Raw genomic sequence first — 57,671 nt, 5'->3', positions numbered from 1 at the left:
TCTATCCTGGAGCCCATCTCCCATTTGGACCTTTTTATGGGGCTTTCACTTTCTTCCAGGAAATTGTTACGTTCGTCATTTTAGTCGCCGTCGTATGGGCCTTTCACAGACGTTATGTCGAAAAGCTTGTCCGTTTAAAAAGAGGTTTTAAATCAGGACTCGTACTCATTTTTATTGGTGGACTCATGCTTTCAGTCCTGCTCGGGAATGGTATGAGTATGATTTGGCACGGACACGACGCCACTTGGACAGAGCCAGTTGCCTCACTTATTGCAACTGCGTTTGCTGGAATTGGCGAAACAGCCTCTATCGCAATTTTTTATGTGGCGTGGTGGATTCATTTGCTGTTCTTATTATCCTTCCTCGTCTACGTTCCACAAGGAAAGCATGCGCACTTACTCGCAGGTCCAGCGAATGTTTACGTAAATCGTCTTGAAAAGCCAGGTAAATTAAAGAAGATTGATTTTGAAGATGAAACACAAGAAACGTTCGGGGTTGGGAAAATTGAAGACTTCACCCAGCTTCAGCTCGTAGATTTATATGCATGTGTCGAGTGTGGTCGCTGTACGAATATGTGTCCAGCTACCGGTACAGGGAAAATGCTTTCACCAATGGATTTAATCTTAAAGCTTCGCGATCATTTAACCAATCATGGGGCAGCTGTTACTTCTAAGCAGCCATGGGTACCGACCTTTGCTTTTGCAAATACGCAAGGAAATCAAATTGCCCTTGCATCTGCTGGAAAAGGTGTGGAAGAAAGTGCAGCAGCGCTTGCCTATAGCCCGAGCTTAATTGGTGAAGTCATTACAGAAGAAGAAATTTGGGCATGTACGACTTGCCGAAACTGTGAAGACCAATGTCCGGTTATGAACGAGCATGTGGAAAAAATTATTGACCTTCGCCGTTATTTAGTGCTAACAGAAGGGAAAATGGATGCAGATGCACAGCGTGCGATGCAAAACATTGAGCGTCAAGGAAATCCATGGGGCTTAAACCGTAAAGAACGTGAAAATTGGCGTGAAGCTCGAGAAGATGTAGAAGTAAAAACCGTGAAGGAAATGAAAAAAGCGGGTGAAGAGTTCGAATATCTTTTCTGGGTCGGATCGATGGGCTCGTATGATAACCGCAGCCAAAAAATTGCCCTATCATTTGCAAAATTATTGAATGAAGCAGGCGTCAAATTTGCCATTCTTGGCAATAAAGAAAAGAACTCTGGAGATACCGCTCGCCGCCTTGGAAATGAGTTTGTCTTCCAAGAGCTAGCGACCAATAATATTTCTGAATTTGAAAAAAATGAAGTGAAGAAGATCGTGACAATTGATCCGCATGCATACAATATTTTTAAGAACGAGTATCCTGATTTCGGACTTGAAGCCGAAGTTTATCACCATACAGAGGTTCTCTATCAATTGGTGAAAGAGGGCCGATTAAAACCAAAGTATGCAGTGAATGAAACGATTACGTTCCATGATTCATGTTACTTAGGACGCTACAACGAAGTATACGATCCACCACGGGAAATTCTTAAATCCATTTCCGGAGTAAACCTTGTGGAAATGGCACGAAATCGTGATACAGGGATGTGCTGTGGAGCGGGTGGTGGTCTCATGTGGATGGAAGAAGAAACAGGCCATCGCATAAACGTGGCGAGAACAGAACAAGCTTTAGAGGTCAACCCAACTGTTATTAGTTCTGGATGTCCATATTGCTTAACGATGCTTTCAGATGGAACAAAAGCGAAGGAAGTAGAAGATCAAGTTTCCACTTATGATGTTGCAGAGCTGTTAGAAAAAGCCGTTTGTGGCGAAACAGAAGAATTAGCCTCATAAATAAAGGATGAGACAATAAATAGCTTTTGCGTGAATTTAAATGTGCGAGAAACAATGTAAAGAAGCATTACCAGCGAGAGGAGATTCTCTCGTTGGTAATGAAAATTTTTTTAAGAAAGAGATTCTGAATCTTTGTTTTATTAAAAAGAGATTCAATTTTTCCATATATTGTTGTAAAATAAACTCAAAGTAAACGCTTTCAAAAATTTCTGCTACCTTTATGTAAAGGGAACATTACGTTCCCGTTTCTTCAAGCTTTCTTTCGAGCGAGCGTTCAGTCAGTCCAACTTATATCCCTTCCAAGATCATCACATCAAATTGACATTTTAATAGAAAAGGAGAGTTTTAAATGGGGAAAACAGTCATTCTCAGTGGTGCAAGAACACCTTTTGGTAAATCAGGTGGGAGTTTGAGCAGTCTTACAGCATCAGATTTGGGAGGAATCGTCGTTAAATCCGCTTTAGAACGTGCCAATGTAAGGGGGGAAGATGTCCAGGAAGTGATATTAGGAAATGTCCTTCAAGGTGGTCAAGGACAAATCCCGTCCCGACAAGCCGCTCAAAAAGCTGGCCTGCCATGGGAAGTGAAGACGGAAACGATTAACAAAGTGTGTGCATCTGGGATGCGAAGTGTCACGTTAGCGGATCAAATTATTCGTGCTGGAGATGAAGAGGTAATCGTCGCCGGTGGCATGGAATCGATGAGCAATGCTCCCTATTTTTTACCGAATGTTCGCTTTGGCTTACGCATGGGAGATTCTACGGTGAAGGATTTAATGGTTCATGACGGATTAACGTGTAGCTTTACAGGAGTCCACATGGGCACTTATGGAAATGGGGTGGCAGCGGAACTAGCGATTACTCGTGAAGAACAGGATCGCTGGGCATTGAGAAGTCATGAACGCGCCTTAGCGGCAATCGAAGCAGGAAAACTTGCTGAAGAAATCATTCCTGTTGAAATTCCACAACGAAAAGGTGAACCGGTAGTAATTTCTAAGGACGAGGCCCCTCGAAACGATACTTCACTTGAGCGTTTAGAAAAATTACGCCCTATATTTGGTGCAGACGGAACCATTACGGCAGGAAATGCCCCAGGTGTCAATGATGGTGCGGCAGCCCTCGTCTTAATGAGTGAAGAGAGGGCGAAGCAGGAAGGAAGAGTACCGGAAGCTTACATTATCGGGCAGGCTGCGGTGGCGGTTGAAGCAAAGGATTTTCCGAAAACGCCAGGTATTGTCATCAATGAGATTTTGAAAAAGACGGGAAAAACGGTCGAGGAAATTGATTTATTTGAAATTAATGAAGCATTTGCGGCAGTGGCGCTTGCTAGCAGCCAGATTGCCGATTTAGACCCGCACAAAGTTAACGTTAATGGTGGTGCGGTCGCCCTCGGACATCCGATCGGAGCGAGTGGTGCAAGAATCATTGTGACCCTTATGCATGAATTAAAACGCCGTGGTGGCGGTATTGGGATTGCTGCAATTTGTTCTGGTGGCGGTCAAGGAGATGCCATTATGATTGAGGTTCCAAAGGGGGAAGTGTAATGAACGTTGAAAAAATGATGGTAATCGGAGCTGGACAGATGGGCTCAGGGATTGCCCAAGTATGTGCTCAAGCTGGTTACTCAGTATTATTACATGATTTGAAAGTAGAAGTTGTTGACAAAGGCCTCGGTGTTATAAGAAAAAATCTGACAAGACAGGTTGCGAAGGAAAGAATGACAGAAGCAGAGCTTGAGCAGATATTAGCAAGAATTAGACCATCTACCGAGCTCGAAAATGCGCGTTCAGTAGATTTAGTGATTGAAGCGGCTATAGAAAATATGGAAATCAAAGCGAGTCTATTTAAGGAATTAGACGAATTGGCTCCTGCTCATACGATTTTAGCGAGTAATACATCGTCTTTACCGATTACAGAAATTGCCGCGGCCACGAAGCGACCGGAAAAAGTCATTGGTATGCATTTTATGAATCCCGTACCTGTTATGAAGCTGGTGGAAATTATTCGAGGACTGGCAACAGCAGACGAAGTGTACAACATGATTGAAGATATTACGAAGAAATTAAACAAAGTCCCAGTTGAAGTGAATGACTTCCCTGGATTTGTCGCTAATCGCATTTTGATGCCGATGATTAATGAAGCGATCTATACCCTTTATGAAGGGGTCGCCACAAAGGAAGCAATTGATGAGGTGATGAAACTCGGTATGAATCACCCAATGGGTCCGTTAACACTTGCCGATTTTATCGGACTAGATACTTGCCTTTATATTATGGAAACGCTTCATGAAGGATTTGGTGATGACAAATACCGTCCATGTCCATTGCTGCGTAAATACGTGAAAGCTGGTTGGCTTGGTAAAAAATCTGGCCGTGGCTTTTACGAGTACGCTTAGGTGGCGATTTCCGGAATTAAATGATTTTTTCCGGAATTAACACGAAAAGTTACGGAATTATTTCAAAAGTTCCGGAATTAATATCAAAAGTTACGGAATTAACACGAAAAGTTCCGGAATTCTCATCTAGAAAGGGGAAAAAGCATGGACTTACGCTTAACGGACGAACAAGAAATGATGCGAAAAATGGTTCAGGACTTTGCACAAAAGGAAATTGCACCATTTATCGAGAGAATGGAGCAGGGAGAATTCCCGCGCGAGATCATTAAAAGGATGGGCGAGCTCGGACTAATGGGAATACCGATTCCAGCGAAATACGGTGGGGCGGAAATGGACTTCATCTCATATATACGAGCTATCCACGAAATTTCCAAGGTCAGTGCGACAGTTGGGGTGATTTTAGCAGTTCATACATCGGTTGGCACGAATCCGATCGTCTATTTCGGAAATGAGGAGCAAAAACAAAAATTCATCCCCAAGCTCGCATCTGGAGAATATTTAGGGGCCTTTTGCTTAACCGAACCAAGCTCTGGGTCAGATGCAGGAAGTCTGAAATCAAAAGCGGTTTTAGACGGTGAACACTATGTCATAAACGGTTCGAAGGCATTTATTACGAACGGCGGGGAAGCGGATGTGTACATTGTCTTTGCTTCGACAAGACCAACTGCTGGTCCGAGGGGAATATCTGCTTTTATCGTGGAAAAGGATACGCCGGGACTCATTATAGGTAAGGATGAATATAAAATGGGCCTATACGGTTCAAGGACGGTCCAATTAACGTTTGAAGATATGAAAGTGCCTAAAGAGAATCTTCTTGGTGAAGAAGGGCATGGTTTTAAAATCGCCATGGGAAATCTTGATGTAGGGCGAATCGGCATTGCTGCCCAGGCACTTGGCATTGCCGAAGCTGCTTTTGAAGCGGCAACGAACTATGCAAAAGAACGTCAGCAATTCGGGAAGGCAATCGCAGCCCATCAAGGGGTGGCGTTCAAACTAGCAGATATGGCAACGCAAATTGAAGCGGTGAAACTATTAATCTACCAAGCGGCAGACTTAAGGTTAAATGGATTGAAATGCGGCAAAGAAGCGTCAATGGCGAAACTTTTTGCTTCGAAAACGGCTGTTGAAGTGACAACAGAAGCGATCCAAGTGTTTGGGGGATACGGATATACAAAGGATTATCCTGTTGAGCGTTATTTCCGTGATGCAAAAGTAACGGAAATTTACGAAGGTACAAGCGAAATTCAGCGCATCGTTATTAGCAAGAATCTATAAGAAAGAAAGAGGGAACAAAGATGAGATTCCAATTATCCGAAGAACATGAAATGATTCGTAAAATGGTCAGAGACTTCGCCATCAATGAAGTGGCTCCAACTGCGGCAGAACGAGATGAAGAAGAGCACTTTGACCGAGAAATATTCAAGCAAATGGCAGAACTCGGACTAACAGGAATTCCGTGGCCAGAAGAGTACGGTGGAATTGGCAGTGATTATTTAGCGTATTGTATCGCAGTTGAAGAACTGTCACGTGTTGATGCATCCATTGGTGTTACCCTTTCTGCTCACACTTCATTAGCTGGATGGCCACTCTATAAATTCGGCAGTGAGGAACAAAAGCAAAAGTACTTACGTCCAATGGCGCTTGGCGAAAAGATGGGTGCCTACGGATTGACTGAGCCGGGAAGTGGTTCAGATGCAGGTGGGATGAGGACGACAGCTCGTCTTGAAGGCGACCACTATGTCTTAAATGGCTCAAAAATTTTTATTACTAATGGTGGTGAAGCAGATATTTATGTCGTCTTTGCCTTAACCGATCCAGCCCAGAAAACAAGAGGAACGACAGCATTTATTATTGAAAAAGACTTCCCTGGCTTTTCGGTTGGGAAGAAGGAGAAAAAGCTTGGGATTCGTTCCTCGCCAACGACGGAAATTATTTTTGAAGACTGTCATGTGCCTGTAGAAAATGTATTAGGTCAAGTTGGAGAAGGTTTTAAAATTGCGATGATGACTTTAGACGGTGGTCGTAACGGAATTGCGGCGCAAGCAGTTGGGATTGCACAAGGGGCATTAGATGCGGCGACCGACTATGCGAAGGAACGTCATCAATTTGGCAAACCGATTGCTGCTAATCAAGGAATCGGCTTTAAGCTCGCTGATATGGCAACCAATATTGAAGCAGCTCGTCTATTAACCTATCAAGCAGCGTGGTTGGAATCAGAAGGCCTTCCATACGGAAAAGAATCGGCTATGTCAAAGCTATTTGCTGGTGACACGGCGATGAAGGTAACAACGGAGGCGGTGCAAGTCTTCGGTGGCTACGGTTATACAAAGGACTACCCAGTTGAGCGCTTTATGCGTGATGCAAAAATCACGCAAATCTATGAAGGAACACAAGAAATTCAAAGGCTCGTCATTTCGAGAATGATTACCAAGTAATAGGACCCCTATGGACAAGGAGGTTGGGAAAAGCGATGAAAAAGCGTGAAGTTCATGCTTCTGTAAAAGATGAGCGGCTTGTCATGAAACGGAGAAATCAAATGATAAAAGGAGCTGTCACGCTTTTTAAAGAAAAGGGATTCCACCGAACAACCACGAGAGAAATAGCGAAGGCAGCTGGCTTTAGCATCGGGACGTTATATGAATACATTCGTTCGAAGGAAGATGTCCTGTATTTAGTATGTGACAGCATTTATGATGAGGTGCACAACCGCCTCCAAAAAGACATTGACACGAAAAGGGGGACGCTCGAAAGTCTTAAACTTGGCATGGGCCAATACTTTAGAGTGGTCGATGACTTACAAGATGAGGTGCTCGTCATGTATCAGGAGGCTAAATCCCTTTCCAAGGATGCCCTTCCGTATGTGCTTAGGAAGGAAGCGGAGATGGCACTCATCATTGAGGATATTATTAATCGTTGCGTAGAAAATGGGGAGCTTGACTTAACTCGTGATGAAGTGAAACTCATGTCCCATAACATCGTCGTACTTGGACAAATGTGGGCATTTCGCCGTTGGAATATTCAAAAGAAGTACTCGTTAGAGGAGTATATCGATATTCAAATAAAGCTTATTTTTGAAGGGATTAAGAAAAAAGAAGTCCCAACGAAGTGAACGAGGAGGGAGAAATATGAGTACGCACACTAATTATCGGCCGAAAAATCATATTCGCTTTGTGTCTGCGTCGAGTTTGTTTGATGGGCATGATGCCTCCATTAATATTATGCGCCGCATTCTTCAGGCAAGCGGGGCAGAAGTGATTCATCTTGGGCACAACCGTTCTGTCGAGGAAGTGGTCAATGCGGCCATTCAAGAGGATGTTCAAGGGATCGCGATGTCTTCCTATCAAGGTGGGCATGTGGAATATTTTAAATATATGTATGACCTGTTAAAAGAAAAAGGAGCATCACACATCCGTATTTATGGTGGCGGTGGTGGAGTCATCATCCCTCGCGAAATTAAAGAGCTGCATGACTACGGAATCGCACGGATTTTTTCACCAGATGATGGACGAAAGCTTGGTCTGCAAGGGATGATCGATTTGATGCTGGAAGAATGCGATTTTCCAACCGTTTCAGCAAATGTCTCGGACTATCTCACCAAAGTGTCAGAAGGAGACGTCCTTGCTACAGCGAAGCTCATCACATTAGCGGAGCATCAAACCCATGAAGTCGCGACGGCAACTGAAACCGTATTAGAACAAATTAAATCCATGAAAAAACAAGCGCCTGTCCTCGGGATTACCGGAACGGGTGGTGCGGGGAAAAGTTCTTTAACCGATGAATTAATTCGCCGCTTTATTAACGAAATTCCTGAAAAAAAGATCGCCATTTTGTCGGTTGATCCAACAAAGCAGAAAACTGGTGGGGCACTACTAGGTGACCGTATTCGCATGAATGCCATTTTCTCGCCGCGGGTGTATATGCGCAGCTTAGCAACAAGGAACTCGAAATCAGAACTGTCCCTTGCGATTAAAGATGCGATCGACGTTGTGAAGGCTGCGGGCTATGATTTAATCGTCGTTGAAACAAGCGGGATTGGGCAAGGAGATGCTGAAATCACTGATATATGTGATATTTCCATGTATGTAATGACGAGTGAGTTTGGCGCCCCTTCACAGTTGGAAAAAATCGATATGATCGATTATGCCGACTTAATTGTCATCAATAAATTTGAGCGCAAGGGCTCAGAGGATGCCTTAAAACAAGTGCAAAAACAGTACCAACGAAGCCATATGCTTTTCGAAAAAGAGTTAGAGGATATGCCGGTTTATGGAACGATTGCCAGTCAATTTAATGATCCAGGGACAAACGCTTTATTCGCCGCTTTAATTGAAACGATCAATGGCAAAATGAGTACAAACTGGAGCACTTCCTTGAGCAAGAAAGCAAAAGTGGAAAAGCAAAACATTATCATTCCGAATGATCGTCGCTACTACTTAAGAGAGATTTCCGATACGGTACGCAAATACCACAAAAGAGCAGAAGAACAGGTCGAGTTGGCAAGAAAACTTTTCCAATTAGAAGGGGCAATGGAAGCGTTGCAAGAAAGGGATGGAAATGATCAAGCATTTACGGCTCTTCAACGTATCAAAGAAGAAGTTGAAAGCAAGCTTACATCTGAATCAAAGAACATCCTCGAAAATTGGGAAGCAACAAAGGCAAAATATGCAGGCGATCAATTTGTGATAAGAATTCGTGATAAAGAGATCATCACTGTTTTAAAAACAAAGAGTTTGTCTGGGCTTGATATCCCAAAAGTAGCATTGCCGAAATACAAGGATTATGGCGAGATTATTAAGTGGGTGTACAAAGAAAATGTTCCTGGCAGCTTTCCTTATACAGCAGGCGTTTTTCCATTTAAACGAGAGGGCGAGGATCCGAAGCGTCAGTTTGCTGGAGAGGGAACTCCTGAACGAACGAATCGCCGCTTTCATTACTTATCAAAGGATGATGCAGCAAAACGCTTGAGCACCGCCTTTGATTCGGTCACCTTATACGGAGAAGATCCAGATTATCGTCCAGATATTTACGGTAAAGTTGGCGAAAGTGGAGTCAGTGTTTGTACACTTGATGATATGAAAAAGCTTTACCAAGGCTTTGACCTTTGTCATCCTTCGACCTCTGTTTCGATGACCATTAATGGTCCAGCGCCGATTATTTTAGCAATGTTCATGAATACGGCCATCCATCAGCAAGTAGAGAAGAAGGAACAAGAACTTGGTCGCTCTTTAACTGTACAAGAGTTTGAAGAAGTGAAAGCAGGAACTTTACAAACCGTACGCGGTACCGTTCAGGCTGATATTTTAAAAGAGGATCAAGGACAAAATACGTGTATCTTTTCCACAGAATTCGCTCTAAGAATGATGGGCGATATCCAGCAATATTTTATTGACGAAAAAGTACGTAATTATTATTCTGTGTCGATTTCTGGTTATCATATTGCAGAAGCAGGAGCAAATCCAATTTCCCAGCTCGCATTTACACTTGCCAATGGTCTTACCTATGTGGAGTACTACTTGAGTAGGGGGATGCATATAGATGACTTTGCACCAAACCTGTCGTTCTTCTTCTCGAACGGTTTAGACCCAGAGTATACGGTCATTGGACGAGTGGCTCGAAGGATTTGGGCAACGGTGATGAAAAATAAGTATGGGGCTAACGAGCGTAGTCAAAAGTTGAAGTATCATGTCCAAACTTCAGGCCGTTCTCTTCATGCTCAGGAAATTGATTTCAATGATATTCGTACAACGCTGCAGGCGCTTATGGCGCTGCATGATAATTGTAATTCTCTTCATACGAATGCATACGATGAGGCGATTACAACACCAACAGAAGAATCGGTCCGACGAGCGATGGCCATTCAAATGATTATTACGAAAGAGCATGGCTTAACGAAAAATGAGAATCCGCTACAAGGAGCTTTTATTGTTGAAGAGTTAACCGACTTGGTCGAAGAAGCGGTACTACAAGAATTTGAACGCATGGATGACCGGGGTGGCGTGTTAGGAGCAATGGAAACGCAATATCAACGAGGGAAAATACAAGAAGAGTCGATGTATTATGAAATGAAAAAACATACAGGGGAGCTTCCAATCATTGGTGTAAACACCTATTTGAATCCAAATCCGCCTTCAGAAGAGGAAATGGATAATATGGAATTAGCTCGTGCCTCTAAAGAGGAAAAGGAATTACAGATCCGCAATCTCCAAGCGTTCCAGAAGCGAAACGAAGACAAAGCTGGCGTTGCTTTAGCACGTTTAAAAGAAGTGGCTATCAGCGGAGGCAATATTTTTGCTGAGTTGATGGAAACGGTCAAAGTAGCGAGTCTGGGACAAATTACCCGAGCCCTATATGATGTGGGAGGACAATATCGCAGAAATATGTAAGCATATTAGACCAGAGAAATCACGTTCTCTGGTCTGAATTTTGCTCATCTTAAGGCTACTCCATGAGAATCAGGGCTTCCTTAATGATATTTTAACAAAAGAATATTTATCGAATTCTCACATTATCAATGAATTTACATTATAATCTAGGTAGTATGCATAATGGGATGTGAGCGACATTGAGAAGGCCGATTTTTGTTTTAATGATTTTTGGAGTCCTCCTTTTGACTCTTGTATTTTTATATGAACGGTCGTTGGGATCTATTTCTTTCTTCCTATTTGCGATCTTTTTTTTCACGCTTGCCTTTGATCAGTTATCCCATCCGTCTAAGAAAAAACGGAAACAAAAAATAAAGCAAAAATCACGTTAAATGAGCATGTTCACCAAATTTTAGAAAAAAGTAACAGATTGTCTAACTGAAACTAGCATAAAGGGCATTATTTTGTTTATAATGGAGAATATGCAATCAGAGCGTGCTAATAGAAGGTTTCACAGTCATTGTAACTGATCATGCTCTAGGTCTATAGTGTTTTTAGATGGTGAAAGGATGTGCGAATATTGAGTCTTAAACAATTCTCAAAAGAACAATTGCAAGAAATGCCATTAATCGATATGGCATATGAACTTTTAGTTAATCAGAAGCAACCGGCTTCATTTAAAGAAATTATGGATGAAATCACAGCGACTCTAGGTCTCACCGAAGAAGAAGTACGTACAAAAATTGCTCAATTCTATACAGATTTAAATATTGATGGTCGTTTTCTTTCTTTAGGAGACAACCGCTGGGGTCTAAGAACTTGGTATCCAGTTGATCAATCAGAGGAAGAAGTCATTACACCAACAAAGCCGAAGAAGAAAAAGGCGAAGAAAGTGGTCGACGAGGATCTAGATTTTGATGATGAAGATGAAGACGATATCGATTACGATGACATCCTAGCTGATGATGACGATGATGAAGCTCTTTTAGATATTGACGAAGACGATGAAGATATTGATGATGACTTTGAGGAAGATGACGAAGACGAGGATCTTCTAACTGATGATGACGAAGATGACGACTTTGATGATCTGGATGAAGATCTTGATGAGGAAGAAGACGAGGATTTATAATCTTGACTTTTTTATGAGAGGCTTGTAGAATCATTTTTGGGCTCCTTAAAAAAGGAACAGTATCGTTATATGATTTACGCTCCCCTTGCAAATTTTGTAAGTGGGGCGTTTTTATTTTATCTAAAGCTCTTTTCTCAATCATGTAGTTTAATTCAATTTTTTTAAGGGAGACTCTTTTATTTACATAGAAGAGTCTCACAAGCTTTATGTAGAGCTAGTCTATGCTAAGAAGTTGATCAATTTTTGCTAAAGATAGATAAGAAAAATCATGATTGAGAAAACTAGTGGATAAAGATACGTTGGATTTATAGTCCACTGATCTTTTCAGGAGGCTTTTGTATAGATATCTATTACCCCTGATTTAGGCAATCAGACATCGTAATAATTTACAAGCGTAAAAGATGAGGTTTTGTTTTAAGGAAAACGGGGCAATTTCAAGTTAGGTATGATGAACTTATATACATCTGTTTTTTACCGATTTTTTCGTTTGTGAATGAATAAAAAAATTAAACTTTTAGGGGGAAAACATTCATGACAAAATATATTTTTGTTACTGGTGGAGTAGTTTCTTCATTAGGGAAAGGGATTACTGCTGCTTCACTAGGAAGATTGTTGAAAAATCGTGGACTAAGTGTAACGATTCAAAAATTCGATCCATACATAAACGTGGATCCTGGTACGATGAGTCCGTATCAACATGGTGAGGTTTTTGTAACAGATGATGGTGCTGAAACGGATTTAGACCTTGGTCATTATGAGCGTTTTGTAGACATCAACGTGACAAAGTTTAGCAATGTAACAACAGGAAAAATCTACTCAACCGTTCTTCAAAAAGAGCGTCGTGGAGATTATTTAGGTGGAACCGTACAGGTTATTCCACATATCACCAATGAAATTAAAGATAAAGTCTTTCGTGCTGGTCAAGAAACAAATGTAGATGTCGTGATTACAGAGATTGGTGGAACGGTTGGCGATATCGAATCCTTGCCATTTTTAGAAGCAATCCGTCAAATTAAGAGCGATGTTGGTCGCGACAATGTCATGTATATTCACTGTACATTAGTGCCTTATATTAAAGCAGCTGGGGAATTGAAAACAAAACCTACTCAGCACAGTGTGAAAGAGTTAAGAAGTTTAGGGATTCAGCCAAACATCATCGTTGTCCGCACAGAAATGCCGATTGCTGATGATATGAAGGACAAAATTGCTTTATTCTGTGATATTGATCCAAAGGCAGTGATTGAATGTCGGGATGCGAACACACTATATTCGATTCCGCTAACACTTCAAGATCAGCAAATGGACCAAATCGTCCTCGATCATTTGAAAATTCAAGCCCCAGATGCAGAAATGACCGAATGGAAGGCATTAGTAGATAAAGTCCTTAACCTGTCGAAAACAACGAAAATTGCGCTTGTCGGAAAATATGTTGAGCTACAAGATGCATACATTTCTGTTGTCGAAGCGTTAAAGCATGCAGGTTATGCATTTGATGCAGACATTGATATTAAGTGGATTAATTCAGAAGAAGTGAATGAAAGCAATGTGCAAGAACTTCTTCAAGGTGTAGATGGAATTCTTGTTCCAGGTGGATTTGGAGATCGTGGAATTGAAGGGAAAATTCTTGCGACACAATTTGCTCGTGAAAATAAGGTGCCATTCTTAGGTATTTGTTTAGGTATGCAGCTAGCGTCCGTCGAGTATGCTCGTAATGTTCTAGGCTATGCCGATGCACATTCAGCTGAAATCGCTCCAAATACGACCCATCCAATTATTGATTTGCTTCCTGAGCAAAAGGATATCGAAGATTTAGGCGGAACGCTTCGTCTAGGTTTATACCCATGTAAGCTAACAGAAGGGTCAAAAGCCTTTGAAGCATACGCAGATGAAGTGATTTATGAGCGTCACCGTCATCGCTATGAGTTCAATAATCAATTCCGTCAAGAAATGGAAAAGGCTGGTTTCATCTTCTCTGGAACAAGTCCAGATGGACGTTTAGTGGAAATTATTGAGTTGGCAGACCATCCTTGGTTCGTCGCTTGTCAATTCCACCCTGAATTCACATCAAGACCAAACCGTCCACAACCATTATTTAGAGACTTTGTCGAAGCTTCGATGAAGGTAAATAACTAACAATATTGAAAGTGGCGTGCACAGTTTAGCACGCCATTTTTGTATGGTTTGGGATGTGGATATACATTCGGACAGGATGGAAATCTTGCGGAAAAACGTGAATAACGATAAATAGCAGAACGAGATCCTATTTCGAGCTCCTCTGCTATCATATTTTTTCACACCCATTCCATCTTAGTAATCTGCCAATATCTCCCGCAATGTAAACGCCAATCCATAGTACACAAATAAGGCTGCCATTGAAGCGGGGTAACCAAAACGACTACCGTCTTCATCCGGGAGGAGCGCTCGCTTTAAGCCTAAATTAATATGAACGTCAGCGAGTTCTGCAAGAGTGGCCTCACCGTCACTGATATGAGTTGAAACAGCAACAAATGGAATCATCCGTCCCGCTAACCACTTTGCTGCGCAAACTGCTTCTTCATCATCGGAATAAGTAGAAAAAAGGATCACCCGATCCGCAACCGTGATATTTTCCTCATTTCCGTCCCAACGCTTGGCATTTTGCAAGGGCTCTTTACTATCGAAGGCTTCTGCTAAGACGGCTGCCATTTCTTGCTTGCCATATAAATAAATAAGTCCGTCACCGACAGCCGCTTGTGCAAGCAGTCTGGCACCATCCTCAAAAGAAAATTCCTCTTTTTCATGTATTCGATTAAACAACCCCGTTAATTGGGTAGAAAACATTTTTAACATAATAAAACCTCCTCATCACGATTATAATAAAGCTTTTTAGAAAAAGGCAAAATAATGATTTATTATGCAGGAATCTGTAAAGGAAAAATAGAATTTAATCTAGGGGAAGGATTATCAACATTTTCCATCAATCGTCTGGCAAAAATAATAGAAAAAATTTGCCCACTTCTTATAGGTTTCTTTCTCTTACATCTAGGGAAAAGAGCTAAACATAGAATGTCTTTCAGGATGGTTCTAAACAATTGGGGAAAAAGAATGTAACTGAACTATTTTTTATTTTTCTATAATATTGGTTTTTCTTCATTTGGGGACCATGCTGAAATTCATATACATACAGTTTTTTTGCAACAGCATCAAAGTAGATTCTAAATTGAGGAAGAGGTGGTTTAATGAAGGGGAAAATACTAATTGTTGATGATCAGTTTGGCATCCGTATTCTGTTAAACGAGGTACTACAAAAAGAGGGATATGAGACCCATCAAGCGGCGAATGGGGTACAAGCTTTAGATATTGTCACCAACAATTGTCCAGATTTAGTGCTGCTAGATATGAAAATTCCAGGAATGGATGGTATTGAAATTTTAAAGAGAATGAAATTGATTAATCAAGACATTCGTGTCATTATCATGACAGCATATGGGGAATTGGATATGATTCAAGAGGCGAAAAATTTAGGAGCTCTTGCCCATTTTGCAAAGCCATTTGATATTGATGATATACGAGAAGCAGTAAAAAAATATATTGCATTACCGGAAGCGTAACCCTTTTATATGAGAACGTGCTTGTGATAGGGGTTCACCGTTTCAAGTGCCGCAAAAGACAACGTTTTCAAGTGTTCTGACGGTTTTTTTTCTATTACATATTTTGAACTTTGTCCACAATCTCAATAGCTTTTCCTTTTTATCTTTGGTAGAATGTTTTACAGGATCATTCTTCACAAGGCTCAGAATATAAAGTACATAACTGTGAATGATAAAGGGAAAACTTTTAAAGTAATTCGGCCATTGGGAGACTAGATCATGTAAAAGGAGGAAGAAAAATGCCTTTAGTTTCAATGAAGGAAATGCTTATTCAAGCAAAAGAGGGCGGCTATGCTGTCGGCCAATTTAATCTTAATAACTTAGAGTTTACTCAAGCTATTTTGCAAGCTGCTGAGGAAGAAAAGTCACCAGTTATTCTTGGTGTTTCTGAAGGAGCAGGTCGTTATATGGGAGGCTTTAAAACTGTTGTTAAAATGGTTGAAGGTCTTTTAGAAGATTACAAAATTACTGTTCCAGTGGCGATCCATTTAGACCATGGATCAAGCTTTGATAAATGTAAAGAAGCAATTGATGCTGGCTTTACTTCTGTAATGATTGATGCTTCTCACCATCCATTTGAAGAAAATGTAGCAACAACTAAGAAAGTGGTTGAATACGCTCATTCAAAAGGTGTATCAGTTGAAGCTGAATTAGGTACTGTCGGTGGACAAGAGGATGATGTCGTAGCAGAAGGCGTTATCTATGCTGATCCACAAGAATGTGTAGAGCTTGTAAACCAAACAGGCATTGACTGTCTTGCTCCAGCTTTAGGTTCTGTTCACGGTCCTTATAAAGGCGAACCAAACCTTGGCTTCAAGGAAATGGAGGAAATCGGGAAAGCAACAGGTCTTCCTTTAGTACTTCATGGTGGTACTGGAATTCCTACAAAGGATATCCAAAAATCCGTTTCTTTAGGAACTGCCAAAATTAACGTAAATACTGAAAACCAAATCGCTTCTGCAAAAGTAGTACGTGAAGTATTAGCTGCAAAGCCAAATGAATACGATCCACGTAAATACTTAGGACCTGCACGTGATGCTATTAAAGCTACAGTTATTGGCAAAATGCGTGAATTCGGTTCTTCAGGAAAAGCGTAATCATCCATAACAAGTAGCACGAAGACATAGAAACCGCCTTTTTCCTTAAGGCGGTTTTAATTTCATTTTTCTCAAATTCTTTATTTTTACATAATTTTATTTATAAAGGGGAAATTCATAATGAAATTTTTTATCGATACTGCAAATATAGAAGAGATTAAAGAAGCATATTCACTTGGCGTCATTGCAGGTGTTACAACGAACCCATCTCTTGTAGCAAAAGAAAAAAATGTTACATTTGAAGATCGTCTTCGTGAAATTACAGCACTTGTCCCAGGCTCAGTAAGTGCAGAAGTGATTGCGCTTGATGCAGAAGGAATGATCAGTGAAGGCCGTGAATTAGCAAAAATCGCCCCAAATATTACGATTAAAGTTCCGATGACACCAGAAGGATTGAAGGCTGTATCTGTTTTTTCCAAAGAAGGAATTAAAACAAATGTGACGCTCATTTTTAGTTCCAATCAAGCATTGCTAGCAGCTCGTGCAGGAGCTTCCTATGTTTCACCATTTTTAGGCAGACTTGACGATATCGGTCACGATGGACTAGAACTTGTATCCACTATTTCTGAAATCTTCGCCATCCACAATATTGATACTGAAATTATTGCAGCATCAATTAGACATCCACAACATGTAACAGAGGCAGCATTACGAGGTGCCCATATTGCTACCATCCCATATAAGGTTATTCTGCAGCTATGTTCTCATCCTTTAACAGATAAAGGAATTGAGGCATTTTTGGCAGATTGGAACAAGCGTGAATCAAAATAATAAATTACACTGAAATTGTACATTTATGGTAAAGTGGTTAAAGGAACAACCTCTTTTTGAAACGCTGTTTTTCGTAATAGATTGTGGTTATTTGTAAAAAAACAGAGGCCGGTTTTTACCCTTATATTAGGTTTATAGCTATACATGAAGTGTGCGACGGCATTTTTCGCTCCCTAAAACAGGCATTTTGTTTCTTAATTGCTTTCCAAAAGTAACAATGTTTGCGAGAAGAGCCTTTTGAAAACACGAATGTATTTGCTAGAACATGTCAATATTGCTAAATAAGCAAGTAGATGGGTTAACCAATTCCTTTCATCATTTAGACCCATGAAGGGACTACTTACATCAAGTATAGAAGGGAGTCAGAGATGGATAAGCTCAAAATTGCAGGCGGCTACCCTTTGCAAGGGACAGTGCGGATAAGCGGTGCAAAAAATAGTGCAGTGGCTCTTATCCCTGCAACTATTTTGGCCGATTCACCTGTTACGATTGAAGGTTTGCCTGAAATTTCTGATGTCGAGTTACTCAAAAGTCTTTTAGAAGAAATTGGAGGAACTGTACAGTTTTCAAATCATGAAATGACCGTCGATCCTTCCGCCATGATTTCGATGCCTTTGCCAAATGGCAAGGTGAAAAAGCTTCGTGCATCCTATTATTTAATGGGTGCCATGCTTGGTCGATTTAAAAAAGCGGTGATCGGTTTACCAGGGGGTTGCCACTTAGGACCGAGACCGATTGATCAGCATATAAAAGGATTTGAAGCGTTAGGTGCAAGTGTTACGAACGAGCAAGGAGCGATTTATTTACGTGCAGATGAGCTCGTCGGTGCAAGAATTTACCTAGACGTGGTCAGTGTTGGCGCTACGATCAACATTATGCTTGCAGCTGTCCGTGCAAAAGGACGTACGATTATTGAAAATGCAGCGAAAGAGCCGGAAATTATTGATGTCGCTACTCTTTTAACCAATATGGGAGCGAAGATAAAAGGTGCCGGAACCGATGTCATTCGCATAGATGGAGTGGACGAGCTTCATGGTTGCAGGCATACAATCATACCTGATCGTATTGAAGCGGGAACATACTTAATTTTGGGAGCTGCAGTGGGAGATGGAATACTCATCGATAATATTATTCCACAACATTTAGAATCTCTGATTGCTAAGCTTCGCGAAATGGGCGTACCAATTGATACGCAGGATGATCAATTGTTTGTTGGGAAAGCGGATTCTTTTAAAGCGGTAGATATTAAAACCCTTGTTTACCCAGGATTTCCGACCGATCTTCAGCAACCTTTTACGTCGTTATTAACAAAGGCACAAGGGACAAGTGTTGTCACAGATACGATTTACGGAGCCCGTTTTAAGCATATTGATGAATTGCGCAGAATGAATGCCAACATCAAGGTAGAAGGACGTTCCGCCATTATCAGCGGACCCGTGCAGCTACAAGGGGCTAAGGTGAAGGCGAGTGATCTTCGTGCTGGAGCTGCTCTCGTAATTGCTGGATTGATTGCAGAGGGCGTTACAGAAATCACGGGTGTAGACCATATAGATAGAGGTTACAGCCATCTTGTTGAGAAGCTTGAAGGTTTAGGTGCGACCATTTGGAGAGAACAACTTTCAAAAGAAGAAATGGAGCAGATGAAACAAGCTTAAGAAGGTAACACTTTTTTTAGTGCGTCATAGAGTTACCAGATTTGGGGGAGGAAGACCGATGGAAAGAAGTTTATCAATGGAGCTTGTTCGCGTGACAGAGGCAGCGGCGCTGTCGTCTGCACGTTGGATGGGTAGAGGGAAAAAGGACGAAGCAGATGATGCAGCTACTACTGCAATGAGAGATGTTTTTAATACGATTCCGATGAGAGGGACGGTCGTAATTGGAGAAGGTGAAATGGATGAGGCACCGATGCTTTATATCGGTGAAAAGCTAGGGACTGGAAATGGCCCTGAAGTGGATGTGGCAGTTGATCCGTTAGAAGGAACAAATATTGTTGCTTCAGGAGGATGGAACGCCCTTGCGGTTATTGCAATCGCAGACCGTGGAAACTTACTCCATGCACCAGACATGTATATGGACAAAATTGCGGTTGGACCTGAAGCCGTTGGACAAATCGATATTAATGCTTCCGTGACGGATAATTTAAGAGCGGTTGCAAAAGCGAAAAATAAGGACATTGAGGATGTTGTGGCAACGGTGTTGAATCGTCCGCGCCATGCCAAAATCATCGAAGAGATCCGTGAAGCAGGTGCCCGTATTAAGCTCATTAATGATGGCGATGTTGCCGGTGCTTACAATACGGCGTTCAATCGTACCGGGGTAGACATTTTATTTGGTTCAGGTGGAGCCCCTGAAGGAGTGCTGGCAGCAGTGGCTTTAAAATGCCTTGGTGGAGAACTTCAAGGAAGACTGCTTCCACAGGATGATGCCGAATTAGAAAGATGCAAGAAGATGGGGATCGACGTCAACAAGGTATTACGCATGGAGGACCTTGTTAAGGGTGACGATGCCATTTTTGCTGCAACCGGAATCACAGATGGGGAATTATTAAAAGGCGTCCAATACAAGGGAGCATACGGTTCTACCCACACGCTCGTCATGAGAGCAAAATCAGGAACCATTCGATTTGTTGAGGGTCGTCATAGTCTTAAAAAGAAACCAAATTTAGTGATTAAATAAGATTTTTCTCGCGGTGGTTTTACGAAAACCCACAATCTATAGCATTAAATACTCTGGCTTGAACAATTTTTGAGCCAGAGTTCGTTTAAAAAAAGGGTTTAGAAAGTTGATGTCGAATACAATACTTTAACTCCTTCCTATACAAAGGTCCTTCCAACTTCCGTAAAATTAAAGATATTCAAACCTATTTGAAAAATTTATATTGATTAATATTTGTAAAACAGGGTAAAATAAAAATTGTTTTTTATTTTGAAAGTAAATGACTATTTTCGTATTGCTCTGACCAATGGAAATGTCAGAAAATAAGTGAATTTTTCTCTTCTAATGCTTCCTATAGCCTCAAAACGCAATCTTTCCTTATTTCTTAGAGAAGCCCTTTTTCATTAAAAATAGAGGCACAAGATTCAATCCAATTTATTAAATTTAAAGAGTGGTGTAATTATGGAATTAACAATTTCAGGTTTAGAAAATATGAAGCTAAAGGAACTCTATGAGCTTGCGAAGACGTATCGAGTATCCTATTACAGTAAACTGACAAAAAAAGAATTAATTTTTGCGATTTTAAAAGCACGTGCGGAGCAGGAAGGGTATTTCTTCATGGAGGGAGTACTTGAGATTATTCAATCTGAAGGTTTTGGTTTCCTTCGACCGATTAATTATTCTCCAAGCTCAGAAGACATTTACATTTCCGCCTCACAAATTAGAAGGTTTGACTTAAGAAACGGTGATAAAGTTTCAGGTAAAGTACGTCCTCCAAAAGAGAATGAGCGATATTTCGGTCTTCTACATGTGGAAGCAGTCAATGGCGATGACCCAGAATCAGCGAAAGAGCGCGTTCACTTTCCAGCATTAACTCCCCTTTACCCTGATAGACAAATGAAGCTTGAAACAACTCCAAAGCATATGTCTACAAGAATAATGGATTTAATTGCACCTGTTGGGTTTGGTCAACGTGGATTAATCGTAGCACCGCCAAAGGCAGGTAAGACAGTCCTTTTAAAACAAATTGCCAACAGTATTACAACGAACCATCCAGAAGCAGAATTAATCGTTCTCCTCATTGACGAACGTCCGGAAGAGGTAACCGATATTGAACGTTCTGTTGCAGGCGACGTCGTCAGCTCTACCTTTGATGAAGTTCCAGAGAACCATATTAAAGTAGCTGAGCTCGTGTTAGAAAGAGCCATGAGACTGGTTGAGCATAAAAGAGATGTCGTCATTTTGATGGATAGTATTACACGTCTAGCTCGTGCATACAATCTTGTCATCCCACCAAGTGGTCGTACTCTTTCCGGGGGGATCGATCCAGCGGCTTTCCATCGTCCGAAGCGTTTCTTTGGGGCAGCCCGTAATATTGAAGAGGGTGGAAGCTTAACGATTCTTGCTACGGCACTAGTAGATACAGGTTCACGTATGGATGATGTCATTTATGAAGAATTTAAAGGAACAGGAAACCTCGAGCTCCACCTTGATCGTGGACTTGCTGAGAGAAGAATCTTCCCAGCGATTGATATTCGTCGTTCTGGTACACGTAAAGAAGAACTTCTTATTCCGAAGGATCATCTTGATAAGCTATGGGCCATCCGTAAATCAATGACAGATAGCCCAGACTTCGTGGACAAGTTTTTACGCAAACTAAAATCAACTAAATCCAATGAAGAATTCTTTGCTAAGCTTGATGAGGAAATTAAGGCGAAAAGATCTTAATGACCGGTTCTCACGGATTTCATTAGCGCTGAAAGATTGCCCTGATAAAATTTCATTGAATCGATGCTAACACCGATAAAAATCAACATCTAGTCTGGTGTAAAAAATTTCCCATATTGCAATTCATATTTTGCGCTGTTATAATAGTTTTTGTGCGTTTAAGAATTTTAGCAGCATGGCCAAACTATGCTGTATAGATAACTCTGTCTCGAAAGATTCAGGGCGAAAAGGAGCTGAAAAGGAATGAAATCAGGAATTCATCCAAATTATAAAAAAGCAATGGTGAAATGTGCTTGCGGTAACGAGTTTGAAACAGGTTCTGTTCAACAAGAAATTCGTGTTGAAACTTGTTCTGAGTGCCATCCATTCTATACTGGCCGTCAAAAATTCGCTGAAGCTGGCGGACGTGTTGACCGCTTCAACAAGAAATATGGCCTTAAATCACAACAACAATAATCAATCATTAAACAGGCAGAACCTTTGCCTGTTTTTTATTTCAAATTTATCTAATTCATGGAAATTTATATAGATCGTTTACATAGATTCAATCGAGTTCATAGTGTGGGCATTCAGTAAAAAGGTAAAACTCTTTTTTGCTGAAGTTAGAACATTGTGACAATGATTTGAATCGTATGTATCATGGAAGGAGAGGCCTGTACATGTATGTAGTAAATCATCATCACGGCTGGGTAGAAGTAGTGTGCGGAAGCATGTTTTCTGGGAAATCGGAGGAGTTAATTCGCCGTGTTCGTAGAGCCGAATATGCAAAACAAAAAGTGGCTGTCTTTAAGCCGAAAATTGATAACCGCTATAGCAATGATGCTGTCGTCTCTCATAATGGTACATCATTCAATGCCGTTCCAATTGCTCACTCAATGGACATTTTTAAGCATATTGAATCAGACGAGGACGTTATTGCGATCGATGAGGTTCAATTTTTTGATTCAGAAATACTTAACGTCATTCAGCATTTAGCAGATAGTGGCCATCGTGTCATTGCCGCTGGTCTTGACCAAGATTTCCGTGGCGAGCCATTCGGTCAAATGCCAAATGTCATGGCGATTGCTGAATCTGTGACAAAGCTTCAAGCAGTATGTACGGTTTGTGGTTCGCCGGCTAGCCGTACACAGCGTTTGATTAACGGGAACCCAGCTTCCTATGACGATCCGGTTATTTTAGTTGGAGCATCCGAAGCATATGAAGCTCGCTGTCGTCACCATCATGAAGTCCCAAAGTCCCCAAACGTGATTGAAAAGGATATTACTTCTCAATCAGTCTAATAAGGGATTTTTATAAAGAAAGGAAACTTGCCGTTGCTTGCGATGGGCGAGTTTCTTTATTATGAAGGCTCTTTTTATACGCAAACATTGCTGCTAGTTAGTCATAGATAGGAGATAAAGCCCTATTTATTACTCGTTTAATTAGGAGCAAGTAAGCGAAAAGTGCCGCGTAAAAATAATCTGTGTTCTAAAACCTCGTTTGAGGGGTAAATGTCGGCTTTTTTGCGGAGAAAAAAATTAGGACATTTACGAAAAAACCACCATCATTACGAAAACAGCGATTATGAAGTTAATCTCCAATCGATACATGCAGGCTTTGGAAATAACTTCTTCCTCGCAATTTCTAAAATTGGGCATTCTAAAAAGAGATGAAATTAGGATGTAAGGATGTGAGGTTAATGAGAAAACTTTCTTTACTCGTATTTCTTTTCGTTTTAACAGCTTGTGATGGAGCTCTCCAAGATGAACTTGTGGAGGACAAGAATCCAACAGGTACGAATGTAACCAATCGTGAACTTCCTGGAAGAACGATGTCCGACCAAAACCCTAATTTAATCAATACAGGCTCTGAACGAAATCAAAACACAGATACAGAGCATGCTAAAAAGGTGATTTCAGATACCGGTGAATTCAAGCCAGATTCTGTTTGGATTAATGGGAACGATATGTGGGTTACTGCTCACACGGACAAGGACCTTACTGCAAAGGAAAAACTAGCTGCTCAGGCTAGGCTCCATAAACTTTTAATCGGAGCCCTTCCAAGTTATGATATTGAAGTAAAGGTAAATGAAGATTGAACATGCTCAATATGGGCATGTTTTTTTCGGATTGGTTTTGACGAGGTTTTGCCACTATACTATAATTAGAATGTTATAGCTATTTTCAGTCGATTTCATCATGGAAATTGATTCATTTATATGCAATGTACGCCAAACCCATAAAAGGGAATTAAACCTGAGGTGAAACACATGTTTGATCGTTTACAAGCGGTGGAAGACCGTTATGAGAAATTAAATGAACTATTAAGTGATCCGGAAATTGTTAATGATCCAAAGAAATTACGTGAGTATTCGAAGGAACAATCCGATATACAAGAAACCGTAGATACTTACCGTGAATATAAAGAGGTACGTAGCCAATTTCAGGATGCAAAAGCAATGCTTGAGGAAAAGCTAGATGCTGAAATGCGTGAGATGGTAAAAGAGGAGATTGGTGAACTCGAAGAAAGAGTGGAAGATCTTCAGGCGCGCTTAAAGCTTCTTCTTATTCCAAAGGATCCGAATGATGATAAGAATGTAATTATGGAAATTCGCGGAGCTGCAGGGGGAGATGAGGCTGCCCTTTTTGCAGGTGACCTTTACCGTATGTATAGCCGCTTTGCAGAATCTCAAGGCTGGAAAACGGAAGTTATTGAATCCAGCTCCACTGGTGTCGGTGGATTAAAGGAAATTATTTTTATGATAAATGGTAATGGTGCTTATTCAAAACTTAAGTTTGAAAATGGTGCCCACCGTGTACAACGCGTCCCTGAGACAGAATCAGGCGGACGTATTCATACTTCTACGGCAACGGTTGTTGTTTTACCAGAAGCAGAAGATGTAGAAGTGGAAATTCATGATAAAGATATTCGCTTTGACACGTATGCTTCTTCTGGTGCTGGTGGACAAAGTGTTAACACGACGATGTCAGCCGTACGTTTAACACATATCCCAACAGGCATCGTTGTTACATGTCAGGATGAAAAATCTCAGCATAAAAACCGTGACAAGGCGATGAAGGTATTGCGTGCTCGTGTATATGATAAATTCCAACAAGAAGCGCAAGCCGAATATGATCAAAATCGTAAATCGGCTGTCGGTACTGGAGATCGCTCAGAGCGAATTCGCACATACAACTTCCCGCAAAATCGTGTGACGGACCACAGAATCGGCTTAACGATTCAAAAGCTTGACCAGATTCTTCAAGGGAAATTGGATGAAATCATTGATGCGTTAATTTTAGAAGAGCAATCTGCGAAGCTGGAAAGTGCTTCAGATGTGTAAAAAAGTGTACGAAGCCCTTAAGTGGGCTTCTTCTTTTTTGACGGAGCGTGGTCGAGACGAAAATGCGGGAGAATTATTACTTCGCCACTATTTAGGAATTAGTAGAGCGAAGTTGTTTGCCAGCTTCCATGATGAACTACCTTTAGAAGTATGGGAAGCGTATGAAAAGGCAGTTTATTTACATGGCGAAGGTGAGCCTGTGCAATATATCATTGGATATGAGGAATTCTATGGCCGTCCATTTGCGGTCAATAAAGAAGTTCTTATCCCTAGACCTGAAACAGAAGAGCTCGTCTATCATGCTTTGCAACGGATTGAAAAAATGTTTGGGGATAAGCTTGTGTCCCTTGTCGATATCGGCACAGGAAGCGGAGCGATTGCGGTATCGATGAAGATCGAAAGGCCAAGCTTACAGGTGACAGCAACAGATATTGCGCAAGAATCCCTTGAGGTAGCGAAAGGAAATGCGGCTACACATGGAGCAGACATTTCATTTATCGAGGGAGATTTACTTGCGCCCTTTATAGAAAAGGGACAAAAATTTGATGTGCTTTTATCCAATCCACCGTATATTCCTGAAGGTGATCGGGAAACGATGTCGGTAGTGGTAACAGAACATGAGCCCGACCGCGCCCTCTTTGCTGGTGATGATGGATTAGTGCTATACCGTCGTTTCATGGAGCAACTTCCACATGTCATGAATGAAAAAGCCATCATTGCTTTTGAGGTTGGTGCTGGTCAAGGGGAATTGGTAGCACAATTATTGAGAGACACGTTTCCACAGGCAAGCGTCGAAATCATCAATGACATCAATGGCAAGGACCGGATGGTATTTGCTGAAATATGACTATATGGGGCTCTTTTATGAGTCCTTTTTGGCGTTTGATCGATATAATCGGATTTAGACCGAAAAAAACAAATTAGACCGATAAATTCCGAAATAGACCGATATCCAAAAAAACTAGCAAAAAAATAAATTTACTAGTTTAAGATTCTCACCTCCTGTCCACAATGAGTGGTGAAGGGGTGGTCAAACATGAAAACAAAAACAATCGCAATGACTTACATACTAATTCTATCAATTGCAACAATTCTAAGTTTATATATACCAAAAAACGAAGTAACTGCGAATGATTTAGTCGTCATTCCAAATGAGGCAATTCGACTTCGAATTCTAGCAAATAGTGATCATGAACAAGACCAAGAGGTTAAAAGAAAAGTCCGTGATGCTATTAATACAGAAATTACAGAATGGGTCGAAGATTTAACGTCGGTAGAAGAGGCACGTCAATTAATCCAATCTCGAATTCCTGAAATTCAAACAATCGCTGAACATGTATTACGTGAAAATCAAAGTAAACATGAAGTAAAGGCGGAATATAATAAAAAAGTAGATTTCCCCACAAAGCTATATGGTGAATTTCTCTATCCAGCAGGTGAGTATGAGGCAATTCTTGTTACGATTGGAGAAGGTCAAGGGGCCAACTGGTGGTGCGTGCTCTTCCCACCGCTATGTTTTCTCGATTTTTCCAATAGTGTAGCGGTCAATGAAGGGGTAGATGAAGCGGAAGAAGAGGAAAAAGTGGAAGAAGTGGCAAAGGAAGACAAAGAAGATAAAGAAGAAGAGGAGGACCCTCTCTTCGTAGAAGACGAAGAAGAACAGGTGAAAGTGAAATTTTTCCTAGTCGAAATCTTTGAGAAAATTTTTGGGTAATCTTTTCCCACAAGCCTAGTAGTCTTATCATTTCGATAAGGCTACTTTTTCATTCTAGTAAAAAAGGTTCTATCTACAATTTATCCACATATTAATAGAGTAGATATTAATAAAAAGAGGTGTTTGTAGATGGAAACATTGGTACGCTGTGCACAAGTAGAAGATAAGGACAAGCTAGTTGCGTTTTTAAAGGAAGCAAATCTTGGTACGGATGGAGTAGAGGATTCGATCGATTGCTTTTTAATTTTGGAAGATGAGAATGAAAGAATTCAAGCGACACTTGGGATTGAGCCGTTAGGAAAGATAGGACTTCTACGTTCTTTAGCGATGACGCAAAGGACGGGAGAAAATGATTTGCTTCTCATACTTGAACAAATGCTCCAGTTGGCTCGTGAAAAAGAGTTCAACTCTTTATTTCTCGCAACAAATAAATCGTCATCCCTTTCATTGTTTTCTGTATTAGGCTTTGAGAAGGAAGAAAAGGAGAATTTGCCACAAGAATTATTTGCTTCTGAACATGTGAAATACATCATGAATGTGGATAACTCTGTTTTCATGGGTTTAAAACTTGAATAATGTGGATATATCCACAAAGTTATCCACTTTTTGAACATTTTTATACACAATTTGTGGATAAACCTTGAGATTCGTCTCCCCTTCTCTTATACTTTCTAACATGATAAAGTAGGAAAGTACCGTTTATATAGAGAGAAAACGAAGGTGGAAGGATATGGATACAAAATATATAGAAGTGGATAAAAATGTGGATAATCTGAACACATATCCACAAATTATAGATGCTGCGAAACGATTAAAACAAAATGAAGTTGTCGCTTTTCCGACAGAAACCGTGTATGGACTAGGTGGAAATGCAAAATCGGACGATGCGGTTCGCAAGATTTTTGAAGCAAAAGGGAGACCAAGTGATAATCCGCTAATCATTCATATAAGTGAGCTTGAGCAAATTCACGAATTTGTGGATGCAGTACCGGAAAAGGCAAGAACATTAATGAAGACATTTTGGCCAGGTCCACTGACGATTATTTTTCAAAAAAAAGAAGGAGTTCTTTCTGAGATTGCGACGGCTGGGTTATCCACAGTGGCGATTCGGATGCCAGAACATCCTGTGGCATTAGCGCTCATTCAAGCATCGGGACTGCCAATTGCAGCGCCAAGTGCGAATCGTTCTGGAAGACCAAGTCCGACAACTGCTGAGCATGTGTGGGAAGACTTAAATGGAAGAGTATCGGCCATTGTCGACGCTGGTCCGACGGGAATTGGAGTTGAATCGACTGTATTGGATTGTACAGGTGAGCTTCCACAAATTTTGCGACCGGGTGGAGTGACAAAAGAACAGATAGAAGCAGAAATTGGAATTGTGAAGGTCGATCCAGCATTAACAAATCAGGAAGAAGCACCGAAATCTCCCGGGATGAAATATACGCACTATGCCCCCGATGCCCCTCTTTTTCTAGTAAAAGGGGGCAGGGAATACATTCAGCAGCTCATCTCTGACAAAAAAAACGAAGGGTTTAGAGTGGGTGTTCTGACCACAGAGGAAAATCGGGCTTACTATACAAGTGATTTCGTTCAAGTGTGCGGGAGAAGGAGCCAGCTGGAAACAGTAGCAAGTGGGCTCTATGATGCCTTGAGAAGTTTTAACAAAGCGGATGTGGAGATTATTTTTAGTGAAGTTTTTGAAAATAAAGGTGTCGGTGTGGCGATTATGAATCGTCTTCTAAAGGCAGCTGGACATAAGGTTATCACAGAGGCATAAATATTACATTTTTGTTACAAAGAGACTTCTAGTTCTTGTCCCCCTATGGACATGCATATGCTAAAAATAGCAGATCCAAAGGGGGAGCATGAATGTCAGAATTTATCGGAGAAATGATTACACTAATGATCATGGCATTTGCTCTTGGGATGGATGCATTTTCCGTTGGTTTAGGTATGGGCATGATCCCAATCAGATTAAAACAGATCTTAAAAATTGGTATCACCATTGGCATTTTTCATGTACTAATGCCGTTATTGGGGATGGTAGCTGGACGTTTTCTATCAGAACAATTTGGGGAAATAGCAGCACTACTTGGTGGTGGGCTTTTGCTTCTTTTAGGTGTGCAAATGATTTGGTCAAGCTTTAAGGAAGAGGAAGAATCGCGGTTTGCACCTGTCGGATTAGGGCTTCTTCTTTTTGCTCTAGGCGTCAGTATTGACAGTTTCTCAGTCGGCCTCACCTTAGGGATTTATGGCGCAAAAACAGTTTTAGTGTTGATTTGTTTTGGAGTGGGAGCGTGCATCCTCACATGGCTCGGATTGCTCCTCGGCAGAAAAGTACAAGGGTGGTTAGGTACGTATAGCGAGGCCCTAGGTGGTGGGATCCTCCTTGCGTTCGGGATTAAGTTGCTGCTACTTTGATGGCAGCTTTTTTATTTACCTAATTTGATTAAAAGATATAATGAAAAAAATGAATGTACTAAATGATATCGTTTATCCTAGTGGTAAAAAAGGCTACAGCAATGGGAATATCTGTCTAATAGGACTATTGGAGGGGTTTTCTTGTCAAAAAAAATCTTCTTTTCTGATAAAAATGTCTTATAATGTAGAAAGAAGGGGGAACCAAGGTGACTCGCATACTATTTGTTTGTACGGGTAATACGTGTAGAAGCCCGATGGCAGAAGCAATTTTGAAAAGTGAAAAGATTCCTGGGCTGGAAGTGAAATCGGCTGGCGTATATGCAACAAATGGAGCTCCTGCTTCATTGCATGTGCAACAAATACTGGAAGAAGAAAAGATCGGTCATTCTCATCAATCGTCAATGTTGACTGAGGAAATGGTCGATTGGTCTACTTACATTTTAACAATGACAGAAGGCCATAAATACTCTGTTCTCTCCATGTTTCCAAATGCACAGGGAAAAGTATTTACTTTAAAAGAATTTGCAGGGCAAAAGATAAATAGTGATATTCATGATCCGTACGGCGGCTCCTTAGAAACATATAGAAAGACCTATACAGACATCCGTGAACATATAAACAAAATTATCGAGAAATTAGCAGTCTCGGAGATATTTAGGGAGGAAGAAGATGGCGGAAAAGAAGAAGAAGTATAAGTTTGGTTTGAGAAAGAAACTCGTCGTATTCATTACGTTGCTTGCCATTATCACATATACAACGAGTGCATTTTTCATTTACTTTTTATATCCAATGATCGCAGATATGTTACCTTTTAACGAATTTACTTTTACCATCATCACCTTAAGCTTAGGAATCATCTGGTCTGGGATACTCGCATTTTTAGCAGCTGGATTTATTGTTAAACCACTGCAAAAATTAGAAAAGGTTGCTTTAAAGGCAGCGCATGGCGATATTTCTGTCGATGTTGAGCTTTCAAAATCAGATGATGAAATTCGCGCACTTGGTGTGGCATTTAACCATATGCTTTTTAATTTAAAAGATATGGTTCAGAGAATTGAAGAAAACTTCCAGGCAACGAATGACAAAGTAATCTCAATTTCCCGAGAATCTTCATCTGCTGCTGAACAAGCGGAGGCAATCGCCAGAACGATTAGCGAAATTGCCATGGGAGCGGATAATTCGGCTGCATCAATTCAAACGACAGCGGAATCTGTGGAGGATGTCATCCGCATTGCTGAAGAAGTACAAGAAACAGCGAAAACATCGGGTGCCGTTTCGCGCGAATTGGTACAGGATCTTCATGAATCAAAAGATATCATTCATTCTTTAGTATCTGGCATTCAACGTCTAGCAAAAGAAAATGAAGGTTCCCTGCAAACTGTTAAACGATTAGAAGACAATGCAGCGAAAGTCGAACAAATTATCCAACTTGTTGGAGATATTGCGGCACAAACGAATTTATTAGCACTAAATGCTTCCATTGAGGCAGCACGGGCTGGGGAACATGGAAAAGGTTTTGCAGTCGTAGCGGAAGAGGTTCGTACTCTTGCAGATGAAAGTGGAAAAGCTGTACAAGGGATTTCCGAGCTCATTAAAAATATTCAAGAAGAAGTTCGAAATGTTGTTCAGCAAATTACAACTCAAGTAGAAGTAGCGAATGTGGAAGCTCAAAAAGGAACAAAAACGAATAATGTTATCGAAGAAATGACGCAAACAGTCAATGAAATGGCTGAGTCGGTTACAGCGATTACAGCGCTAGTTGATAGACAAATGGAAAGCATCGTCCACACTTCTACGCAATCACAGGAAGTGGCTGCGATTGCAGAAGAAACTTCTGCAGGTGCGCAAGAAGTGACCGTAGCAACAAATCACCAAGCAGAGGTCATTGAAAATGTTGAAAAGCTTGCCCTAGAATTAAAAGGCCAAGCCCATGAATTAAAAAATACGATTACGCGTTTTAAAATATAATTTTTGCAGACAGGCTCTCTATTTGAGGCCTGTTTTTTTAATGCAAAGGCGGATTCCGTTGTTAAAAATATCAGTTTGTGTCAAAATATAATCGAAATCAATTACGGAGAAACTGATTCGCTCATAGGAGGAATAAAGAGATGAAGGTTGCAATTGCGTCAGATCACGGTGGGATCAATATTCGTCAGGAATTGAAACAATTAATGGATGAGTTAGGTGTTCAATATGAAGATTTTGGTTGTGAATGCGAAACATCTGTTGACTATCCAGATTATGCATTGCCAGTAGCGAAAAAAGTAGCATCTGGTGAATTTGATCGAGGCATCTTAGTTTGTGGGACAGGAATTGGCATGAGCATTACAGCCAATAAGGTGAAAGGCATTCGCTGCGCATTAGTTCATGATGTATTTAGTGCGAAGGCAACCCGTGAACATAATAACAGTAACATTTTGGCGATGGGTGAGCGTGTCATCGGACCTGGCTTAGCTCGTGAAATTGCCAAAGTATGGCTATCAACAGATTATGAAGGTGGTCGTCATGAAACGAGAGTCGGCAAAATTTCAGCCTATGAGGAGCAACTTTAAACTTCCACAAGAGGAGGTCCAGACATGTCAATGGAATTGCCGCAATGGGAGCAACAATTAGAAACGATCTTGCAAGAATTTAACAAGCAAGTAACGTTCGAGAAAAATCAAGTTTTCGTTGTTGGGTGTAGCACCAGTGAAGTCATCGGTCAAAAAATAGGCACAGCTGGAACGACAGAAGTAGCGGAAATGATTTTTCGTCAATTAAAAAACTTTGCTGATGAAACCGGAATTGAGCTAGCTTTCCAATGCTGTGAACATTTAAATCGGGCGATTGTCGTGGAACATGCGACTGCATTAAGTCGAGGGCTAGAAGTGGTCACGGTTGTCCCTGTTCGCAATGCAGGTGGAGCAATGGCTACTTATGCGTACAATCATTTTGCCGATCCAGTCGTGGTCGAACATATTCGAGCGGACGCAGGTATCGACATTGGCGATACATTGATTGGCATGCATATCAAGCATGTGGCCGTGCCCGTCCGTGTCTCTCTTAAAACACTGGGAAATGCTAATATCACATTGGCGACAAGCCGTCCAAAGCTTATTGGTGGTGCCCGTGCGGTCTATGAAACAAATCCCGAAAATGAATCATGCTGACGATGAACAAATGGAATGAACGTATGCGTCTTAACGATCAAGAGAGCGGCTTTCGAAAAATAGCAGGAGAAATTCCGCTTATTAACTCAAAAAAATTAAAAACAAACACTTTTGCTCTTCGTAAGCGGAAAATTTCCCCTTATTTTCCCTGAAAAGGACTCCGTTGAGGGATATAACAGGAAAATCTCCGCTTAAGGGTGAGAGAAGTTTGGTGCATTTAAATAAGGTCTTAATTAGGCAACCGGAAGCTTTCTACATTTTGTAGGAGCTTTTTTATTTTTTAGTGTAACCTTAGTGGTAACGAAACGTGTTACTTATGGATTACTTTTAAAAGGGGAAAAAGCATGCGAAGTCGAAAAAATGAACTCGAAACTTTATACAGACAATATGCGAAACCCCTGTACTATTTTTTATTAAAAATGTCGGGCTCAAAAGAACTGGCGGAAGATTTAACGCAGGAGACTTTTGTACGGGCAACGATTTCCCTTTCTCAGTACAATCAAGAGGACGTTCGGGCTTGGCTTTTCAAAGTGGCGAGAAATGTTTATATAGATGAATGGCGAAAGCGGGAACGAAGACGGAAGATTCCTTTTGCAGAGCTTTTCTCCAAGGAGCGTGAGATGCTAAGTCCGTATGGTTTACCAGAGGAAGAGGCGCTGAAGATAGAAGAAAAAGAGGACTTGCAGACGCTTCTAAACTTTTTACCAGAACAATATCGCACGACTTTGTATTTACGAGAATATGAGTCTTTTAGCTATAAAGAAATTGCCGAGGCACTCGATTTAACAGAGAGCCAGGTGAAGGTTGCGATTCATCGTGCCCGAAAGAAATTAGCCCAATTGGCAAAAAAACAACACTGGGGGGAAGACCATGAATGAGTGGAATAAAGATAAGGAGAAGAAAATTTTATTAAAATATCGCTTTACGTTAACACTGAAAATTTTCCGCGTATTGCTTGCATTTTTTTTCCTGTATGTGATCTACATGATCGTTGTCTCAATTAGTTATGATTCCCTTCATTTGGATAGGAAACATAGCTATTATAGTAAAGTCGCCCTCGAGTGGACAAATCCAAATATTAATGGAGAAACAGGTGGATTTGTAAATAGCGAGATTACCCCATTTCTGACGCAAAAGATCTCTTATCCTGTGTTCAAAACTGTAGGAAAAAAAGAAAAACAAATAGGTGAGATGAAAATTCGTAAGTCCCTTCTATTTTCCACTCATCAGCTCGAGAATATCACCCTCCCAGAAGACAACCGTTTTTATTTTTCCTTGCCAGAACACCCGAAAACAGGGGAAAAATTAGAGGCGAACGCCGATCCGAGCGTTTGGGATACGTTAGATAAGCTTCATGAAGGAACAGTAGGGGAGCTTGCCTTTTCAACGACCGAATTTATGACAGATGAAGAACTTATTGATTTGTTAAAACCGTATGATATTGATATTTTATGGGCTCCACTTAATACGGGTGAATTCACAGTCTTTCAACCAGGAGGATGGGGTGGAGGTGGAAACGAAATTTCGATTATGCGTCCCTTTGGTCTGACAGGTGGAAGACAAATTGATGCTGATTATTTATCGGAAGGACAAATAGCTGTTATTTCAGAGGAATATTTAAAAGAAAGTGAAAACATGATGCTAACCAATATGAAAAATCTTCTTGATAAAGAATCAAAGAGATATTATGAAAGTTTTTTAGGACTCGATTATCTCAAAGAACGTTACGATTATGTGCAAGAAAATGGATTTATCGTCTATGGGGCGGTTGTGACTGGTCCGGTGAAAGAGTTACTAAAGCTGCAGGATATTCCCAAAATACGAGGGGAAAAGCTAGGAGAACTCGATTATTGGAATTGGAAGGAATAACGAACGTTTTTAAATACGGAACACAAAAACATTCGGATTTTATTTATGAATCATCTTGCGTAATTTTCGTTTAGCGATTAAAATGGGAAGCATGTGGCAGGAGAAATCATACATATGAGGGGGATTATGATGAAGCATTTAGCACAGCAAGATGAGCAAGTATTTCAAGCAATTCAAAAAGAATTAGGTCGACAACGCACAAAAATCGAACTTATTGCATCTGAAAACTTTGTAAGTGAAGCAGTAATGGAAGCACAAGGTTCTGTATTAACGAACAAGTATGCAGAAGGATACCCTGGCAGACGTTATTACGGTGGCTGTGAATATGTGGATATCGCTGAGGATTTAGCTCGTGATCGGGCAAAGCAAATTTTCGGTGCAGAGCATGTTAATGTTCAACCTCACTCAGGTGCTCAAGCAAATATGGCAGTTTATTTTACCATTCTTGAACAAGGCGACACGGTATTAGGGATGAATCTTTCCCACGGTGGTCATTTAACACACGGAAGCCCTGTTAACTTTTCGGGTGTGCAGTATAATTTTGTTGAGTATGGTGTAGACGAAGTTTCCCACACGATCAATTATGACGATGTTTTAGAAAAAGCACGTACACATAAGCCAAAGCTAATCGTTGCTGGTGCAAGTGCTTACCCACGTGTGATCGACTTCAAGCGTTTTAGAGAAATCGCAGATGAAGTGGGTGCGTACTTAATGGTCGATATGGCTCATATTGCAGGACTTGTCGCTGCGGGCCTCCATCCAAATCCAGTACCATATGCTGATTTTGTAACAACAACGACTCATAAAACTCTTCGCGGCCCACGTGGTGGCATGATTCTTTGTAAAGAAGAATTCGCGAAGAAAATTGATAAATCGATTTTCCCTGGAATTCAAGGTGGACCACTTATGCACGTCATTGCGGCTAAAGCGGTCGCATTTGGTGAAGCACTGCAAGATTCCTTTAAAGAATATGCAGCCAATATTATCGAGAACGCTAAGCATTTAGCCGAAGCACTCCAAAGTCAAGGTCTAAACCTCGTTTCAGGGGGTACGGACAACCACCTTCTCTTAGTAGATGTTCGCTCACTTAACCTTACTGGAAAAGTGGCGGAGAAGGTCCTTGATGAGGTTGGAATTACCGTTAATAAAAATACGATTCCATACGATCCAGAAAGTCCGTTTGTCACTAGCGGAGTTCGTATCGGAACAGCTGCAGTCACTTCTCGTGGATTTGGCAAAGCGGAAATGGAAGAAATTGCGTCCATTATCACGTTTACATTGAAAAATCATGAAGATGAAGCGAAGCTTGAAGAAGCAAAACAACGTGTTGAAGCTCTAACAAGCCGATTCCCGCTTTATCAAGAACAATAATATCGGAAGGTGAGATTCTTTAAAAGGAGTCTCACCTTTTTTACGCTTTTAAGTGTCTGAAGCACACCTTATTTTGCAGTTGCCCTTATGTAGAATCGAAGTTGGAATTAATTTTTCATCATCTTCCTTTACGATTGTCGAAAGAAAATGACTTTTGTCTAACAATTTCTAATTGGAGTTGATTGTGTATTTCTTTTTCTGTAAAATTAGACGAAGTGTGAATAGAAAAGGAGAGTGTAGCAATGGCTAAAGTATACGTTTTTGATCACCCATTAATTCAACACAAACTTACATACATCCGTGAAAAAGACACAGGAACAAAGGAATTTCGTGAATTAGTCGATGAAGTGGCAACATTAATGGCTTTTGAAATCACAAGAGATATGCCTTTAGAAGAAATTGAAATTCAAACACCGGTAAGCACTACGAAATCAAAGGTATTGGCAGGGAAAAAAATTGGTGTCATTCCGATTTTACGTGCCGGAATTGGAATGGTGGATGGCATACTTAAGCTGATTCCAGCAGCAAAAGTAGGTCATATCGGACTTTATCGCGATCCAAAAACGTTAATGCCAGTCGAATACTACGTCAAGCTTCCTAGCGATGTTGAAGAAAGAGACTTCATCGTTGTTGATCCGATGCTTGCAACAGGCGGCTCAGCTATCGAAGCAATTAACTCTTTGAAAAAGCGCGGCGGAAAAAATATTAAATTCATGTGCTTAATTGCCGCTCCAGAAGGAGTTGAAGCAGTTAAAGAAGCACATCCAGATGTGGATATCTATATTGCTGCATTAGATGAAAAGCTCAATGAAAAAGGCTACATCGTTCCAGGCTTAGGTGATGCAGGAGACCGTCTATTTGGTACAAAGTAAGACTGCAAAGGAAAGTGAGTGTGCATGATGAACAAACCGATTAAGGTAATGACGATTTTTGGGACAAGACCTGAAGCGATTAAAATGGCTCCATTGGTTTTAGAATTACAAAAATACCCGGAACACTTTGAATCGATCGTGACGGTAACCGCTCAGCATCGTCAAATGCTCGATCAAGTCCTTACGATCTTTGGTATTACGCCTGACTATGACTTAAATATCATGAAGGATCGCCAAACATTAGTAGATGTCACAACTCGTGGTCTTGAAGGCCTAGATAAAGTCATGAAAGAGGTTAAGCCGGATATCGTTCTCGTCCATGGCGATACGACAACGACCTTTATTGCAAGCTTAGCTGCCTTTTACAATCAAATTGTCGTTGGTCATGTTGAGGCCGGTTTAAGAACATGGAATAAGTATTCTCCTTTTCCAGAAGAAATGAACCGTCAGTTAACAGGCGTCATGGCGGACCTTCATTTTTCGCCGACATCCAAATCTGCGGAAAATTTACGCATGGAAAACAAGCAAGAAGAGAGCATTTTTGTAACGGGAAATACAGCGATCGACGCTTTAAAGACTACGGTCAAAGAAGAGTATGAGCATGAGGTCCTTTCAAACCTTGGTGATGACCGACTTATTCTTTTGACGGCCCATCGCCGCGAAAATTTAGGTGAACCGATGCGCAATATGTTCCGTGCTGTAAAACGTATCGTCGATGAGCAAAAAGATGTTCAAGTGGTGTACCCGGTGCATTTAAACCCGGTTGTTCGCGAACTTGCAGCAGAGATTTTAGGAGATGACCCACGCATTCGCTTAATCGAGCCGCTAGATGTCATCGACTTCCATAATGTCGCTGCCCGTGCCCATCTCATTTTGACAGATTCAGGTGGGGTGCAAGAAGAAGCGCCATCACTAGGCGTTCCCGTTTTAGTTTTGCGTGATACAACGGAAAGACCAGAAGGAATTGAAGCAGGGACATTGAAGTTAGCAGGCGTTGACGAAGAAACAATCTACTCCCTTGCCACCGAGCTTCTAACCGATGACGCCGCCTATGAAAAAATGGCAAAGGCAACAAACCCATACGGCGACGGCGAAGCATCTCGTCGAATCTGCGAAGCCATTCTCTACTATTTCGACAAAAGCAACGACCGCCCGAAAACCTATAGTCCATTGGAAAAGTAACGCACCTTCTTTTTGAAGGTGTGTTTTTTTTGGGGGGGGGGACCCGGACTTGGGCGGCGATGGTGGTGGCCCGGGCGGTTTGTAGGTTCTGACCCGTGTTTCGTACAAGATCCGCAATAACCATTAAATTACCCGCAATTATGGTCAGAACTCCCGCAATTAATCGTAGGTTACCCGCAATCCAGCTTGAAACACCCGCAATTCAGGCTAAATCCCCCGCAATCCTTCATAATAGACAGTCAACATTTACTCCTAATTCGCAAATTGTTCACAGTTCCGTGGCAGGAGAACAGCAATAACAAGAGAATTTCACTATTAAATCTAAAATAAGGAGTGAAAAACCTATTATGATATTAAAAGAAAGAGATATTCCCTTTAGGATTATGCAAAATGATGCGCTGCTTAGGAGGTTACCTGAAGGACATCCCGAAATACAAGCTATTATGGATGATCAAGCAAAGCGAAAAGCTGGGTTACGCGGCGAACAAAATGTATCCTATCATCTTACGTTTCTACCTGATAAGTATGATATAATCCACGATATTCGCCTCAAAACCAAATATGGTCAAACGTTTCAGATTGATAGTCTAGTCGTATCGCCTTACTTTTTCCTCAGTTTAGAAACGAAGAATATGATTGGAACCTTATATTTTGAAAAATATTCCAAACAATTTACGAGGACCATTAATGAAGTTGAAGAGGGCTTTCCAAATCCGATCATCCAAGCAGAAAGGCATCAGATACAATTGAAAAAATGGATTCTCGAACGCAAACTCCCGATTCTCCCAATCGAATGCTACGCAGTTATCAGCAACCCCGCAACGCTAATCAAATCCAATGAAGAAAAAATCTACCAAAAAGTTTTCCATGCCGAACATCTGCCTTCCAAAGTAAAAACATTTGAAGATCAGTATAAGCAATCAATTTGTGAAAAAGATTATAAACGTCTAACGAAGACAATAATTAAAGGTCATACTCCATTAAAGCAGGATGTTTTTGAAATCTATAACCTGCAAAAATCGGAGATAAGAGATGGTGTCCAATGCCCGAAATGTCACTCCATTCCCATGAGTTATCATTTTGGAACTTGGGAATGTCTTAAGTGTCATTCTTCTTCAAAAACTGCTTATAAAAAAGCGGTGGAAGATTACTTATATTTGTTTGGAGAAACCATTACCAATCAGCAGTGTCGAAACTTTCTTCATCTACCGTCCAGACATGTAGTCCGTGAACTTCTATTAAGAATGAAACTAAAACAATCCGGAAAGACGAAAAATGCGAACTACCATTGGTGAATTCCATACCACCAAATAGTAGTAATTGATTTTCTCAGTATGTTGCAGATCCGCAATAACCATTAAATTACCCGCAATTATGGTCAGAACTCCCGCAATTAATCGTAGGTTACCCGCAATCCAGCTTGAAACACCCGCAATCCAGGCCAAATCCCCCGCAATCAAACGAACAGGCCACCTAAAAAACGCCAACCTAGCCACGAAAACCCAATCTCTCATGCATACTCCACACTCATTCAGAACAATCTAGTGAAAAAAGAGGGTGTTTTCATGAAAAAAATAGTTCTACTTCTACTAATTCTCCTTTTCCCCATAACGTCGACAACAAACGCACAAAATCTCCAGCACCCTCCGATTCCAAAGGAGTCAGCACAAACAGAAAGAGTAGCAATTGTCACCGTTCCAGAAGAAATGACGGAGAAAGATATTCGCAACATCATCCGACAGCATCCTGATCTAGAATTAAGACGTATTTTTAAACATGCTCTCAACGGCTTCTCTGCAAAAGGAACACTAGAGTCGCTAGAAAAGCTGGCCGAATCAAACAAAGTCGATCTAGTTTCTCCTGTCAAAACATATAAAGCCCAACTGGAGAATATTGATATTATTGGGGGACAAATCGTTCGAGGGGTGTTCGACCATAATAACAAGAGACTGACAGGAAAAGGAATAACCGTCGGAGTCATTGATACGGGCATGGATTATCATCACCCTGACCTGAGCAGGAGTTATAAGAGTGGTCATGATCTCGTCGATGAAGACGATGATCCGATGGAATCAGAAAGCGCAGATGGACCTATGACCCTTCATGGCACACATGTAGCGGGAATTATCGCGGCCAATGGAAGAATTAATGGAGTAGCGCCGGATGCGCAAGTTATCGCCTATCGAGCGCTCGGTCCGGGAGGCTCAGGAACGACTGAGCAAGTATTAGCTGCTGTTGAAGAAGCGATTAAAGACAAGGTGGATGTACTCAATCTATCGCTTGGAAATGAAATTAATGGCCCTGATTTGCCGATTAGTCTCGCTTTGAATAAAGCGGCAGAAAAAGGCATTGTCCCGGTGACATCGTCTGGGAATGCTGGTCCCAATATGTGGACGGTCGGATCTCCAGGAACTGCCGCCAAAGCTATCTCAGTTGGAGCTTCTACGCCCCCGCTAAAAATTCCCTATTTAGAAGTAGATGGACTTACTGGCAAAATCAGACTTGAACCGATGCAAGGAGCGCAAGAATGGAAACTCAATCGTTCTTATCCATTAGCCTTTGGGGGATTAGGGAAGAGCGAGGAGTTAACATCAGTAAAAGGTAAGATCGCTCTCATTGAAAGAGGTGAGATCACTTTTACAGAGAAAGCTTATAATGCTTATCAAGCTGGAGCGGTGGCCGTTATTATCTATAATCATATTAATGGGAGTTTTATTGGGAATCTGGAAAGTGAAGTAGACATTCCTGTTACGGCGATATCAAAAAAAGATGGCCAAAAGTTAAAAAAGCTTACTCAAAAAGGAGCTTATGCAAAGACCAATCTAATAGAAGAAAAAGATTTAATCGCAGACTTTAGTTCCCGTGGTCCTGTTACTTCAACATGGGAAATTAAGCCAGATGTAGTAGCGCCTGGAGTAGCGATCACGAGTACCATTCCAGGTGGTTATTTAGCATTGCAAGGAACAAGCATGGCAGCCCCTCATGTAGCCGGGGCGAGTGCCATCATGAAACAAGCACATCCAGATTGGAGCCCGGACCAAATTAAGGCAGCGCTTATGAACACGGCCAAACCGCTCACGAATCCACAAGGAAAACCGTATCGAACGTATGAACAAGGGGCTGGAAGAATTCAACTCGATCAAGCAGTTAAAACACAATCCCTTGTCATTCCTGCATCCTTACAAATTGGTAAATTCAAATTAGCAGAAAAACAGCATGAGCATACGAAATATGTAACCATTGAAAATGTGAGTGACAAAAATCTTAACTATTCTTTTACAATTCCGAAGAATGAACCAGGAATCGAATGGAATCTCCCGCTTTCTTTTACCCTTAAACCGAAGGAGAAGAAGAAAGTAGAAATTAAAATGATGGTCGATCCAAAATTGTTTAAGAAAAAAATCCATGATGGCCACCTAGAATTACGTGCAGGAACTCAACAAATTCAAATTCCTTATTTGTACGTATTGGAAGAACCGGATTATCCACGTGTAATGGGTTTTGACTTTGGTGTTGGGGATAAGAAAGGGACTTATCAATATGAAGTATATTTACCAGGTGGAGCGGAAGAGTTTGGCATTGCCTTATTTGACCCAGACACGTATCAATTCATAGGTTTTTTAGATGCAAAAAGAAAGGTAGGAAGAGGGCTGTTAAAGGTGGAATTAAAAACGGAAGAATTACCAGAAAATGGTTTATATCTTGCGCAAGTGTTTGCGAAAAAATTAGGACAGGAAGATATGATTGAAACCGCTCTTTTTATTGAAAAATGATAGATGGAACAAGGGAAAAAAAGAATGCAAGATGGTACCAAAAATAATTATGAAAATTTTGTGAACGTGTATAAATTTGGTAGTTGAATGTGTGATTTTTTTCCCTCTAAACACATTGACATTGAATAGTCCCTATTGTATGCTAACAAAGGGTATAATTGGTAAGGTTTTCAGCATGTTCATAGAAAAAACTTTTTACCCTTTTTTTGAATCAATATGAAGTCACCAAACAGCCTTCCTACCGTTCTCTTTATAATAGAGAGGATGCGTTATTATGAAACAAAATAATCGCCACCCGTTTCAAGCTTTTGGCTTAATGTCCGCGATTCTTTCTCAATTAGTCGGTTCTGTGTTGATTGGCATCTTTCTTGGAAGATGGCTAGACGGTCAATTTCGTACCGAGCCACTTTTCTTAATTATTGGATTATTAATAGGGTTAGCGGCAGGTGTATACGCTATGCTACGATTAATCCAACATTTCTTTTCAGGAGAATAATCAAAGATGCCAGAAATAAAAACAATCTATCGTCGACAACAGAGATACATATTTTTTTTGTTAGCCATATACGTACTTGGCTGGGGCTTCACTTCATATCAAACTATTTTTTTAGGTTTAATACTTGGAACTGCATTAGGGCTTTTTAATATGTGGTTATTGGCAAAAAGGATGGACAAGTTTGGGGATGCCGTCATTAGAGGTGAGAAGGTTCGCTCCCTTGGGATGGTTTCTCGAATGGCTACCGCTGTTTTGGCAGTAATGATATCTGTCAAATATTCTGATATTTTCCATCTGTATAGTGTGATTTTGGGATTAATGACGCCATATTTTGTCATTATGATAGAATTTCTTAAGCAAGCGATTCATTCACGTAATTAACGGAGAAGAGAGGTGAATACTGTGCATCATGAAAATCCATTGTATGACATAGAATTATTCGGTGGTATAACGATTACCTTTAACATGGCAAACGTCCTTATGATAACGGTTGCCAGCGCTATCGTGTTTTTAATCGCTGTTCTTTCTACTAGAAGATTAGCCATGAAACCAACGGGAATGCAAAACTTTTTCGAGTGGGTCATGGATTTTGTAAAAAATATCATTAATAGCACGATGGATTGGAAAGATGGTGGACGGTTCCATGTATTAGGAATCACGATCATTATGTATATCTTTGTATCAAATATGTTGGGATTGCCATTCTCGATTGTTTACGACCACACATTATGGTGGAAATCACCAACCGCTGATCCGGTTGTTACATTAACATTAGCAACATTAGTGGTAGGTCTCTCTCATTATTATGGGGTTAAACTCAAGGGCTTCTCATCATATGGAAAAGAGTTTTTCAAACCATTTTGGTTTATGTTTCCGATTAAGATTATTGAAGAGTTTGCCAACACATTAACTCTTGGTCTTCGTCTCTACGGAAATATTTATGCAGGGGAAATCCTACTAACATTGTTAGCTGGAAGTCTTGCTACAAATTTTGCTGGCACATTAGCCGCAATTGTTCCAATGTTAGCTTGGCAAGGATTCTCAGTCTTTGTCGGCGCAATCCAAGCATTCATTTTCTGTATGTTAACAATGGTTTATCTCGCTCATAAAGTGAGTTCAGACCATTAATATAAACACTGTTCATTCTATGAACAAAATATAAATACAAATTTTTCAACATTTTAAGGAGGAACTTTATAATGGGTCTTATAGCAGCAGCAATCGCAATCGGTTTGGCAGCACTAGGTGCTGGTATTGGTAACGGTCTTATCGTATCACGTACAGTTGAGGGGATCGCTCGTCAACCAGAAGCACGTGGTATGCTTCAAACTACTATGTTCATCGGGGTTGCATTAGTTGAGGCGATTCCTATCATCGCGGTTGTTATCGCGTTCATGGTAATCGGTGGTTAATTAGTAAATATGTTTAAAATGGCGAAGATCTTTTAATGAGTAGCTTCGCCATTCCTTTATGTCAATTTTCTCGATTTTTTATCACATACAACGACTTATTGAACTGAACGACTCTTGAAGGGAGTGAACCTGAGGGTGTTTACATTAACAAGTAGTATAGCTCTAGGCGCTGCGACTAAATTTAATAGCGGGGATATTGCATTCCAGCTTATCATGTTCTTAATCTTATTAGCACTACTAAAGAAGTTTGCATGGGGTCCATTAATGGGCATCATGAAACAACGTGAAGATCATATTGCTAATGAAATAAATTCTGCTGAACAAAGTCGTACTGAAGCGAAGAAAATATTAGAAGAACAGCGCAATCTTTTGAAGGAAGCGCGTACAGAAGCACAAGGCTTAATTGAAAATGCGAAAAAGCAAGGGGATCTCCAGCGTGAAGAAATTATCACATTGGCCCGTACTGAAGCTGATCGCATGAAAGAATCAGCTAAGCTTGAAATTGAACAACAGAAAGAACAAGCTGTTACAGCCATTCGCGAGCAAGTCGCTTCTTTATCTGTATTAATTGCTTCTAAAGTAATTGAAAAAGAACTGTCTGTTGAAGATCAAGAAAAGCTGATCAATGAATACATTCAAGAAGGCGGGAGATAAAGATGAGTAGCTCAAGTGTAGCAAAACGCTATGCAACAGCTCTTTTCCAGCTTTCCAAAGAACATCAACTTCTTGACCAGATGGAAGCAGAGCTTCGTGTAGTAAAAGAGGTAGTAGTAGAAAATGCCGACTTACAAGCTGTGTTAAAATCTCCTAAGCTTCCAATTGAAAAGAAGAAAGAGATTTTAAACGGTGCATTTTCAAAGTTAAATACATTTGTGTTAAATACACTCATGCTATTAGTCGAACGCCATCGTGAAGATGATATCGCACAAGTAGCTGATGAATTCATTCAATTGGCAAATGAACAAAGAGGGATTGCTGAAGCAACAGTTTACACGACACGTCCTTTAACAGATAGTGAACGTGCATCTTTATCTTTAACTTTTGCAAAAAAAGTAGGCAAATCTTCTCTGAATATCACTAATATGGTGGATTCTAATCTACTAGGTGGAGTCAAAATCCGCATTGGTAATCGTATTTTTGATGGCAGCTTAAGCGGGAAACTTGAGCGCTTAGAACGCAAACTTTTAGGTTAATAGCCTAAGGGAATTGAACGGTAATTGCGTCAATGGACGCATTCTATTCGTAGATAGGGGTGAAACTCATGAGCATCAATGCTGAAGAAATTAGTGCGCTGATAAAAAAGCAAATTGAAAACTATCAGTCGGAAATTCAAGTGAGTGATGTAGGTACGGTTATCACAGTCGGTGACGGTATCGCTCGTGCTCATGGCCTCGACAATGTCATGGCTGGAGAGCTTCTTGAATTTTCAAATGGCGTTATGGGTATGGCGCAAAACCTTGAAGAAAATAACGTCGGTATCATCATTTTAGGACCTTTTACTGAAATCCGTGAAGGGGACGAAGTTCGTCGTACAGGCCGGATCATGGAGGTTCCTGTAGGTGAAGAATTAATTGGTCGTGTCGTAAATCCACTTGGTCAACCAGTGGATGGAATGGGACCAATTAATACAACAAAATCTCGCCCAATTGAAAGCCCAGCTTTCGGTGTAATGGATCGTAAATCTGTACACGAGCCGCTTCAAACGGGAATTAAAGCGATTGACGCACTTGTGCCAATCGGACGTGGACAACGTGAGTTAATCATCGGTGACCGTCAAACTGGTAAAACATCTGTTGCAGTAGATACAATCTTGAACCAAAAAGATCAAGATATGATCTGTATCTATGTAGCAATCGGACAAAAAGAATCAACAGTTCGTGGACTTGTTGAAACGTTACGTAAAAATGGTGCAATGGAGTATTCCATTGTTGTGACTGCTGCTGCATCTCAACCAGCTCCATTACTATACCTAGCTCCTTATGCTGGGGTTTCTATGGCGGAAGAGTTCATGCTTCAAGGAAAACACGTATTAGTGGTATATGATGACTTAACAAAGCAAGCATCTGCATACCGTGAGCTTTCCTTATTATTACGCCGTCCTCCAGGTCGTGAGGCATATCCAGGGGATGTATTCTACTTACACAGTCGTTTACTAGAGCGTGCTGCTAAGCTTAGTGATGCAAAGGGTGCTGGTTCAATCACAGCTTTACCATTCATCGAAACGCAAGCTGGTGACGTTTCTGCATATATCCCAACAAACGTTATCTCCATCACGGATGGGCAAATTTTCTTACAATCTGATCTATTTTTCTCTGGCGTACGTCCAGCGATTAACCCAGGTCTTTCTGTATCACGTGTTGGTGGTTCAGCACAAATTAAGGCGATGAAAAAGGTATCTGGTACATTACGTCTAGACCTTGCATCATACCGTGAACTTGAAGCATTTGCTCAATTCGGATCAGACTTAGATAAAGCAACGCAAGCGAAATTAAATCGTGGTGCACGTACAGTAGAGGTTCTGAAGCAGGATCTAAACAAACCACTAAAAGTAGAAAAGCAAGTTGCGATTCTATATGCGTTAACTCGTGGTTTCTTAGATGATATTCCATTACAGGATATTCGTCGTTTCGAATCTGAATTCCTTTCATGGTTAGACCACAATCACAAGAATGTGTTAGACCATATTGCTACTACGAAAGAGCTTCCAACTGATGAAGAAATGGCGGCAGCGATTAACGAATTCAAGAAATCTTTCGCAGTTTCTGAGTAATATCGTCTAAAAAGGAAAATGGAGCACCTTATAAAGGTGCTTTAAACCGGACAATCTTGATAAGGTGGTGAGAGGTAAGTGGCATCATTACGCGATATAAAAAATAAAATCACTTCTACTAAGAAAACTAGCCAAATCACAAAAGCGATGGAAATGGTTGCAGCATCTAACTTTAGCCGTGCTGAAAATAATGCGAAATCATTTGGGCCTTATATGGAGAAAATCCAAGAGGTTACAGCTTCCGTTGCACTTGGTAGCAGTGATGCATCCCATCCAATGCTGATCAAGCGTCCTGTTAAGAAAACGGCATACTTAGTTATTACGGCTGAGCGTGGACTTGCAGGTGCGTTCAACAGTAACGTGTTACGCGCAGCATTAAATGCAATTCAAAAGAACCACCAATCAAAGGATGAGTATGTAATCATCGCTCTTGGTAAAGTAGGACGTGAATTTTTCCGAAAGCGCGATATGAATATTGCCCTTGATTTAACAGCAATCGCCGATCAACCATCATTTGCCGAGGTCAAAGATACGGTAAATAAAACGATTGGCATGTACGCTGACGGTGCGTTTGATGAATTGTACATGTACTACAATCATTTTGTCAGTGCGATTCAAAACGATGTTGTCGAGAAGAAACTTCTTCCGCTCACTGATATTGCTACTTCTAAAAAGCCAATGTCCTATGAATTTGAGCCATCCGCAGAGGAGATATTAGATGTCCTTCTCCCTCAATATGCAGAGAGCCTCATTTTCGGAGCGCTTTTAGATAGTAAGGCCGGAGAGCACGCAGCTCGTATGACAGCAATGAAAAATGCAACCGATAATGCAAAAGAGCTTATTGATTCATATAGTCTAGTTTACAACCGCGCAAGACAGGCAGCCATCACACAAGAAATTACCGAAATCGTGGGTGGAGCTGCAGCGTTGGAATAAAAAATGTCTAGCTAGAGGTGTCTAGCTTCAGGCGCTATCGGCTCGCAGGTCTACAGCCAATCCGTCTTGAAGGTTAAAGAACAACCTTCCAGTCGGCTCGTCTTATGCTTGTCGGGGATAAACGAGCGCCTTCAGCATTTCAAATAGTCTAGCTGCGACGCCTACCCCCTCGCAGGTCTACAGCCAATCCGTCAAGGAGATTAAAGAACAATCTCCATGCCGGCTTGTCTTATGCTTGTCGGGGGTGGACGAGGCGTCTCCGCTTTTCATTTAGTCTAGCTTCAGGCGCTATCCCCTCGCAGGTCTACAGCCAATCCGTCTTGAAGGTTAAAGAACAACCTTCCAGTCGGCTCGTCTTATGCTTGTCGGGGATAAACGAGCGCCTTCAGCATTTCATTTTAGGAGGGAAAAAGATGAACAAAGGACGCGTTGTTCAAGTTATGGGTCCAGTTGTTGACGTAAAGTTCGCTAGCGGACAACTACCTGAAATCTATAACGCTTTAACAATCGTTAACGAAGCGCGTGACGAATCAGTTGCCATCAACTTAACTCTTGAAGTTGCCCTTCATTTAGGTGATGATACAGTTCGTACGATTGCAATGGCTTCAACAGACGGTTTAACACGTGGGGCTGAAGTAACGGATACAGGTGCACCAATCTCTGTTCCAGTTGGAGACGTAACATTAGGACGTGTATTTAACGTACTTGGTGAAAACATCGACCTTGATGCACCAATTCCTGCTGATGCTCGTCGTGATTCAATCCATAGAGAAGCACCTAAGTTTGAACAGCTTTCGACTGAAGTTGAAATTCTTGAAACTGGAATTAAAGTAGTAGACCTTCTTGCTCCTTACATCAAGGGTGGTAAAATCGGTCTATTCGGTGGTGCCGGTGTTGGTAAAACCGTTTTAATCCAGGAATTAATCAATAACATCGCTCAAGAGCACGGCGGTATCTCTGTATTCGCTGGTGTAGGTGAGCGTACTCGTGAAGGTAATGACCTTTATCATGAAATGACAGATTCAGGCGTTATCAAGAAAACAGCGATGGTATTCGGTCAGATGAACGAGCCACCAGGAGCACGTATGCGTGTTGCTTTAACTGGTTTGACAATGGCTGAATTCTTCCGTGATGACCAAGGACAAGACGTTCTTTTCTTCATGGATAACATCTTCCGTTTCACTCAAGCAGGTTCGGAAGTGTCGGCCCTTTTAGGACGTATGCCTTCTGCCGTTGGTTACCAACCAACTCTTGCTACTGAAATGGGTAAACTTCAAGAACGTATTACATCAACAAATGTTGGTTCTGTTACATCTATCCAAGCGATTTACGTTCCTGCCGATGACTATACGGATCCAGCTCCAGCAACAACATTCGCTCACTTAGATGCAACAACAAACCTTGAGCGTAAGCTTTCTGAAATGGGTATCTACCCTGCGGTGGATCCACTTGCATCAACTTCTCGTGCATTGTCACCTGAAATTGTTGGAGAAGAACACTATGAAGTAGCTCGTCAAGTTCAATCAACACTACAAAAATATAGAGAATTACAAGATATCATCGCAATCTTAGGTATGGATGAGCTTTCTGATGAAGATAAGCTTGTTGTATCACGTGCGCGTCGTATCCAAGTATTCTTATCACAAAACTTCCACGTTGCTGAACAGTTCACTGGACAGCCAGGTTCATACGTACCTGTTAAAGAAACTGTTAAAGGTTTCAAAGAGATTCTTGAAGGTAAATGGGACCACCTTCCAGAAGATGCTTTCCGTCTCGTAGGTCGTATCGAAGACGTAATCGAGAACGCAAAGAAAATGGGCGTAGAGGTCTAAACTAGGACCAGGAGGGTAAAAAATGAAGACGATTAAAGTCAGTGTTGTTACTCCCGATGGCCCGGTGTATGAATCAGATGTGGAAATGGTCAGTACAAAAGCTCTAAGCGGTGAGCTTGGGATTTTACCAGGACACATTCCAATGGTTGCACCGTTACAAATAGGAGCCGTCCGTTTAATCACGGGTGGAAATACAAAGTACATTGCAGTGAGTGGAGGCTTACTCGAAGTAAGGCCTGATCAAGTATCTATCTTGGCAGAGTCTGCTGAAGTTTCTGATCACATCGATGTTGAACGTGCAATGAAAGCGAAAGAACGTGCAGAACAACGTTTACATGCACAAAAGCAAGAACATGTTGATTTTAAACGTGCTGAACTTGCCTTACAAAGAGCCATCAACCGTATCACGATTGCAGGCAAATAATAAAGATACTAAACACCTTTCGGTTATAAATAGCCGGAGGGTGTTTTTTTGAGGAATTAGCGAGAGAACCATTGGAAGCTACTTGAACTAGCTTCCAACCAGTTATTAGTTGATGTGCAATAAGTTCCGAGAGCTGCGAAATCATGTACGAAAGCACCGCAATCCCAAGAAAGAACACAAATTTTATAGAAAATTCCAGAACGGAATCTGTAGAAATAACGCAGATCCGCAATTCTCCTGGAAACACCCGCAATAAGCCGAAGAATCCCCGCAATTATTGCCAAAATCCCCGCAATAAAGCGCAGAACAGCCGCAATCATCGCTAAAACCCCCGCAATCAACCCGAAACTCTCCTACAAACACCTCACCAACCATAGCAAAACTCAATACAAATCCACAGTCACTCCAAAATTCCACCAACTCTAGCATAGCTGACTAGAAATGACTCATTTTCTCTGCAAAAAAAATCAAAACCTCTGTAAAATATCAAAAATCAACAGAGTCCGCCAAACGCCCCTGAAAATTTCACTACATACTATCATCTTAAGAAAATAGTTCGTTAATTAGTGAACAATTATTGACAATTCTCACAGACAAGAAGTAAAAATTAGCTTTTAATAAAAGAATAGGCTTGGGAATAGACTGGAAATGTAGGTATATTCAGGATTAATGAATGGAAAATCTTTACTATCAAAAAAATGGAAGATTGTCATTTTAAAAGTCTCCAGGCTTTATCGACACAAGTTTGTAACAATGTTATAATGAATTCGGTTACAAGTTAAAAAGTTTAGAAAAGTTATACGACTTTGGAGGGGAAGGGGTATGGAACTTTTAAACTTATATCAGAATAACTATCTGATTGTAGTGGTGTTTCTATGTCTCGGGGTATTACTACCAGTGGTGGCCCTGTTTTTGGCAAAACTTTTACGTCCAAGTGTTCCTTCGGATGCAAAATACACCACATATGAAAGTGGTAACGATCCATTTAATGACTCGCTCATTCAATTTAACGTTCGTTACTATATTTTTGCCCTGTTATTCGTCATTTTTGACGTGGAAACAGTCTTTTTGTATCCATGGGCAGTTGCCTATGAAAAGCTAGGGATATTCGCTTTAATAGAAATGCTTATTTTCGTATTTATGCTACTTATCGGACTTGTCTATGCATGGAAGAAGAAGGTGCTAAAATGGATTTAAGACTAGAGAACATCTCACCAGAGGAAATGGAAGAGGTAAGACGATCAGTTCTTGTGGCATCACTTGATCAAATAAAAGGCTGGGCTCGGAGTAACTCATTGTGGCCAATGACATTCGGGCTTGCTTGTTGTGCCATCGAAATGATGGCGTCAAGTAGTGCTCATTATGATTTAGACCGTTATGGAACTTTTTATCGGAATTCTCCGCGCCAATCTGATGTCATGATTGTTTCTGGAACCGTAACAAAGAAAATGGCTCCAATCCTAAGACGTCTGTATGATCAAATGGCGGAACCGAAATGGGTTATTGCTATGGGTTCTTGTGCAACAGCAGGTGGACCATATGTGAAATCCTATTCAGTTGTTAAAGGGGTTGACCAAATCGTTCCAGTGGATGTCTATATTCCAGGATGCCCACCAAACCCAGCAGCCCTAATCTATGGAATCAATAAATTAAAAGAGAAAATCCGTTACGAGGCGAAGACCGGGAAGAAGGTGATCTAATCGATGAGCGGAGAAAAAGATTTAGAACAACTAAAAAGAGAAGCGGCTGAAAAAGCGAAAGCCGCTGCCTTAGCAAAGAAAAAGGCAAAGGAGCAACAAGAAGCGTCAGCGCCAGAAGCACCAGCAGAAGATGAAGACATGACGAAAAAGAAAGCTGCCGCCGCTGCGAAAGCAAAAGCTGCCGCGCTAGCAAAGAAGAAAGCGCAAGAGCAACAAGAAGCGTCAGCGCCAGAAGCACCAGCAGAAGATGAAGATATGGCGAAAAAGAAAGCTGCAGCCGCTGCGAAAGCGAAAGCCGCCGCGCTAGCAAAGAAGAAAGCGCAAGAGCAACAAGAAGCGTCAGCGCCAGAAGCACCAGCAGAAGATGAGGATATGGCGAAAAAGAAAGCCGCCGCCGCCGCGAAAGCAAAGGCCGCCGCCGCCGCGAAAGCAAAGGCCGCAGCAGCTGCAAAAGCGAAAGCTGCAAGAGCGAACGCAGAGACTCCAGAAGAGACGGGAGGAGATGATGCGAAGGCGAAAGCAATTGCAGCCGCAAAGGCAAAGGCTGCAGCAGCTGCGAAAGCAAAAGCCGCAGCGAAAGCAAAACAAGAAGGTGGAGACGCAGGAGGCGATGATGCGAAAGCGAAGGCTATTGCCGCCGCAAAAGCAAAAGCCTCCGCAGCCGCTGCAGCTAGAGCAAAAGCGGGTGGAAAGACTGCTACTGCCCCAGTTGAAGAGGAAAAGCCTTCAGCAAATCAGTCTTATCTTGATAAATATGTGAAAGTAATCGAACAGCATCTTGGAAATGAAGTTTTAGAAGAATCCTATATTAATAGGCTTTCCAAGGATGTTCCTACCCTCGTTGTGAAACGGGATACCTATTATAAAGTCGTACAATTCCTCAAATATAATGAACAATTAGGCTTTGATTATTTATCAGAGTTACATGGCGTCGATTATGAGACCCATATGGAAGTATATGTTCACCTATACTCCTATAAAAATAGTCAATCAGTCGCTGTAAAAGTGAAGCTAGATCGGGATGAACCAGTCATTGAATCATTATGTCCTCTCTGGGCGGGAGCGAATTGGCCTGAATGTGAGGCATATGACTTGTTGGGAATCAAGTTCCTCAATCATCCGAATTTACACCGCATTATGCTTGGTGAAGATTGGGTCGGTCATCCACTTAGAAAAGACTATGAACCGTATGATGTGGAGGTGTAGACATGCTCAGAACAGAAGAAATGCTTTTGAATGTAGGACCTCAGCATCCTAGTACACACGGTGTCTTTCGGTTGATTTTAAAAATTGATGGGGAAACCATTAAAGAAGCGAAACCGGTAATCGGCTACCTTCATCGTGGTACGGAGAAGCTGGCAGAAGACCTTCAATACACACAAATTATTCCATATACAGACCGGATGGACTATGTTTCCGCCATGACAAACAATTATGTCATCTGTCATGCCGTGGAAACGATGATGGGAATCGAAATCCCTGAGCGTGCTGAATATCTACGGGTCATGGCGATGGAACTTGGCCGCGTGTCCAGTCACCTTTTATGGTGGGGGACATTCGTACTCGATTTAGGAGCAACAAGTCCACTCCTTTATGCATTCCGCGAAAGAGAAATGATTCTTAATCTATTAAACGAACTGTCTGGTGCCCGTTTAACCTTTAACTATATGCGTGTTGGTGGAGTCAAATGGGATGCGCCGGAGGGTTGGGTTGATAAAGTAAGAGAATTCATTCCTCATATGCGTGAGCAGATCAAAGGGTATCATGACCTTGTGACAGGAAATGAAATCTTTCTTAATCGTGTAAAAGGAATTGGAAAATATACAAAAGAAGATGCGCTCAATTATTCGTTAAGTGGGGCAAATCTTCGTTGTACAGGTGTCAAATGGGATCTTCGTAAAAATGAACCATACTCCATTTATGACAAATTCGATTTTGATGTACCAACAAGGGAAGAGGGAGATGTACTATCTCGCTATCATATTCGCTTTGCTGAGATTGAAGAATCGTTGAAAATATTAGAGCAATGTGTGGAACAGTTTCCAGAAGAAGGACCGGTTATCGCGAAAGTACCGAAAATTATTAAAGCGCCAAAAGGAGAGGCATTTGTACGAATTGAATCTCCACGTGGTGAAATAGGATGCTACATCGCAAGTGATGGAAAGAAAGAACCGTACCGCCTGAAATTTAGAAGACCATCATTTTATAATCTGCAAATTCTCCCGAAACTTTTGGAAGGAGAAAGCATCTCGAATTTAATTGCCATTCTAGGAGCAGTTGACATTATCCTAGGGGAGGTGGATGGCTAATGGTACAGGATTTATTACAATCACAGCCGGGACTATTAAACTTTGGGATTTTCTTTTTGCTAGCCGTCGTTCTTCTTTTTGTCATACTCGGATTTGTTACATACGCCATTTTGGCAGAGCGAAAAGTAATGGGTTTTATGCAAATGCGCTACGGTCCCAATCAAGTTGGCGGTCCATGGGGATTGCTGCAAACCGTGGCAGACGTACTCAAACTTTTGCTAAAAGAAGATACGATTCCAAAGCTAGCAGACAGACCGTTATTTATATTAGCACCTGTCATTGCATTTGCTCCTTCCTTTATCGTCATTGCCACCATTCCCTTTACGGATAAATTGCAATTTGCCGATATCGGTGTAGGTCTCCTCTATTATATTGCCGTTTCAGGTTTAACGACAATTGGGGTTGTCATGGCAGGTTGGTCATCAAATAATAAATATGCCTTACTTGGTGGAATGCGTGCAGCAGCACAGATGATTTCATATGAAATTCCGCTTGTCATGTCTGTTCTTGGTGTTATCCTTTTAACAGGAAGCATGAATTTAAATGAAATTGTTGCAGCCCAGGAAAATGTTTGGTACATTCTTCTCCAGCCAATCGGATTTTTAGTGTTTTTCATTGCGTCTGTGGCAGAGTTAAACCGAATTCCATTTGACCTTCCTGAAGCAGAAAACGAACTGATTGCCGGGTATTTTGTTGAGTATTCAGGCTTCCGTTGGGCGTTTTTCATGCTTGCAGAATATGTCTATATGTTTGCGATGGCATCATTGACGACAGTGTTATTCTTAGGAGGCTGGCTGCCAATCTTTTCATTCCTAGATTTTATTCCAGGAGCCGTCTGGTTTGCCTTAAAGTTCAGCTTCGTCGTGTTCATATTGCTTTGGTTCCGCAGCACGTTCCCACGTATTAAAGCGGACCAATTGATGGAATTTGGATGGAAGGTACTTTTGCCGGTGGCACTTGCAAATATCTTCTTAACGGCCATTATTAAGGAACTCTTACGCCTGTTTTAAAAGCTGTTTCGGTAAAAAATATGGTTTTTAACGCTAAATACTTTAACGACTGCTATATATTAAGAGATGGACTAACTCTTATTCCTAACAGCAGCTATGTTTGCGATATGAGCCTTTTTAAAAGAAGTATCACTTTTATATAAGAGGTGAAAATACATGCTTGGATTAGCGAAAGGTTTAAAGTATACCCTGAAAAACTTAACAAAGGAAAAACCAACCTACGATTATCCGAAAAAGCCGATTCCTTTGCCAGACCGATTTCGAGGGATCCAGAAATTTTACCCGGAAAAATGTATTGTTTGTAACCAATGTGCCAATATTTGTCCGACAGATTGCATTCAATTAACGGGGAAAAAGCATCCTGATCCAACGAAAAAGGGAAAAATCATTGATACGTATGATATCAATTTTGAAATTTGTATCCTCTGCGATTTATGTACAGAGGTTTGTCCGACAGAAGCGATCGTCATGACCAATAATTTTGAACTTGCTGAGTATAGCCGCGATGATCTTTTTAAAAACCTTGAATGGTTGGACGAAAATGATGAGAATGTTCGGAAGGTGAATAAAGCATGACATTTTCAGGTGAACTACTAGCATTCCTTATTCTAGCCATTGTTGCGGTCATGGGCGGCGTGCTCTTACTCCATTTAACAAAGGTTGTTCATATGGTCGTGGCGCTTGTCTTCACATTTGTCAGCCTGGCGGGGATTTACATCCTCTTGTCAGCTGAATTTGTAGCCGTTGTACAAATTCTGATCTATTCAGGTGCGATTACGATTATTATGCTCTTTGGAATCATGCTGACGCGTCATAATGATCACAGTGAAGAGCAGGGAGGAAGATTGAGAAAAATTCTCCTCTTTTTAGGCGTTCTGGGCTTTGCCTTTGCAGTCTACATTGGCATTTATAACTTAGACTTCAACGCACAACCAGTCGCTCTTCATGAAAATAATACGGAACAAATTGGGATAGCCCTTTACTCAAAGTACATTATCCCGTTTGAATTAACATCCGTTGTCCTTTTAGTAGCCTTAATTGGTGCTATTATTCTAGCAAAAAAAGACAATGAAGAGGAGGCGAAAAAGGAATGAGTGGAGTTCCCATTTCTGCCTACCTTACGCTTGCTTTAGTGTTATTTTGTATCGGTTTATATGGTGCACTAACGAAGCGCAATACCGTCATCGTGTTAATTTCCATCGAGCTTATGCTTAATGCGGTCAATATTAACCTTGTAGCCTTTAGTAAGTTCGGCATGGCTCCTTCAATTGATGGGCAAGTATTCGCCCTCTTTACGATTGCCATTGCTGCTGCAGAGGCTGCGGTCGGTTTAGCGATCTTAATCGCTCTTTACCGCAACCGTAAAACAGTCAATATTGATGAAATGGACACGATGAAAAACTAAAACGACCCGCCAAAGTTGCGGGCCTCAATCAAACGCGTGAGAACAAGCGTGTTCTAAAAAGGGGATTGTGATATTGATGGAGAATGCATGGATCATACCGCTTTTCCCGCTTTTATCATTTTTGTTCCTTCTTCTATTTGGGAGGAGATTAAAGGAAAATAGTGCGTACATCGGAATGGTGCTTACGCTAGCCTCCTTAGTCTACTCATTGGTGGTGTTGTTTGACCGCTTCAGCCACCCGACTTATAAAGCCGAAGCGACATGGCTTACAATAGGGGATGTTCAATTAACAGCGGGTTTTGAAATCAATCAATTAAATGCGTTAATGCTCGTCATCGTATCGCTTGTTAGCTTTCTCGTACATACTTATTCAAAAGGCTACATGCATGGAGACGGGCGATTTCATATTTTTTATGCCTATTTAGGGTTATTTACTTTTGCAATGTTAGGACTCGTCGTATCGCCTAACCTTTTGCAAACGTATATTTTCTGGGAACTTGTCGGGGCTGGTTCCTTCCTCTTAATCGGATTCTACTTTTACAAAGAGGAGGCAAAGGCCGCTGCCAAAAAAGCGTTTATCATGACTCGTATCGGAGATGTTGGCCTCCTCATCGGGATGATTCTATTATTCTGGCAAGTGGGAAGCTTTGAGTACGATGCGATTTTCCTTGCCGTGGAAGAAGGAAGTATTTCCGCAGGGATGATTACCCTAACCGCGATCCTGATTTTTATCGGGGCAGTGGGAAAATCAGGTCAGTTTCCATTACACACTTGGTTGCCTGATGCGATGGAAGGTCCGACACCAGTTTCTGCGTTAATCCATGCTGCCACAATGGTAGCGGCTGGTGTGTACTTAGTTGCCGCAGTATTCCCGCTCTTTGCAGCAAGTGAAGCAGCTTTAATGACAGTGGCTGTTATCGGTGCATTCACGGCCATCTTTGCAGCAAGCATTGGTTTAGTACAAAAAGATATTAAAAGAGTACTAGCATACTCAACCGTCAGTCAGCTTGGCTATATGATGTTAGCTCTCGGTTCAGCCGGCTATGTAGCAGGCGTCTTCCACTTAATGACACATGCTTTCTTTAAAGCATTGTTATTCTTGGCGGCTGGTAGTGTCATTCACGCTGTCCACACTCAAAATATTGAAGAGATGGGCGGTTTGTGGAAAAAGCTTAAAGTGACAGGACCATTGTTTTTAATCGGAACGCTTGCCATTAGTGGGGTTCCGTTATTCTCTGGATTCTTTAGTAAGGATGAAATTTTGATTTCAACTTGGGTTCACGGGAATACCGGCCTATTCTGGTTAGCTGTCATTGCCGCTTTCTTTACAGCATTCTATATGTTCCGCCTTTTCTTTATGGTCTTTACAGGTGATGCCCGCAGCAAGCAGAAAGACGTTCACGAGTCACCATCTGTGATGACTTTTCCAATGATTGTGCTTGGGATTCTAGCAGTCGTTGCCGGTTATGTGAACACGCCATGGTTTGGCACCTTCCTCGGTGACTGGCTTGTCGATGGAAATGAAGCTTTAGGTCATGGTCATATCGAAGGACCGGCATGGATTATGATTGTGGCGACAGTGGTGTCTTTACTCGGAATTTACTTGGCATGGCTCATGTATGGAAAGAAATCGCTCCAAAGAGAGTGGCTGACAACAAGAGCACCGATTATGTATAACATTTTGTACAATAAATACTATATCGATGAGTTTTATCAACTAACAGTCGTAAAGGCAACGAAAGGCTTTACAGCGATACTTAGCTTTATAGAAACCTTTATTGTCGAAGGAATTGTCAAGCTCGTGACTGCCATCGTTCATGGTCTTGGAATCATGGGATCCAAACTTCAAAACGGTCAAGTTCAAGCATATGGGACAGTGGCATTTGTTGGATTGGCTCTTTTAATTGTGATTTTCGCATTAACAGGGGGGTACTTAAAATGAACGAATACTTTTTATCGATCCTAGTGTTCTCCCCTCTTTTAGGAATAGCTGTGCTCGCTCTTTTGCCAAAAACACAAGAAACGGCGATTAAAGCAGTCGGATTCATCGCAACGTTACCTGCTCTTCTGTTAGCGCTAATCGCCTTTATTGGCGGGAGCGACAATT

Annotated in this window: 57 protein-coding genes (2 of these 57 only partly in view); 55 read left to right on the top strand and 2 right to left on the bottom strand. The window is 41.2% G+C overall.

Features of this window, described 5'->3' with window-relative positions:
- The 9 genes from BMSHG_RS08405 to BMSHG_RS08365 form a co-directional block, all read left to right on the top strand.
- On the top strand, positions 1-1,829 hold the 3' portion of the coding sequence (locus tag BMSHG_RS08405; protein WP_019154001.1) for a heterodisulfide reductase-related iron-sulfur binding cluster. Its footprint begins 283 nt before the window's first position; the window shows 1,829 of its 2,112 coding nt (coding positions 284-2,112); its start codon lies beyond the left edge, outside the window; it ends in the stop codon at positions 1,827-1,829.
- Between the two features lie 349 nt (positions 1,830-2,178).
- Positions 2,179-3,372, top strand: a complete 1,194-nt coding sequence (locus BMSHG_RS08400; RefSeq protein WP_019154000.1) for an acetyl-CoA C-acetyltransferase — start codon at positions 2,179-2,181, stop codon at positions 3,370-3,372.
- Complete coding sequence (locus BMSHG_RS08395; RefSeq protein WP_019153999.1) at positions 3,372-4,223, top strand: 3-hydroxybutyryl-CoA dehydrogenase; 852 nt, start codon at positions 3,372-3,374, stop codon at positions 4,221-4,223. The genes BMSHG_RS08400 and BMSHG_RS08395 overlap by 1 nt, the downstream gene beginning before the upstream one ends.
- A 144-nt stretch (positions 4,224-4,367) precedes the next feature.
- A complete protein-coding gene (locus tag BMSHG_RS08390; RefSeq protein ID WP_019153998.1) occupies positions 4,368-5,498 on the top strand; it encodes an acyl-CoA dehydrogenase in 1,131 nt (376 codons plus the stop codon).
- A 20-nt stretch (positions 5,499-5,518) separates the two neighbouring features.
- The gene (locus tag BMSHG_RS08385) at positions 5,519-6,658 is read left to right on the top strand and encodes an acyl-CoA dehydrogenase (RefSeq protein WP_019153997.1); all 1,140 of its coding nucleotides are present in this window, start codon (positions 5,519-5,521) and stop codon (positions 6,656-6,658) included.
- Between the two features lie 35 nt (positions 6,659-6,693).
- On the top strand, positions 6,694-7,332 hold the full coding sequence (locus BMSHG_RS08380) for a TetR/AcrR family transcriptional regulator (protein ID WP_019153996.1): 639 nt from the start codon (positions 6,694-6,696) through the stop codon (positions 7,330-7,332).
- Positions 7,333-7,348: 16 nt separating this feature from the next.
- A complete protein-coding gene (icmF, locus tag BMSHG_RS08375) occupies positions 7,349-10,606 on the top strand; it encodes a fused isobutyryl-CoA mutase/GTPase IcmF (protein ID WP_019153995.1) in 3,258 nt (1,085 codons plus the stop codon).
- A gap of 559 nt (positions 10,607-11,165) precedes the next feature.
- On the top strand, positions 11,166-11,717 hold the full coding sequence (gene rpoE, locus BMSHG_RS08370) for a DNA-directed RNA polymerase subunit delta (RefSeq protein WP_019153994.1): 552 nt from the start codon (positions 11,166-11,168) through the stop codon (positions 11,715-11,717).
- A gap of 531 nt (positions 11,718-12,248) precedes the next feature.
- Positions 12,249-13,850, top strand: coding sequence for a CTP synthase (locus tag BMSHG_RS08365; RefSeq protein ID WP_019153993.1), 1,602 nt, complete (start codon positions 12,249-12,251; stop codon positions 13,848-13,850).
- A gap of 174 nt (positions 13,851-14,024) precedes the next feature.
- Here the strand turns inward: BMSHG_RS08365 and BMSHG_RS08360 are convergent, their stop codons facing one another.
- Positions 14,025-14,546, bottom strand: coding sequence for a DUF2529 domain-containing protein (locus BMSHG_RS08360; RefSeq protein WP_019153992.1), 522 nt, complete (start codon positions 14,544-14,546; stop codon positions 14,025-14,027).
- 389 nt (positions 14,547-14,935) lie between these two features.
- Between BMSHG_RS08360 and BMSHG_RS08350 the strand changes: the two genes are divergently transcribed.
- The 36 genes from BMSHG_RS08350 to BMSHG_RS08170 all read left to right on the top strand — a co-directional run bounded on the left by BMSHG_RS08350 (position 14,936) and on the right by BMSHG_RS08170 (position 49,140).
- Complete coding sequence (locus tag BMSHG_RS08350) at positions 14,936-15,307, top strand: response regulator (RefSeq protein ID WP_019153990.1); 372 nt, start codon at positions 14,936-14,938, stop codon at positions 15,305-15,307.
- A gap of 278 nt (positions 15,308-15,585) precedes the next feature.
- Positions 15,586-16,443: a class II fructose-bisphosphate aldolase gene (locus tag BMSHG_RS08345; protein ID WP_019153989.1), complete on the top strand. Its 858-nt coding sequence runs from the start codon at positions 15,586-15,588 to the stop codon at positions 16,441-16,443.
- A gap of 120 nt (positions 16,444-16,563) precedes the next feature.
- Positions 16,564-17,214 (top strand): fructose-6-phosphate aldolase, encoded by a 651-nt coding sequence (gene fsa, locus BMSHG_RS08340; protein ID WP_019153988.1) that lies wholly within the window; start codon positions 16,564-16,566, stop codon positions 17,212-17,214.
- Between the two features lie 368 nt (positions 17,215-17,582).
- Positions 17,583-18,869, top strand: coding sequence for a UDP-N-acetylglucosamine 1-carboxyvinyltransferase (locus tag BMSHG_RS08335; protein WP_019153987.1), 1,287 nt, complete (start codon positions 17,583-17,585; stop codon positions 18,867-18,869).
- Positions 18,870-18,927: 58 nt separating this feature from the next.
- Positions 18,928-19,890 (top strand): class II fructose-bisphosphatase, encoded by a 963-nt coding sequence (gene glpX, locus BMSHG_RS08330; protein WP_019153986.1) that lies wholly within the window; start codon positions 18,928-18,930, stop codon positions 19,888-19,890.
- Positions 19,891-20,331: 441 nt separating this feature from the next.
- Positions 20,332-21,597, top strand: a complete 1,266-nt coding sequence (gene rho / locus BMSHG_RS08325; RefSeq protein WP_019153985.1) for a transcription termination factor Rho — start codon at positions 20,332-20,334, stop codon at positions 21,595-21,597.
- A gap of 243 nt (positions 21,598-21,840) precedes the next feature.
- Positions 21,841-22,053 (top strand): 50S ribosomal protein L31, encoded by a 213-nt coding sequence (gene rpmE, locus BMSHG_RS08320; RefSeq protein WP_019153984.1) that lies wholly within the window; start codon positions 21,841-21,843, stop codon positions 22,051-22,053.
- 203 nt (positions 22,054-22,256) lie between these two features.
- Positions 22,257-22,877, top strand: coding sequence for a thymidine kinase (locus tag BMSHG_RS08315; protein WP_019153983.1), 621 nt, complete (start codon positions 22,257-22,259; stop codon positions 22,875-22,877).
- Positions 22,878-23,275: 398 nt separating this feature from the next.
- Positions 23,276-23,674, top strand: a complete 399-nt coding sequence (locus BMSHG_RS25965) for a hypothetical protein (protein WP_019153982.1) — start codon at positions 23,276-23,278, stop codon at positions 23,672-23,674.
- 171 nt (positions 23,675-23,845) lie between these two features.
- Positions 23,846-24,919 (top strand): peptide chain release factor 1, encoded by a 1,074-nt coding sequence (gene prfA / locus BMSHG_RS08305; RefSeq protein WP_019153981.1) that lies wholly within the window; start codon positions 23,846-23,848, stop codon positions 24,917-24,919.
- Positions 24,912-25,766, top strand: coding sequence for a peptide chain release factor N(5)-glutamine methyltransferase (gene prmC / locus BMSHG_RS08300; protein ID WP_019153980.1), 855 nt, complete (start codon positions 24,912-24,914; stop codon positions 25,764-25,766). The genes prfA and prmC overlap by 8 nt, the downstream gene beginning before the upstream one ends.
- Positions 25,767-25,955: 189 nt before the next feature.
- Positions 25,956-26,633 (top strand): stage II sporulation protein R, encoded by a 678-nt coding sequence (gene spoIIR, locus BMSHG_RS08295; protein ID WP_019153979.1) that lies wholly within the window; start codon positions 25,956-25,958, stop codon positions 26,631-26,633.
- Between the two features lie 129 nt (positions 26,634-26,762).
- Positions 26,763-27,209, top strand: a complete 447-nt coding sequence (locus tag BMSHG_RS08290) for a GNAT family N-acetyltransferase (protein WP_019153978.1) — start codon at positions 26,763-26,765, stop codon at positions 27,207-27,209.
- Positions 27,210-27,363: 154 nt separating this feature from the next.
- Complete coding sequence (locus BMSHG_RS08285; protein ID WP_019153977.1) at positions 27,364-28,410, top strand: L-threonylcarbamoyladenylate synthase; 1,047 nt, start codon at positions 27,364-27,366, stop codon at positions 28,408-28,410.
- Positions 28,411-28,502: 92 nt separating this feature from the next.
- The gene (locus tag BMSHG_RS08280; protein WP_019153976.1) at positions 28,503-29,054 is read left to right on the top strand and encodes a manganese efflux pump MntP; all 552 of its coding nucleotides are present in this window, start codon (positions 28,503-28,505) and stop codon (positions 29,052-29,054) included.
- Positions 29,055-29,260: 206 nt separating this feature from the next.
- Positions 29,261-29,749 carry a low molecular weight protein arginine phosphatase gene (locus tag BMSHG_RS08275; RefSeq protein ID WP_019153975.1) on the top strand — a complete coding sequence of 163 codons (489 nt, stop codon included), beginning with the start codon at positions 29,261-29,263 and terminating at the stop codon, positions 29,747-29,749.
- On the top strand, positions 29,724-31,022 hold the full coding sequence (locus BMSHG_RS08270) for a methyl-accepting chemotaxis protein (RefSeq protein WP_019153974.1): 1,299 nt from the start codon (positions 29,724-29,726) through the stop codon (positions 31,020-31,022). The genes BMSHG_RS08275 and BMSHG_RS08270 overlap by 26 nt, the downstream gene beginning before the upstream one ends.
- A 140-nt stretch (positions 31,023-31,162) precedes the next feature.
- A complete protein-coding gene (gene rpiB, locus BMSHG_RS08265) occupies positions 31,163-31,606 on the top strand; it encodes a ribose 5-phosphate isomerase B (protein ID WP_019153973.1) in 444 nt (147 codons plus the stop codon).
- Positions 31,607-31,630: 24 nt separating this feature from the next.
- A complete protein-coding gene (locus BMSHG_RS08260; RefSeq protein ID WP_019153972.1) occupies positions 31,631-32,203 on the top strand; it encodes a TIGR01440 family protein in 573 nt (190 codons plus the stop codon).
- A gap of 344 nt (positions 32,204-32,547) precedes the next feature.
- Positions 32,548-33,081: a sigma-70 family RNA polymerase sigma factor gene (locus BMSHG_RS08255; RefSeq protein WP_019153971.1), complete on the top strand. Its 534-nt coding sequence runs from the start codon at positions 32,548-32,550 to the stop codon at positions 33,079-33,081.
- The gene (locus BMSHG_RS08250) at positions 33,074-34,072 is read left to right on the top strand and encodes an anti-sigma factor (RefSeq protein ID WP_019153970.1); all 999 of its coding nucleotides are present in this window, start codon (positions 33,074-33,076) and stop codon (positions 34,070-34,072) included. The genes BMSHG_RS08255 and BMSHG_RS08250 overlap by 8 nt, the downstream gene beginning before the upstream one ends.
- 129 nt (positions 34,073-34,201) lie before the next feature.
- Positions 34,202-35,443: a serine hydroxymethyltransferase gene (gene glyA, locus BMSHG_RS08245; protein ID WP_019153969.1), complete on the top strand. Its 1,242-nt coding sequence runs from the start codon at positions 34,202-34,204 to the stop codon at positions 35,441-35,443.
- Positions 35,444-35,685: 242 nt separating this feature from the next.
- Entirely contained in the window at positions 35,686-36,315 is a 630-nt protein-coding gene (upp, locus tag BMSHG_RS08240; RefSeq protein ID WP_019153968.1) for a uracil phosphoribosyltransferase, read from the top strand.
- 27 nt (positions 36,316-36,342) lie between these two features.
- On the top strand, positions 36,343-37,497 hold the full coding sequence (gene wecB, locus BMSHG_RS08235) for a non-hydrolyzing UDP-N-acetylglucosamine 2-epimerase (protein WP_026073373.1): 1,155 nt from the start codon (positions 36,343-36,345) through the stop codon (positions 37,495-37,497).
- A 347-nt stretch (positions 37,498-37,844) separates the two neighbouring features.
- Entirely contained in the window at positions 37,845-38,792 is a 948-nt protein-coding gene (locus BMSHG_RS08230) for a nuclease-related domain-containing protein (RefSeq protein ID WP_019153966.1), read from the top strand.
- A 270-nt stretch (positions 38,793-39,062) separates the two neighbouring features.
- Positions 39,063-41,270: a S8 family serine peptidase gene (locus tag BMSHG_RS08220; RefSeq protein WP_019153965.1), complete on the top strand. Its 2,208-nt coding sequence runs from the start codon at positions 39,063-39,065 to the stop codon at positions 41,268-41,270.
- 274 nt (positions 41,271-41,544) lie between these two features.
- Positions 41,545-41,766, top strand: coding sequence for an AtpZ/AtpI family protein (locus BMSHG_RS08215; RefSeq protein ID WP_019153964.1), 222 nt, complete (start codon positions 41,545-41,547; stop codon positions 41,764-41,766).
- 6 nt (positions 41,767-41,772) lie between these two features.
- On the top strand, positions 41,773-42,147 hold the full coding sequence (locus tag BMSHG_RS08210) for an ATP synthase subunit I (protein WP_019153963.1): 375 nt from the start codon (positions 41,773-41,775) through the stop codon (positions 42,145-42,147).
- 21 nt (positions 42,148-42,168) lie between these two features.
- Entirely contained in the window at positions 42,169-42,894 is a 726-nt protein-coding gene (atpB, locus tag BMSHG_RS08205) for a F0F1 ATP synthase subunit A (protein ID WP_019153962.1), read from the top strand.
- 71 nt (positions 42,895-42,965) lie between these two features.
- Positions 42,966-43,178, top strand: coding sequence for a F0F1 ATP synthase subunit C (gene atpE, locus BMSHG_RS08200; RefSeq protein WP_019153961.1), 213 nt, complete (start codon positions 42,966-42,968; stop codon positions 43,176-43,178).
- A gap of 135 nt (positions 43,179-43,313) precedes the next feature.
- Positions 43,314-43,832: a F0F1 ATP synthase subunit B gene (gene atpF, locus BMSHG_RS08195; RefSeq protein ID WP_019153960.1), complete on the top strand. Its 519-nt coding sequence runs from the start codon at positions 43,314-43,316 to the stop codon at positions 43,830-43,832.
- A gap of 2 nt (positions 43,833-43,834) precedes the next feature.
- The gene (locus BMSHG_RS08190) at positions 43,835-44,371 is read left to right on the top strand and encodes a F0F1 ATP synthase subunit delta (RefSeq protein WP_019153959.1); all 537 of its coding nucleotides are present in this window, start codon (positions 43,835-43,837) and stop codon (positions 44,369-44,371) included.
- A gap of 68 nt (positions 44,372-44,439) precedes the next feature.
- Positions 44,440-45,948, top strand: a complete 1,509-nt coding sequence (gene atpA / locus BMSHG_RS08185) for a F0F1 ATP synthase subunit alpha (RefSeq protein WP_019153958.1) — start codon at positions 44,440-44,442, stop codon at positions 45,946-45,948.
- Between the two features lie 78 nt (positions 45,949-46,026).
- On the top strand, positions 46,027-46,884 hold the full coding sequence (gene atpG / locus BMSHG_RS08180) for an ATP synthase F1 subunit gamma (protein WP_019153957.1): 858 nt from the start codon (positions 46,027-46,029) through the stop codon (positions 46,882-46,884).
- Positions 46,885-47,297: 413 nt separating this feature from the next.
- Positions 47,298-48,716, top strand: a complete 1,419-nt coding sequence (gene atpD, locus BMSHG_RS08175) for a F0F1 ATP synthase subunit beta (protein ID WP_019153956.1) — start codon at positions 47,298-47,300, stop codon at positions 48,714-48,716.
- 22 nt (positions 48,717-48,738) lie between these two features.
- Positions 48,739-49,140 carry a F0F1 ATP synthase subunit epsilon gene (locus BMSHG_RS08170; RefSeq protein WP_019153955.1) on the top strand — a complete coding sequence of 134 codons (402 nt, stop codon included), beginning with the start codon at positions 48,739-48,741 and terminating at the stop codon, positions 49,138-49,140.
- Positions 49,141-49,196: 56 nt separating this feature from the next.
- On the opposite strand, the gene BMSHG_RS08165 is transcribed toward BMSHG_RS08170, so the two are convergent.
- Entirely contained in the window at positions 49,197-49,481 is a 285-nt protein-coding gene (locus BMSHG_RS08165; protein ID WP_019153954.1) for a hypothetical protein, read from the bottom strand.
- Positions 49,482-49,962: 481 nt separating this feature from the next.
- Between BMSHG_RS08165 and BMSHG_RS08160 the strand changes: the two genes are divergently transcribed.
- From BMSHG_RS08160 to BMSHG_RS08115, 10 genes are all read left to right on the top strand, one after another.
- Positions 49,963-50,337 (top strand): NADH-quinone oxidoreductase subunit A, encoded by a 375-nt coding sequence (locus BMSHG_RS08160; RefSeq protein WP_019153953.1) that lies wholly within the window; start codon positions 49,963-49,965, stop codon positions 50,335-50,337.
- Between the two features lie 26 nt (positions 50,338-50,363).
- The gene (locus tag BMSHG_RS08155) at positions 50,364-50,840 is read left to right on the top strand and encodes a NuoB/complex I 20 kDa subunit family protein (protein WP_392397248.1); all 477 of its coding nucleotides are present in this window, start codon (positions 50,364-50,366) and stop codon (positions 50,838-50,840) included.
- A 3-nt stretch (positions 50,841-50,843) separates the two neighbouring features.
- Entirely contained in the window at positions 50,844-52,046 is a 1,203-nt protein-coding gene (locus BMSHG_RS08150) for an NADH-quinone oxidoreductase subunit C (protein WP_019153951.1), read from the top strand.
- A gap of 2 nt (positions 52,047-52,048) precedes the next feature.
- On the top strand, positions 52,049-53,149 hold the full coding sequence (locus tag BMSHG_RS08145; RefSeq protein ID WP_019153950.1) for an NADH-quinone oxidoreductase subunit D: 1,101 nt from the start codon (positions 52,049-52,051) through the stop codon (positions 53,147-53,149).
- Positions 53,149-54,159 carry an NADH-quinone oxidoreductase subunit NuoH gene (gene nuoH, locus BMSHG_RS08140; protein ID WP_019153949.1) on the top strand — a complete coding sequence of 337 codons (1,011 nt, stop codon included), beginning with the start codon at positions 53,149-53,151 and terminating at the stop codon, positions 54,157-54,159. The genes BMSHG_RS08145 and nuoH overlap by 1 nt, the downstream gene beginning before the upstream one ends.
- Before the next feature lie 156 nt (positions 54,160-54,315).
- A complete protein-coding gene (gene nuoI, locus BMSHG_RS08135) occupies positions 54,316-54,735 on the top strand; it encodes an NADH-quinone oxidoreductase subunit NuoI (RefSeq protein WP_019153948.1) in 420 nt (139 codons plus the stop codon).
- On the top strand, positions 54,732-55,253 hold the full coding sequence (locus tag BMSHG_RS08130; RefSeq protein ID WP_019153947.1) for an NADH-quinone oxidoreductase subunit J: 522 nt from the start codon (positions 54,732-54,734) through the stop codon (positions 55,251-55,253). Before nuoI ends, BMSHG_RS08130 begins: the two co-directional genes overlap by 4 nt.
- Entirely contained in the window at positions 55,250-55,564 is a 315-nt protein-coding gene (nuoK, locus tag BMSHG_RS08125; protein WP_019153946.1) for an NADH-quinone oxidoreductase subunit NuoK, read from the top strand. Before BMSHG_RS08130 ends, nuoK begins: the two co-directional genes overlap by 4 nt.
- Before the next feature lie 73 nt (positions 55,565-55,637).
- Positions 55,638-57,506 carry an NADH-quinone oxidoreductase subunit L gene (nuoL, locus tag BMSHG_RS08120; RefSeq protein ID WP_019153945.1) on the top strand — a complete coding sequence of 623 codons (1,869 nt, stop codon included), beginning with the start codon at positions 55,638-55,640 and terminating at the stop codon, positions 57,504-57,506.
- Positions 57,503-57,671: the beginning of an NADH-quinone oxidoreductase subunit M gene (locus BMSHG_RS08115; protein WP_019153944.1), read on the top strand. The gene runs 1,337 nt beyond the window's last position; only the first 169 of its 1,506 coding nucleotides appear in the window; its start codon is at positions 57,503-57,505; its stop codon lies off the right edge, out of view. The genes nuoL and BMSHG_RS08115 overlap by 4 nt, the downstream gene beginning before the upstream one ends.

Origin of the sequence: Robertmurraya massiliosenegalensis JC6 (genome assembly GCF_000311725.1) — a bacterium.
Taxonomy (GTDB): Bacteria; Bacillota; Bacilli; order Bacillales; family Cytobacillaceae; genus Robertmurraya; species Robertmurraya massiliosenegalensis.
The sequence above is the reverse complement of the archived record's forward strand: the minus strand, read 5'-3'. Positions and strand labels throughout refer to the sequence as shown.

Coding starts and splice junctions, on each gene's coding strand:
- BMSHG_RS08290 (WP_019153978.1), top strand. CDS start 26,763: ATGGAAACATTGGTACGCTGTGCACAAGTAGAAGATAAGGACAAGCTA.
- upp (WP_019153968.1), top strand. CDS start 35,686: ATGGCTAAAGTATACGTTTTTGATCACCCATTAATTCAACACAAACTT.
- BMSHG_RS08360 (WP_019153992.1), bottom strand. CDS start 14,546: ATGTTAAAAATGTTTTCTACCCAATTAACGGGGTTGTTTAATCGAATA.
- rpmE (WP_019153984.1), top strand. CDS start 21,841: ATGAAATCAGGAATTCATCCAAATTATAAAAAAGCAATGGTGAAATGT.
- glyA (WP_019153969.1), top strand. CDS start 34,202: ATGAAGCATTTAGCACAGCAAGATGAGCAAGTATTTCAAGCAATTCAA.
- BMSHG_RS08145 (WP_019153950.1), top strand. CDS start 52,049: ATGCTCAGAACAGAAGAAATGCTTTTGAATGTAGGACCTCAGCATCCT.
- BMSHG_RS25965 (WP_019153982.1), top strand. CDS start 23,276: ATGAGAAAACTTTCTTTACTCGTATTTCTTTTCGTTTTAACAGCTTGT.
- BMSHG_RS08400 (WP_019154000.1), top strand. CDS start 2,179: ATGGGGAAAACAGTCATTCTCAGTGGTGCAAGAACACCTTTTGGTAAA.
- BMSHG_RS08380 (WP_019153996.1), top strand. CDS start 6,694: ATGAAAAAGCGTGAAGTTCATGCTTCTGTAAAAGATGAGCGGCTTGTC.
- glpX (WP_019153986.1), top strand. CDS start 18,928: ATGGAAAGAAGTTTATCAATGGAGCTTGTTCGCGTGACAGAGGCAGCG.
- BMSHG_RS08190 (WP_019153959.1), top strand. CDS start 43,835: ATGAGTAGCTCAAGTGTAGCAAAACGCTATGCAACAGCTCTTTTCCAG.
- atpA (WP_019153958.1), top strand. CDS start 44,440: ATGAGCATCAATGCTGAAGAAATTAGTGCGCTGATAAAAAAGCAAATT.
- BMSHG_RS08230 (WP_019153966.1), top strand. CDS start 37,845: ATGATATTAAAAGAAAGAGATATTCCCTTTAGGATTATGCAAAATGAT.
- BMSHG_RS08315 (WP_019153983.1), top strand. CDS start 22,257: ATGTATGTAGTAAATCATCATCACGGCTGGGTAGAAGTAGTGTGCGGA.
- prmC (WP_019153980.1), top strand. CDS start 24,912: ATGTGTAAAAAAGTGTACGAAGCCCTTAAGTGGGCTTCTTCTTTTTTG.
- fsa (WP_019153988.1), top strand. CDS start 16,564: ATGAAATTTTTTATCGATACTGCAAATATAGAAGAGATTAAAGAAGCA.
- BMSHG_RS08285 (WP_019153977.1), top strand. CDS start 27,364: ATGGATACAAAATATATAGAAGTGGATAAAAATGTGGATAATCTGAAC.
- BMSHG_RS08250 (WP_019153970.1), top strand. CDS start 33,074: ATGAATGAGTGGAATAAAGATAAGGAGAAGAAAATTTTATTAAAATAT.
- BMSHG_RS08210 (WP_019153963.1), top strand. CDS start 41,773: ATGCCAGAAATAAAAACAATCTATCGTCGACAACAGAGATACATATTT.
- nuoH (WP_019153949.1), top strand. CDS start 53,149: ATGGTACAGGATTTATTACAATCACAGCCGGGACTATTAAACTTTGGG.
- BMSHG_RS08255 (WP_019153971.1), top strand. CDS start 32,548: ATGCGAAGTCGAAAAAATGAACTCGAAACTTTATACAGACAATATGCG.
- BMSHG_RS08155 (WP_392397248.1), top strand. CDS start 50,364: ATGGAAGAGGTAAGACGATCAGTTCTTGTGGCATCACTTGATCAAATA.
- BMSHG_RS08350 (WP_019153990.1), top strand. CDS start 14,936: ATGAAGGGGAAAATACTAATTGTTGATGATCAGTTTGGCATCCGTATT.
- BMSHG_RS08130 (WP_019153947.1), top strand. CDS start 54,732: ATGACATTTTCAGGTGAACTACTAGCATTCCTTATTCTAGCCATTGTT.
- BMSHG_RS08365 (WP_019153993.1), top strand. CDS start 12,249: ATGACAAAATATATTTTTGTTACTGGTGGAGTAGTTTCTTCATTAGGG.
- spoIIR (WP_019153979.1), top strand. CDS start 25,956: ATGAAAACAAAAACAATCGCAATGACTTACATACTAATTCTATCAATT.
- BMSHG_RS08270 (WP_019153974.1), top strand. CDS start 29,724: ATGGCGGAAAAGAAGAAGAAGTATAAGTTTGGTTTGAGAAAGAAACTC.
- BMSHG_RS08215 (WP_019153964.1), top strand. CDS start 41,545: ATGAAACAAAATAATCGCCACCCGTTTCAAGCTTTTGGCTTAATGTCC.
- rpiB (WP_019153973.1), top strand. CDS start 31,163: ATGAAGGTTGCAATTGCGTCAGATCACGGTGGGATCAATATTCGTCAG.
- nuoI (WP_019153948.1), top strand. CDS start 54,316: ATGCTTGGATTAGCGAAAGGTTTAAAGTATACCCTGAAAAACTTAACA.
- nuoK (WP_019153946.1), top strand. CDS start 55,250: ATGAGTGGAGTTCCCATTTCTGCCTACCTTACGCTTGCTTTAGTGTTA.
- BMSHG_RS08160 (WP_019153953.1), top strand. CDS start 49,963: ATGGAACTTTTAAACTTATATCAGAATAACTATCTGATTGTAGTGGTG.
- atpE (WP_019153961.1), top strand. CDS start 42,966: ATGGGTCTTATAGCAGCAGCAATCGCAATCGGTTTGGCAGCACTAGGT.
- rho (WP_019153985.1), top strand. CDS start 20,332: ATGGAATTAACAATTTCAGGTTTAGAAAATATGAAGCTAAAGGAACTC.
- prfA (WP_019153981.1), top strand. CDS start 23,846: ATGTTTGATCGTTTACAAGCGGTGGAAGACCGTTATGAGAAATTAAAT.
- BMSHG_RS08150 (WP_019153951.1), top strand. CDS start 50,844: ATGAGCGGAGAAAAAGATTTAGAACAACTAAAAAGAGAAGCGGCTGAA.
- BMSHG_RS08390 (WP_019153998.1), top strand. CDS start 4,368: ATGGACTTACGCTTAACGGACGAACAAGAAATGATGCGAAAAATGGTT.
- icmF (WP_019153995.1), top strand. CDS start 7,349: ATGAGTACGCACACTAATTATCGGCCGAAAAATCATATTCGCTTTGTG.
- BMSHG_RS08385 (WP_019153997.1), top strand. CDS start 5,519: ATGAGATTCCAATTATCCGAAGAACATGAAATGATTCGTAAAATGGTC.
- BMSHG_RS08260 (WP_019153972.1), top strand. CDS start 31,631: ATGTCAATGGAATTGCCGCAATGGGAGCAACAATTAGAAACGATCTTG.
- BMSHG_RS08220 (WP_019153965.1), top strand. CDS start 39,063: ATGAAAAAAATAGTTCTACTTCTACTAATTCTCCTTTTCCCCATAACG.
- wecB (WP_026073373.1), top strand. CDS start 36,343: ATGAACAAACCGATTAAGGTAATGACGATTTTTGGGACAAGACCTGAA.
- BMSHG_RS08345 (WP_019153989.1), top strand. CDS start 15,586: ATGCCTTTAGTTTCAATGAAGGAAATGCTTATTCAAGCAAAAGAGGGC.
- atpD (WP_019153956.1), top strand. CDS start 47,298: ATGAACAAAGGACGCGTTGTTCAAGTTATGGGTCCAGTTGTTGACGTA.
- BMSHG_RS08335 (WP_019153987.1), top strand. CDS start 17,583: ATGGATAAGCTCAAAATTGCAGGCGGCTACCCTTTGCAAGGGACAGTG.
- BMSHG_RS08280 (WP_019153976.1), top strand. CDS start 28,503: ATGTCAGAATTTATCGGAGAAATGATTACACTAATGATCATGGCATTT.
- BMSHG_RS08395 (WP_019153999.1), top strand. CDS start 3,372: ATGAACGTTGAAAAAATGATGGTAATCGGAGCTGGACAGATGGGCTCA.
- BMSHG_RS08170 (WP_019153955.1), top strand. CDS start 48,739: ATGAAGACGATTAAAGTCAGTGTTGTTACTCCCGATGGCCCGGTGTAT.